This is a genomic window from Pseudomonas sp. NPDC087817, from assembly GCF_044742875.1.
In the GTDB taxonomy this organism is placed as follows: Bacteria; Pseudomonadota; Gammaproteobacteria; order Pseudomonadales; family Pseudomonadaceae; genus Aquipseudomonas.
In genome coordinates, this window is the sequence record NZ_JBIUVJ010000010.1 from 1 (window position 1) to 57,671 (window position 57,671).

A 57,671-nucleotide genomic window follows, 5' to 3' on the forward strand; every position below is an offset into this window, starting at 1 on the left:
GTTCACCTACCGCAAAATCACCTGGACCCACGAAGTATCCGGTACTTCGGGTTCCGATGACTGGCGTGCTCCAGTCGTTTAATTACGGCTGATCGCTTCACACATCGGCCAGCTCTGCTGGTCGATGTTGTTTACGCCCCTCCAGAATTTCGCGTACGTTGAGCCGCTTTTGCGGCCGTCGACGAGCGCCGCTGTACAGCACGAGGAACAACGGATGTTCGCGCCGGCCAATGAAACTCACTTTGCCCTGACCATCGAAGGTCTCTCCGCCGACTTTCAGGTGTTTACCCTGCAAGGCCGGGAAGCCATCAGCCAGCCTTTTGTCTTCGAGGTGGAACTGGTCAGTGAGCAGCCGTCGCTGGACCTCGAAACCCTCCTGCACAAACCGGCCTTCCTGCAACTGTCGCCCGACGGCAGCGGCATCCACGGCCAGATCTACCGCGCCGCGCAAGGCGACTCGGGCAAACGCCTGACCCGTTATTCCGTGACCCTGCGCCCGCAACTGGCGTACCTCGCGCATCGGATCAACCAGCGCATCTTCCAGAACCTCAGCGTGCCGAAAATCATCGGCATGGTCCTCGAAGAGCACGGCATCCAGAGCAACGCCTACGAATTCCAAACCCACTCGATCTACCCTGAGCGCATTTATTGCGTGCAGTACGACGAGTCGGACCTGCACTTCATCCAGCGCCTGTGCGAGGAAGAAGGCATTCACTACCACTTCCAACACAGCGCCACCGCACACAAACTGATCTTCGGCGATGACCAGACGGTGTTCCCGAAACTCAAACCCGTGGCCTATCAGCAAGACTCCGGCATGGTCGCCAGCGACCCGGTGATCAAACGCTTCGACCTGCGCCTGGAAACCCGCACCAGCCGCACCACGCGTCGCGATTACGACTTCGAAAAACCGCGGATCACCCTCGAAAGCGAAAACCGTGGCGACGCCCTGCCCGACCTCGAGGACTACGACTATCCGGGCCGCTTCGTCGACCGCGAGCGCGGCAAACATCTGGCCAAACGCGCCCTCGAACGCCACCGCAGCGACTTCCAACTCGCCGAAGGCAAAAGCGATCAACCGTTGCTGGTCAGCGGCCATTTCCTCGCACTCACTGCGCACCCGAAAGCCAAGTGGAACGACCTCTGGCTGCTCACCGAAGTCCTCCACGAAGGCAAACAGCCGCAAGTCCTCGAAGAGTCGGTGACCAGCGACACCACCGCGCTGAAAGACGATTTCCACCAGGGCTACCGCAACCGTTTCCAGGCCACCCCGTGGGACATACCCAACCGCCCGCCCCTGCGCCACCCGAAACCGCGCATCCTCGGCAGCCAGAGCGCCGTGGTCACCGGCCCCAAAGGTGAAGAGATCCATTGCGACCAGTACGGCCGCGTCAAGGTCCAGTTCCACTGGGACCGCGAAGGCCAGGCCGACGACAAGACCAGCTGCTGGCTGCGCGTCTCCAGCGCCTGGGCCGGCGCCCAGTACGGCGGCATCGCCATCCCGCGCATCGGTATGGAAGTCCTCGTGACTTTCCTTGAAGGCGACCCCGACCAACCGCTGATCAGCGGCTGCCTGTACCACAAGGAAAACACCGTCCCCTACGAACTGCCGGCGAACAAGACGCGCACGACGTTCAAAACCCTGAGCTCCATGGGCGGTGGCGGTTACAACGAACTGCGCATCGAAGACAAGAAAGGTCAGGAGCAGATCTACCTGCATGCCCAGCGTGATTGGGACGAAAACATCGAGCACGACCAGAAGATTCGGGTCGGCAATGAGCGTCACGACACGGTCGAGAAGAACAGCTACACGGAATTCAAGGCCGAGGAACACCACACGGTTTTTGAGGACCGCAAGGTTGAAGCGCAGGCCAATGATCACCTGACGGTTGGGGTGAATCAGCACGTCAAGATTGGCACTGGGCAGTTCATTGATGCCGGGCAGGAAATCCACCTGAGCAGCGGCATGAAAGTGGTACTGGAAGCCGGCGCCGAACTGACCCTGATCGGCGGTGGCAGCTTCATCAAGATCGATGCCGGCGGCGTGACCATGAGCGGGCCGGTGATCAACATCAACTCAGGCGGTGGCCCGGGCAGTGGCACTGGGGCAGCGCCGTTGTTGCCGGGGCCGTTGAAGCAGGCGGATGCGGATAAGGCCGGACAGTTGCTGGTGCCGGCCTTGCGTCAAACCCTGCAACGAGCAGCCACAACGGCTCAGCCAGTCTGCGAGATATGCGAAAAACTGAAGGCGATGAAATGATCCCCGGTACCACACGTTATCTGCTTCTGGATGGAGCAAAGATCGAAAACCTTCCGGCCCGCGTATACAGCCTGGATGAAAATCCGATTGTCGAATGGCTTTACCACTCAACCCCCTTGCAAGAGGTGTTTGATGTCGGCCCTGCGCTGGTCGTCTTGCGCGCCAACACCGCACTCGAAAAAGCCTTCACTGAGGACTGGCAAAACGATGCTGGCCTGATCATCGAAAGTGATGCGCCCATTCAGCAATTGACTGAACATCTGCGCAGCCTGATCCATGTACGGGTGCCCGGTGATGCGTCAATGCTGTTTCGATACTACGACCCGCGAGTCATGCGCCATTGGTTGCCGCCCCTGAGTTCAGCTGAAAAAGATCACTTGATGGGACCGATCCGCCGCGTGCGTCTGCCGGCCCGAGAGGGTGAGCAAGAGCAGTGGATCGTTCGTGAGCAAGATCGCCAAAGTGCCCAGCAATATGCCGAGCGACCGTGGCTATACCTCGATGAGCAACAGTTGCAACAGCTCAATCAAGGCAAGCTGGAGCTGTTTGATCAACAGCTGCTGGAGCACGTCAACACCTACTTCCCTGATTGCCTGGCCCAGCGCTCGTCCACGGAGCAGCAGCAATGGGTAGTGCTCTGCCGCGAAGGCGCCGCCAGCCACGGTTACTCGGCGCCCAAGGAAGTGGCGCGCTGGTCGGCACTGGTTGCCGAGCATGGCACCGAGTTTCCGCGAGCACCTGAACATCAGGCCTACCGCGAGATTCTGCAAGAACCCACGCTTAACGCCACACAACGCCTGGATGCCTTGTTGGTAGAACTGCATCGCCATTGGCTGCTAACTGACAAGGAGTCTTTTGCATGACTGCCCAACCGCTCGATAAAAACCGCAATCTGGCCGCCGCTGATCAGGCTGCACAATGCCAGTTCCGCGACGAGGAACTGTCGAGCCCAGGTACCACCTGCCCGGCCAAACACCCGGAAATTTTCATTGTTCCCGCACGCTACGCGAAGGCCGAACAGGCCGCCGAACATGCTGACTTCAATCCTCCCAGCCCGACCAAAAGCCACCCGATGGCACTGCGTCGCCTGCGCGCAGGTTATGTCTACCTGTGGCACGCCGAAGGTCCCTTGAAACGCTACGGCGTAGGCGCAGATGGCCTGCTGGTCGAGCAGTCGCTCACCCAACCCCACGCCGAAATCGCCACAGGCGAAAAAGCCGGTATCGCCCTGAACAAAAGCACCGACGCCTGGATGCTCTACAGCGAAAGACCGCTGAGCAAAGACGCCTGCGAGAGCCTGAAAAAGAACGGCGAACGACGCAAACGCATGCGTCAGGTAGCACTCACCGAAGTCGCCAAGAGCCTGACAGCCAAACACTGCCCACCGCTCGAAAAAGCCCCGACACTTATCGCCGAGCTGATGCCCAAGGTACGTGATCAAGCCCTTGCGCATGATTATCAGCAGAACGGTGCGGCCCAGCGTGAAGACGTCAAAGAACAACGCAAAGTGGCAAAAGCCGCTCCTACTCAGGAAAACATCAAAGCTTACTCCGCCAGCTCGCAGTCCCTCCACGAACGCGAACAGGCAGCCAGTGCACAGCCACCGGGGAAACCAGCGGAAGAGCCCGGGACCTGGAGCGCTACACCCTGGGAAGTGGCACCCACTCAAGCCTGGCTGGATAAAGCCAAGAGTGAGTCGGCGCCGCTTTATGCGGTGTTTGCTGCGCTGGATGATGACTTGGGGGTGTTACGCGATATCAACCATGAGCAGGAATTGGTCGAGGCGGGCCATGAAAAATGGGTCGGTGATAACAACCTGCGCTTGAGCATCGGCGGATTCATTCGCAGCTTGATCACCGAAGACGGAGCCGAGTTGGCTGGCACACTCAGTTACCGCTACAAGGACCGAGACATCAAGCTCACGCCTGATCAAGGCCGGACCATACTCGATGCTCAGCACAAACTGGATGATCAACTCAGGGCAGAAACCCAGGCACGTCGATACGGCGGCCAGCCAAGTCGAACTGAAGCCACTGCGCGTGATGCGCGTATTGCCGAAATCGTGGCACCTGTGCGGGCCTTCATTCCGGCAGATTTGTACAACGAAGCGGAATACGTGGTGCGCGAGTACCGTGCCGAAAAACAGGCCAACCTCGACGACGACTTCCTCAGTGCCAAGGTGAGTAAGTACATCGATCTTGAGGCGATGAACACCTGGCTCGACACCACCGCCCCCACGCATTTCAAGCAGATTGAACAGCGACATACAGTACTGTTTGAGGATCGAGGCTCGTACCTCAAACGCTCAGACAATGGCACCTGGTTTGTCGACTACAACGACCTGGAAACGCGGAACTGGTTGAGCGAAATGGCCACTGGTTGCCTGACCGCCCAGTGCATTCGTGCGAAGGGCGCCGAGCAATATGCCGACTATGTGCGAGCGGCCGATGGCGGTGCACTGACGCAACTGTTCCGCGCATGGGCGCCTTCGATCGATGCGGGTATTAACAACACAACCCGTTTGGGCGAGCTAATGGCAGCGCTCGAATCCGATAACGTCACCGCGACCCGTCAGGCACTTGCACCACTGACTGCACCGATTCTGGATGACATCGCCTCCATGGCCCGTGACGCTAAAAGTGCATGGAGCGTGCTGGTCAACCGTATGGCGGCATCGCTGCTGCTGCTCAAAGGCGCGAAGACTTTCAGTAGCGCCTGGCTCGGCATATTGATTGCTGCTCGCTTGGGCAGCGATGTGCGTTTACAAGCTGTGAGCGAAGCTGGCCGACAGGTATGGAAGTTGCTGGGTCAAAGTGCCGAAGGGCTGACGCAATGGGCTAATACCACCGGAAAAGCCATTGGTGCAGGGCGCGTAGCAGGTATTACCAATTCCAGCTTCGTAACCAGCAGTGGCGGGGTCGTACCACTCGCGGCGTTGCTGTTGAATACGTTCAATGCGAGTAACTATTTGAGCCAGGCTGGGAAGCTGGAGGGAATGGACGATCAGCGGGTGAATGACACTATTTCGGCGTCAATGTACGCGGCAGCGGCGCTGGTGGCGGTGATTGATAGTCAGGTGCGGAAGGGGTTGGGAGTTAAGGAAATTGGTAGAGGTCAAACACTAGCGCCAACCCTTACCTTATTTGGAGGGGTGATCGGTGGATTATCATTTGCCGCGGCTGTTAACGAGTACAGGTCTTTGCAAATACAATTGGAGAGTGCACAAACGCATATTGATCCATGGCTGACAATTCGTAAGACCGTGGTGGCTGGGCAGATCACCGCCTACGGCGCCCAAGCGCTACTTGGAGTAGCTCAGACCGGCAGAGCCTTGGCCGGTCTCATAGAAGTCGAAGCCGCCATCATGCGTTATTCGTTGTGCATGGGCCCGCTGAACTGGGTCATTTTCATTTTGGGCGCGCTGTACCTGATCACCTGGTTTTTTCAGCAGACGCCGATGCAAAACTTCCTCAACTTCTGTTGCTGGTCAAAAGAGCGGGCAGGCAATCTTGATCCTATCGCGGCCAAGGCACAGCAAGACGAACTCAATCTGCTATACGGCATTCTGTACACACCTCGAGTTAGCATGGAAAGCCGCTCTGTGATGGTCAGTTCCAGTGGCCCTTCCGGACTGGCCTCTCAAAGCGACATCATCTCACTCACCATCGACTTGCCCGGAGCCGAGCCTGACAGTGCTTACCTCGAGCTGAGCATGGCGGGCGATCCGGTCGATACTCAGGCGTCTCGCGACCTGATCAAAAACAGCCCGTACTCCGCCTACAAACCACCGCGTCCGTGGCGTGATCTGGCAATGCTCTGGCTGAAGACCAGTACCTGCAAATGGATACCTTTCCAAGAGGGTCAGGGCTTGCGCCTAAGTGGAGCGTTCCAGCCCGTCTCGAACGTCTTTAGTACACTGCCGAGCACGGTGTCTCTGCGATTGCGATATCGCACGCCATTGATCGCGATGTTGGGCGGCGAAAATTTTGTCGGTGGTGCACGTGGGGTAGCCTTTACCCTGAGTGATAACACCGGGGTAATTGCCCTGCGGGATGATCCGACACCTGAACTGGATCGTGTGCCAAGCTACGCGCTCGGCGATCAGAAACCCGAGTCGATTTACCTGCAACCCAAGGAACAGAAATGAGTACGCCACCGGCAGGCACCACAAAAAAACGGTTGTTTTCGCGCAACGACTATTTAGCGCCGCTACCCATTCCAACCGGTGAAAAACCCTGTGATGTGCTTAACACCATCTGGCGAAAAAACGAGGTTTTTCTCGACATCGGAAACTACAGCATCGGTTCAGCCGTGATGGTGATCTGGCCGATGGTCATGCTTTTTGCGCTTTTGAGTTACATCACGCCTGACCCTCTGATATGGGGAGGGGGATTAATTATCGTGGGTATCCCAATCTTGTTTGTGATCCAGGGCCTATTCCGCGATGTCCCCCTACCCGTGCGCTTCAATCGGCAACGTCGTGAAGTATGTGTGCCGCGAGAGAATGGCGAATATTGGCTAGTGCCTTGGGAAAGCGTCACAGCGGCAGCGACGCAACATTCCTCGGTGAGCCAGGCAGGTAAAGCCACCATGGGCTTACTGTTCATCGGCTTTGAGAACCCAGACCCGCACGCCGAAGAAGACAACAAACATTTTTCATTCGGTTTCAACTGTGGCGGTGGCACCACGGCCATGGCCTTGTGGGAGTGCACCCGCAGTTATATGGAGGTAGGGCCGGACGCCGTACCCAATAGCCGAGTGGGTATTACCCCCTACGAAAAATCGCAAATCGGTTCGCTCATCATCGATCTGCGTAAGGGAGACCTGATAGGTGTTGTATGGGGGATATTCTGCATCACGATTCTGGGAACCTATTTCGCGGAAAAGCTGCAGAACTTGAAACTGTCTTACCCACCCGATCTGCTCTACCCCGACATCATCGAATGGTCAAAACCCCTGCCGCCCGAGCAATGGGCCAAACGCTCCCCAGAACTGGAAGAAGCTATCGCCAAGCGTGAAGCCGAATTAGCCGCCCAGACAGATCAAGCATTAGCTTGATGATGAGTAGCGGGACTTACAACCCAAGGAAGCACATGAGTACGCCACCGGCAGGCACCACAAAAAAACGGTTGTTTTCGCGCAACGATTATTTGGCGCCGTTGCCCATCCCCACGGGTGAAAAACCCTGTGATGTGCTTAACACCATCTGGCGTAAAAACGAGGTGTTTCTCGACATTGGTAATTACAGCATTGGCTCGGCGGTGATGGTGATGTGGCCGACGATGATGCTCTTTCTGGGGCTTGCCTTTGCGTTTAGAAATATCTCCCCCGATCTCAGTGTATTTATTCTTGTGGGAGGAGGAATCATTATTGGTGTACCCGCGCTCTTTATTGTTCAGGGCCTATTCCGCGATGTCCCCCTACCCGTGCGCTTTAATCGGCAACGTCGTGAAGTATGTGTGCCGCGAGAAAATGGCGAATACTGGTTGGTTCCTTGGGAAAGCGTCACGGCGGCAGCAACGCAACATTCCTCGGTTAGCCAGGCTGGTAAAGCCACCATGGGCTTGTTGATCATCGGCTTTGAGAACCCAGATCCGCAGGCCAAAGAAGACAACAAACATTTTTCATTCGGATTTAACTGTGGCGGTGGCACCACGGCCATGGTCTTGTGGGAGTGCATGCGCAGCTACATGGAGATTGGGCCGGACGCCGTACCCAATAGTCGAGTGGGTATTACCCCCTACGAAAAATCGCAAATCGGTTCGCTCATCATCGATCTGCGTAAGGGCGACCTGATAGGTGTTGCATGGGGGATATTCTGCATCACGATTCTGGGAACCTATTTCGCGGAAAAGCTGCAGAACCTGAAACTGTCTTACCCACCCGACCTGCTCTACCCCGACATCATCGAATGGTCAAAACCCCTGCCACCCGAGCATTGGGCCAAGCGTTCGCCAGAGTTGGAAATAGCTCTTGCCAAGCGTGAGGCGGAACTAGAAGCACAAATCGCATAACTGTCTTCGGCAACCGGAATACCTGAGTCCACCTCCATCAACAAAGGCTCACCCCGAAAGTGCAACATCCAAGCTACTCGAAACAAAAGTGAAGGCATGACCTTACCCGACAGCCGCAAAGGATCGCTTTCACCCTCGGGCTCAGTACCGAAACAGATAGCGAAAAACGCCAACACAAAAAGCCAGTAAAAATCGGACAACCAAAGCCAGGATGCTTGTATGAATACCAGTGTAGAACCCCGCCCCCCATCAACGGCCTACCATAGCGACTCTAAAGCTCCCCTCCCCCCTCCAAAATGGGCTGAAGACAACAACCGCTCTGGTGGCTTCGATACTCATCTTGCATTCGGAAATTATGCTTACTTAGAGCCGGAGATGGAGGTCACCACTCAGTTGCAAGCCGACGAGGCCAACATACTTCAGCATCAGAAAGAGCGGGGATATAAAGAAGAGGTTTACTGCGACGCAAGGAGCTGGCGTTTTCAGAACTCGAGTAAAATTCCGCATTTTCTTTTCGTCAGTAAACTCATGTGCCAACCCTTCGCTACGATTGCATGGGGAATGGGTATAACAGTTGCTTTTTTACCTACGACCTGGAGAAAAGATATTGAAGCGTTTTATGTACTGTGCTCATCGCTAGTAACCGTAGCAATCGCCATTTTCGCGTTGGCCTTATTTATGGATGGAAAAAAAACTGTCCATCGCATCCAGCTATCCGGATTTTTCATTCTCTCGGCCATTGTCTATTGGAAAGAAAAAGCACTTTTTGGAGACAGTGACCTTCATCGGACACTGTGGATAGGCGCCTGCCTTTATTTCATGGGTGCAATCGGTATCGACGTCCTGCTCTTTTTGCATAGCAAAATCAGTGTCTATGACGGCAGTGAGTTCAATCGAACGGATGGCATGCTGAGGTTTAAAAGACGTTTCCGTCGAATGTTCGTTGCGCCCTTTGAAGAGTTCGATCCTGTCTTGCAGCTCCTGCCAAGTGGTTACGGTTCTCATGACTATGCCCTGTGGTTGCATCATCGCTACACCGATAACAAGATCTGCCTCGCCGTCAAACTTCACGCGTTAGGGCTCGATCGAAATAATGCCTTGGCCTTTTGGGATTGCCTGCAACGCTATATGGATATCACGCAACCTCTACCTGACTTGCCAGTGCTGGAACAGAGCCGTCATCTCGACCCAACAACCGTAATTCACGATGCCAATACCGGTCGTAATCCTCGGCGATGGAGAGACCAGGCGCGCAGGGGATGGATTGCAGGTGGCCTGAAGACGCTGAGCAAGCAGCTCGAGGAATACCCATGGCAATCGCAGCCCTGCATCGTGAAAGCGCGGATTGATCGTTCCTTGACGATTGAAGCTTATTACCGCGCTCAAGAAGCCAAGGGTATCTATGCATCTCCAAAAGCTGATGATTTTGATGACGTACATCGCCCGTGACGGGGTTACTGACTGCCAGTCGTACTTACCGCTATTACGCCAGTGACTTATCCCACAGGCAGAAAAACAGAGAGTTTCGTTGAAAATATGGATATTTTAAGTTCTGAACCGCTCCACTACGGTCCAGCCGCATTCGATAGCAGCAAAATTCCGTCCCAACCCCGTCACAAGTGGCGGGAAGACTCAAACCGCTCAGGCCTTTTTCGGACGACGCTGCGTTGGGGTAATTATGCAAACCTGGAGCCCTGGCAAGATGTCAGCGCTCAACTAAAAGTCGGTATACATAACTTACCGCCTCAAGAAAACAGCTCTGAACTCTATATAAATCATCAGCGCTGGACTTTCGAAAGGTCAAGTATATTTTTGACGCTTGCGCCGTTCTTGAAATGGTGGTCCATCGCATTCTTTCCATGGATATTATGGCAGCTTGCAATGATTGGAGCACTTTCAAATCTATTCGATGAAATCACAGCCTCCAAGGGCGTATATATTGCCATGTCGCTAGGAATATTCTTAGTAGCGATCACACTCATTTCGTTTGGATTAAGTGCATGGATGACATGGAGAGACAATCCAAAATACAAGCAGTACTTATCATTGCTGCTCATTGAGTTTTCTATAGCTCTCACCTTGTCCCTTTTCTACTCCGACATCAAATCAGACGGAGTTTCGCCATTATGGCTAAGCATCTCCATGGTAGTAATTGCATTTATGGGACTAGTCGGGTGGGACTGGATAGCTGACCGTTACTTCAACTTTCTTAGATCTGCGGGAAATGAATTCAACAGAAAAACCGGAATGCTCACCATCTCTCGTCGATTCCGCTCAGCCTTCACAGCACCATTCTATGAGTTCGATGCGACCATGGAATTTCGGCCAGGCCCGTACGGTAGCAGTGGCACGGCTATCTGGTTACATCATCGATACTACGACTTTGAGATATTCCTCGGCGGGAAAATTCAATCGCTGGGAATGAGTCGTGAAGAATGCATGGCTTTCTGGGATACCTTACAGCGCTACATGGACGTAAGTCAGCCACTACCGGAATTACCATTCCTGGAACAATTCCGTGATCTAGACCCCGCCACTTCGGCCCATGACAAACTCTCCAACCGTAATCCAAACCGCTGGCGTGAGACGAAATCCAGAGTCTGGGATCGCACCATACTGCCCGGCATGATGAAAAAAAACCTGGATTACCCTTGGCAGAATCAAGGCTGCGTTCTAATGGCTAAAATCGACCCGACATTGACCATTGAAAATTATTATCACGCTCAAGAGGCTAAAGGCATTCACTCAACGCCCAAGGCAACTGATTACGATGATATCCATCGTGGTTGAACATGAACGCGTTAACGGAACCCGCATCTGGATTACTCACCAATCACGAGCACAAAGATGAGCATTATTGCGACCTACCTGATGCTTTTCACGCTGACATTTCCCGCTGTTTCTCAAGCAACCGATACCACCAGTCCGCTCCCACCCGACGTATCCAGCTTCACCAAAAACCGAGACAACTGCGACACTCTAAGAGGAGAAATCCCCGAACCTGATCCGGCAGCCCTAGACAGTCTCAGCCAGGTTATCAGCGCCATCAATCAAGTTTGCAAGGGCACGGACAAGCAATTGATGCAGCTAAAGAACAAGTATTCGACCGACGAAAACATCATGAAGAAACTATCGAGTTACGAAGAACGCATCGAAGAAGACATGAGCCTTTAAACCCCGGCCACCTGAACACTCATGCCCCTCAGTGCCTGCGAGGTGAAGATTGAAATTCAACGACACGTTCATCAACCGGACCGAACGCTTCACCCTCGGTATCGAAACCATCACCGGTGCACCGTACCTTTCCATCCCGGTGAGCAACCGTTTGGTAGATTACGAGGAGTACTACGAAATCAGCAGCGACTCTTACGAGCTGTTCCTGAACGATCCATCCGCCGCATCAGATTTTGCCGAGCGCTGCCGCAACCGCGAGGAAGACCAACGATTAATCCTGAAGCCCGGATCAGATCGCGGCGTTGCTTCATAAGTACATTCGCAGGCAGCATCGTATTCACTTAGCCATAGCAGGACCCTCGCCAGTGACGGCCACTTTCCAACACGCTTTAGATCACCATGAAATCGCGGATTTCTTCAAAGGCAACGGGATCTACTTTGCCCGAGGCTGTGACTGGGGCGATCACTTGCATATAGGCAACTGGCAAGGAATGTGCGCGGTGCTGAAGCATCAGGATTCAGCGCAACAACAGCTGACCCGGCTGTTTGAGGAGTACGTTGCAAGCCTCGATCAGAACTACGTCGATGCGGAAGGTTTGCTGTGCAACATCACGGCCTACTACATCCTGCGCAAAAAGAACGCGTTTCTCTACGCAGGGGGTTATGACCTGATCGCCGACCTCGATGAAACCAGTCAACAAACCATCGGGGCGCTGTTCAGATTGCTCCGGGTAATCTATGACAAAGAAAACGCAGACCTCCCGAAGTACTCGTTCGACCAGGAACTTGAAAGACTGAAAAGCCACGGTTGTACCATCGAGTTCGAAACGCTCTAACCCGAAGAATTGGAAATCCCATGAATAAACGTCAGATCACGCTCGCCAACGGCTGGACGGCCACCTTTGAAAACTGGGGCGAGTTCCGCATGGGGGCGGAGGGCTGGGGCTTGGTTCTGCAGGGGCCGGACGACAGGACTATTAAGTACTTCGCTGACCAGATCATTCTGGTCAACGATGAGGATGGCACTCAGGCCAGTTCGTGCATTCGGCTCTCAAGCGACGGTGTGTACGGCTACTTGAGTGCAGCGATTAATCATTGCTGGGTGATCGACTTTGCGCGGGGCATGATCGCGCCCCATCGAGCGAGCATCTATCACTACCATCACGCCTACGACGAGAGCATCTCGCATTACGAACAGCCGGCGTTCAAACGTGAGCGGCAATACATCAGCGTGGTGGGCATGCACATTTATCTGACCTTCCCGCTGACTCGGGACGAGGATTTCCCCAAGGTTTGGGACGAGTATCTGTCGATCCGCCGACGCCAACTGGACGAGTTGTATTTCAGGAACTGATCATCGTCGGCGCGCATGCTCGGTACAGCATTCAGACGCGCCCTACCCGATCAACTCGTCGGCCACTTCATACTTGACCACCACGCGATTGCGATAAAGCAGTTCCCGAGTCACCAACTCGCCCACCTGCCCCTTGTTTCTCACTTCTCGCCAGATCTCGTTCTCGCGGAATACCCGCCCCGCTTCCCGCACAAACCGATGCGCCTCCTGGAATACGTGGTAGCGATAGGCGCGCACTTGATCGCACAACAACTCCCCTTCGAGTTGCGTTGCCCCGACATGCAGCTTCAACTGAAAGTGGCGATCCGTCGGGTTGTGCAGCACCAGGTCGATGTAGTTATAAAAAATCGCTGCGCCGGAGCCGAACGGCAATACCCGGCCCTCATCGGGGAACGGATCGAAGCTGTGGTTGGAGCGTTCCACCACCACCAGCGGCGAGTGAATGGCCATCCAGTGAATCAGGTTGCTCAACTGGCAGATGCCACCGCCCACGCCGGTCCGGGCCTCGCCGAAAGACAGTTCCATGCCTTCGACGTATCCGCGTTTGCGCGTCGGTTGGCCGACGAGGCGGCAGAAGGAGAAATATTCGCCGGGGGCGATGATGACGCCGTCGATGGCCGCGACCGCGAGTTTCAGATTGATGACTTTGTTGTGTTGCAGGGCAAGGTCGGAGTCGCCGAGTTTGCGGATCAGTTTCGAGGTGTGTTTGAGGTAACGGAACGGCAGACGTTCAGCGGCAACCGCAGGCCGCGCATAGCGTTTGCGCGAGCAGTGCCAGGCGATTTGACGGAACAGCCTTTTTTGCCGCACGCGCAGCCAGTACAGGGCCGGATGGTAGAGGGAAAGTGGTTTCATCCGTGACACAACGGCGCTCGCCGCTTCTTCCTTGAGCCGTGAAAGGGGCGCGCATTTTAGCCTGTAACCCGTGTAAGCCAAGCAATAACTTCGGGCCTTTTTCCAGTCTCACTTCGACACACTCCCAACCACTGTCGAACCTGCAAATTAAGGTTGGCCTAAGGTTGCGTCGCTACCATCCCGGCCCATGAAACCCCTGTTGCCAGTGAACTGCGGATGAGCCCTTCTGATATGAAAGCGTTTGATTTTCCAGCCGAACAGCCGTCGAACTTCAGCCTGGTATTGGTCAATTACAAAACCCCGGACATGACGCGGATGTGCCTGGAGTTATTGCACCAGCACGTCAAGGAACAACGCATTCCGGTGTGGGTGGTGGACAATGATTCGGCCGATGAAAGTCTGGATTACTTGCGTTCGCTGGACTGGATCAATTTGATCGAGCGCCCCTCGCCCTGCAAAGAAGCCGGGCATATTGCCCATGGCAAAGCGTTGGATCTGGCACTGGAAAAGGTTGAAACCGATTATCTGTTTCTGCTGCACACCGATACCTTTGTCTACGACAAAGAAGTGTTTTCGATGATGATGCGCGAGTGCACGAAAAGTGCAGATATGGCGGCAGTCGGTTGTGTCGAACAACTCAATCGTGGGGTCGTGCGAGATACCTGGCGTTTAACTTCGCGCTTTTGCAAGCATTATGTTCGCCATATCAAAGTCCGCCTGGGTTTGAAGTCGAAACCGCCGAGACCCTATAAAGAAACTCATCTGAAGAGTTTCTGTACCTTGTGGAATGCCCGTTTGATGAAATCTCGAGGACTGCACTTCTGCATGGATGACCGGGTGCCCGGTTATACGCTTCAGGATCGGATGGTCGCTCTGGGTTACGGCATCAAGTTTTTGTCTCCGCGCAAGATTTTCCGTTATCTCGACCACATTCAGGCAGGAACGGTCGCTGCCGCAGGTACCTACGGGGAAAATCACCGTCGGACGAAAATGTATCAGGCGACGATCAAGCGCTTCCGGGGGCAGCAAGACAAACCGGGAATACAAGGATCGATATAATTTGCAGGCACAAAAAAGGGCGACTTTAAAGTCGCCCTTTTTTTGTCTGAAATTGTATACATCTACTCCACTGGAGGTGTTCGCCCAGTGTAATGGCCTGGCAATCCATGCACCGGTAAAGAGCCCTGACACTGGGCGAACGGGAGGGATTTTAATAGAAGTTGGCGGATATGTCGCCCTTCTTGAATGTAAAAATTATGTACGAAAAAGTTAATAGATAATTATCGACGAATGCATTCGTGAAACTTTCAAGAAATGCAAACCGAATTAATAGTATGACTACTCTCATACATTAACTGTACAAGAGCAGTCATTCTGTAGAGTTAAAACTCAACTTTCGTGTTGACTGGTCACTTTTAATACATCGGTATACGTCACGACGACGCTTTGTCCGACTTTCAAATCTTTGAGTTTGGCTTGAATTTCAGGCTTCTTCACATCAAGGGTTTTCGACTGGCCCGCGGGGTTTTTCAGGGTCACCTGATGGGTCTTCAAATCAATTTTGGTGATTTCCAATTGCACCTGGACCTGACGGTAAGCTTCGCCGCCCGGATTATCGCTGCCCGGAGCGTTGCGCAGTTCACCGCTACGCTCGACGGTGCCAGGCAGACCTTTATCCACATCGGTATCGAGATAGGCCGCGACGGAACGCTGCACTTCGATTTTGACCTGGTCGCCGACCTTCAGATTAGCCAGATTTTTTGCCTTGTCGCTCAGTTGAACATGCACCTGACGCCCTTCGGCACCTTCGAGCACGACCTGGTGATTGGCCGCATCGACCGCCAGCACTTTGGTGGTGACCACATCCGCTTCGACGGTGGCGGACAGCGGGATATCGGCAGCAAACGCTCCGAAGCTGGTGGCGGACAGTACGGTTGCAAGAGTGATGGCCTTGGCCAGTGCGTGGAGTTTCATAAGCAATCCTTTCCCTGTGATGAATGGCAGCACCCGCCGCCGAATCGCGTTCGACGACGAACGTGCCACTGAGCATAGACGCCGTTCAGGGCTTGGCTTTGCTTTCTGCTGCTGCAGTTTCTTGCGCGGTGGATTCGCCACTGGCGGTGCCTTTGCCGCTGTTCTGCCGCTGTTTTGGATCAGTGGGCCGCAGGGCGTCGTTGTCACGCTCGGTTTCCCCGGGTGGCCGGGGTTCATCGGGGTGTTCGTTTGGCGAGACGGGTTTCATGGTGGGGTCCTCAAGCTTGGGGGTCGTCCAGTTCGCGGGCGACGTTTACGGCGGGGGAATCCTTGTGTTCGTCATCGGCTTTGGCGCGCAGGATCTGCCATTGCTCAAGGTCGATGGCGCCCTGACCAAGCAAGTCGTCGGCGATACGTTGCAGGTCGAGGTAATGGGCGTCGGGGGATTGCTGCCACAGGGTTTCATCGTCGAACAGACGCTGCCAGGTTTTCATGTCCGGGGGTTGCAGGTCATCGCTCACGGCAGATCCTCCACAGGTATTACTGTGTAGAGGTTCAGCGAACAAATGGAGTTCAACCCAAATCCGCGCCGGAAGGATTTGCGTCAGTAGCCGGTCATTTCGAGGTAACCGTTGCCGCCATGACTACCGCTGATCCGCACCGGGCCTTCCCAGTAGGGAATGCGCAGGTTCATCCATGCGTTGGGGTTGAGCGCCGAGAGGCTGATGTCGAGGTGTTTGTCCGGGATGCTGATCGACCAGCGCACGGGCATGGAGCGACCGGCGACAGTTGCCGTGTCTTGCGGTGTGAGTTTGATCTGCTCGCTGTGCAGGGTCTGCGTCTGGCCGTCGGCGTCGATCCAGGTGCCGGTCAGGTACGGCGCGCCGTCCTTCTGGCGCATGCGGTACAACATGACGTGCGCGCCGCTGTCCAGGTGCAGGGAGAACCAGTCCCAGCCAGTCTGGTTGGCGGTCAGCGGTTGGCTACTCCATTCGCGATCGAGCCAGGCCGGGCCGCTGACCGTGTACGTCTGACCGTCGATTTGCAGCGTACCGCTGGCCTGAAAAAACGGTTGGCTGTAGTAATACGAGGCCTGACCCTGTTCGGATTTCTGACTGAAACCCTTATCTCCCTGCAGCACCAGCGGACGGCTGGCGGTGAGGTGCAGTTGATAGCTGAAGGATTTGTCCCTGGCGCTGAGTTGCATATCGCTCAACGGTTCCTGCGTGCGACTGGCGAACTGCCAATCATCGATCCACGCCTCGAACGGTGCCAGACGCACGCCAGCCTGACCCACACCGCCGCGGGCATAACGCTCGGCAGCGTGATGCGCAGTCGCCGAGGTCACCGCCGCATGCCCCAGCCAAATCGTTTGATTACCCCACCCGGCCTGCTCCGCCACTGGTTTCAAGGCACTGCGAAACAACGTCCATTGCACGCCGAAATCGTTGCCTTGCTGATCCTTGAGATTGGCGGTCACATACCACCACTCAATGCGAAAACCCTCATGGGCGCCGTGGTCCGCCGGAAAGCTGAACACCCGCCCCGGCACCACCGGGGTAAACGCTGACGCCTGATTGCCCATCCCGGCAAAGCCCTTCTGCTCGGGTGCTGATTGATCGCAGCCACCCAGCAATAACAGCACGCTCAACCCCACCACCGCGTTAATCCTCATGGGCAAACGTCCTCAGCAGGTCCGCCGGTTGTGTGCGGTACAGCGAATACAACGGCCACGCCGACGCCAGCAATGTCGCGAGCAACGCCAGGCCCAGCAGTTGCAGCAATTGCCAAGGGAAGACTCGCAGCGGTAGACGCCAACCGAACGCTTGCACGTTGATCACCGCATCCAGGCACCACGCCAGCGCGATACCCAACGGCAGCGCCAACACCAGCGTCAGCACCGCCAGCAGCCAGGTCTGACCGAGGTTGAGCAGCATCAGTTGGCGTCGGGTCACGCCCAGCGCCCACAGCGGTGCGAGCTGGCCAAGACGGCTTTGGCTCTGCGTCAGCAGGCTGATAAACAGCGCCACGCCTGCCACTGCCAAGGTCAGGCTGTTCAGCGCGGCGGTGGCGGCGAAGGTGCGTTCGAACACCTGAACCGACCAGCCCTTGAGTCGCGCCTGATCGACGATGCGGCTGTCATCGAGGGCAAAGCGTGCCTGCAATGCGGACAAAAATCCCGGGATGTTTTGGGCGTCGATGCGCAGGTTGAAACGGTTCGGCGTCAGTTGCGGCCAGCCGCGCAGCAGGTGATGGATGTTGACCACTAAATGACCTTTGGGATTGCCGTAATCGGCGTAGATGCCGACGATGCGCGGCGACCACGAACCATTCGGTGCCGGAATCGTCAGTCGATCGCCCGCGTGCACTTTGAGTCGCCGCGCGAGTTGCTCGCTGAGCATCACCGCATCGTCGGTTGCCAGATGCGCCCATGGATCACCGCCAGTCGCATTGAGCAGCGGCCAGTGCTGACGATAGTAGGCGTGGTCGATGATCCCGAACACATCCGCCGGCCAGCCTTGCAGGGTCACCGCCACCTGCCAGTTGGGCAGTATCGCAGTGACGTGCGGCTGCTGTTTGAGCCAGCTATACATTTCGCGGGCCTGAGCCGGGTTGGTCGGGTTGATGTAGAGCTCGGCGCTCAGGCGTTGTTCGAGCCAATCGTTGAAGGTCTGGCGAAAACCGGCCGTCATGCTGCCTGCGCCAATATTGGCTGCGAGCGCCAGAAGCAACGCCATCAGCGCCAGGCTCAGCGCCGGCAATTGCTGACGGCAATCGGCGAGAAACCATTGGCCGAGCACCGAACGACTGCGCCCGAGCAGTGGACTCAGCATCCCACTGAGCAGCACCGGCAAGGCCAGCGCGGCACCGAGCAGCAGCCCGGCCATCAGCACGAAGCCGCTGGCCAGGCTGTCGCCCCAGAGCAACGCCGCGAGTGCGATCACGCCCAGCACCAAGGCCAGCCAGCCCTGCCGTCGCAGCCAGCGCGCGTATTGTTGATGCCAGGCTTGCGGATCTGCCACCGCCAGCAACGGCAGACGCGCCGCCCGCAATAGACTGTTGGCGCCAGCGAGCAACGCACCCAGCAAGCTCAAGCCGATTCCGCTGAACCACCACCACGGGCTCAGCCGCAACTGCCCCGCCACTTCCGCGCCGTACAGACCGCGCAGGCTGGCGGCGACATCCGGCAGCAACACACTGGCCAGCCAATACCCGCTGATCACACCAAAGGCACCACCGATCAGCGCCAACACGCCCAGCTCAACGACAAGACAGCCAATCAACAGGCGCGCACTGACCCCACAGGCGCGCAATGTGCGCAGCAGTCCGCGCCGCTGTTCAAGGGCAAGGCCGATGGCCGCATGGACAATGAACAAACCGACCACGAACGAGAGAAAGCCCAAGGCATCGAGATTGAGATGGAAGCTCTCGGTGAGTCGCGCCAGATTGTTTTCCTCGCCACTGCTCTTGAGCTGCAACTGGCCTTTGAACGTGGCCGGCAACTCACCGTGAAAATCCTTGGGCAGCAACAGGCGGGACAGTTGTCCGGGTTGTTCGAGCAGGGTTTGCGCGACCCCGATGTCAACCAGCAACACGCCCGGGGCCATGTCTTTTTGCGCCAGCAGCGGCGGCAGCGTCTGGCCATTCAGCGTTTGCGGGGTGGCGCCTTCGTGCAGGTTCAAGGCCTGCAGGGTTTCCGGGGAAATCCATGTACTGCCCGGTGGCGTGAAGAATTCGACGACCCGCTCGATTGACATCGCCTGCCCCGCCACCGCCGAATCGGCCGGCAGCGACACCGGTTCGATGCCCAGCAGTTGCAGGCGCTGATTGTCGTGATCCCTGAGGATCAAGCGGCCCTGCAATACTGGCGACACAGGCCAGCCCTGACGGCGCAGATCGATAAACCATTGCTGTGGGAACGTCGCGCCGTTGGGCGTGCTGAGACTGGCTTGCGGTTCGCCGCCGATCAATTGGCTGGCGCGGGCATAGCTGTCGCGAGCCTGGCTATTCAGGGCCTCGACGCCGGTCAACAGGCTGGTGGCCAGCCACAACCCGGTCAGTACGCTGAAAAACTGCACCGGATGCCGCCGCCAATGACTGAGCAGCGCGCGCAGGGTTTGCCAGAAAACGTTCACGTCAGGCGCCCGTTGGAGAGCACCACGCGTTGGGCCAGCCGCGCCGCCACTCGCGGACTGTGGGTGACCATGAGCAAGGTTGTCGGCGTGTCGTCGAGCAGTTCGAGCAACAGGCGCAGCACTTCATCGCTGGTGGCTTCATCGAGGCTGCCAGTGGGTTCGTCGGCCAGCAGCAGTTTCGGTTGCGAGGCCAGCGCCCGGCCCAGCGCGACCCGTTGCTGCTGGCCGCCCGACAGTTGCTCGGGATAACGCTTGAGCAAATCGCCCAACCCCAGACGCTGCACCAGATGCGCCTGCCAGCGCGGTTCATGACGCCCGGCCAGACGCGCCTGAAACGCCAGATTGTCCTCGACGCGCAAACTGCCAATCAGGTTGAACTGCTGGAACACCAGACCGATTTCCGTGCGGCGCCAGTTCGCCAGTTGCGCCTCGTTCATGCTTTCGAGCCGATGCTCGCCGCTGCGGATGCTGCCGCTGTCGACCTTGTCGAGGCCGGCGATCAGGTGCAGCAAGGTGCTTTTGCCGCTGCCGGATTCGCCCATCAACGCCAGGCTGCTGCCGGGTTCGAGCGTCAGGTTGACGCCTTGCAGCACGGGCATGGGGCCTTGGGGGGTGAGGTAACTTTTGCAGACGTTTTCAACCTGGAGCATGCCGCCACCTGATGGGTCAGTGTGGGGCAAGAATAGCGGAAGCCGATGACAGACCAGAGCCTGGCGTTGAATCAAACGGCCTCATCGCTGGCAAGCCAGCTCCCACAGGGATTGAGGTTGTTCACAGATACCTGAGTTCACCCTCAAACACTGTGCGAGCTGGCTTGCCAGCGATGAGGCCAGCTCAGCCAGCCCAAACCTCACTGCCCCGCCGCCACACTGGTTGGCGCCTCCCCCGGCGTGACAATGCTGCCCAGATCAATATGCTTCCACTCAGGCTTGGCCCCCAGCCGCGCATTGAAGCGGTAATTGAAGGTGAACTCATCCGCCGTCGGCACGCTCAACGGCTTGCCGTATACCGCCTCGATGCCCGCCAAGTCGTACCCCATCAACTGCAGCAGCGTCGGGAAGATGTTGTAGTGGCTGGAGCGATCCTTGTTCGTCGACAGCTGCGCTTGCCAGTCCAGCGTTTTCACCCCGCTGCCCTGAATCACCACCAGCGGCACCAGGCCCTCTTCCTCTACCGGGTCGCCGCCGCAATGGGTATTGAGCCCGGGATTGCCCCGCTCGTGCAGATCCTGGCCGTGATCGGAGGTGTAAATCAGCAACGCATTGTTCAGATTGGCCTGGGCAAACACCCGCGCGAAAAACTCCCCGACGTTCCATAACAGCGTGTTCTTGTAGGCGTTGCGGTACAGCACCCAATCGTCCGGCTGACCATTGAAACCGGTGCGTTCGCCGGTGTCGGCAACCTCGGTGAACTGGCCGCGCGGCAAGGTCGGACGGTAGGCCATGAACGCATCCGGGTATTTGTCGTGCACCGGGAAATGCGCGCCGACCTTGTTGATCAGGATCAGCTCGGGTTGGTCATCGTTGAGCAGTTCGATCAGTTTCGCCGCGGCGGCCATGTCGCGGTCACGCACGCTGGTGCGGTCGAATTGCACGAACTCGTCGATGTCCTTTTTCTCGGCGTCGTTCATCAGGTTCTGCAGGTTGCCGCCCGTACGCTGGGCATCAATGTACACCGTGCGCAGCCCGGCCTTTTTCGCGTATTGCCAGATCGACGGCAGCGTACTGTTGATGCGCATGTAGTCGGCGCGGGTGCCGCCGTAGCGCAGGGTGATGTTGGTGTCGGCGCTGCAATTGGCGATGGACGCGGCGTAGCCGTAATTGAAGATGTCGACGTCTGCGTGCGCCTGCTTGAGGTTGCTGTGCACGCCGAACGGCGTGTTGATGTCCAGGTAATTGCCGGAGATGCTCTCGTCGATGATCAGCACAATGTCGTGCCCCACCACTGCCGAGTTACGCGCCAGGGTGACCGGCTCGCGCGGGCCGACGGTGTTGTGCAGTGCTTCATAGGCAAACAGGTTCAGATAAGCCAGCGGCGTGTACATGACCGGCAAGCCCCGTGCGCCCTCGCCCGCCCGCAAAAACAGCACCGCGCTGAGCAACAGCACCCCGCACAGCGGCGCCGCCACACGCAATGCGTTGGGTACCATCAATGCATGCCGAGGTTTCAGACCGATGGCGAACAACAGCAGCAAACCACTGAGCGCAGCGTGAATGATCGCATCGCGATACTGGTACGCCGCTTCCTGAATGAAGCCGCCGGAGTACACCAGCGAGACGAAGCTGCTGTAGCTCAGGTAATCCGCTGTGACCCGGGTATAGACATCAAAAAATACCGCCGAAACAAACATGGCCAATGCGAACAAATGTCGAATGAGCGTCTGTCGTATATATGCCGTTAGATATAACGCTAAAGTTAGCGCCAAAAACATCGCGCCAAAAAGAAGTACAGCCAGACCGAGGCCGATAGCATTTAACCGCTCTATGTAATATTCGGAATAAAGCAGCAGATAAATAATTAAAAGCAGTTCTTTCAGGTATCGAAACATGGCCATTCCGGGACGCAATAAACGGCATCGGGTCAATAGTTTGTCGGTCAGAATCTGACACTAGCACCCGGCCATCAAAGCGCAAGAAATGGAAGACTTTTACCCAAAGCGTCAAAAAAACGTTGACTCAAATCTGACACACTCCAGAAGCTACAAGCCTTTAATTTCGCGGCCTTCGACCGTTTATCGCTTTCTCGTGATTATGAAAAAAGCGTCAAGGACGCGACAAATCCAGCAATAGCAAGCACTTGATGGCTAATCGCCCCCAAAATTGGGGCTGTTATACAGGTGCAACATGTCATTTTGCTGACACGCTTTTCCCACCCTGCGCTATACCCCTTTTGACAGTCTCATTTCGAACTTATCTTTTTGCTCTATCGAGGGTGCGCAGATGGACGTGAGCGTATTTGGCACGGGCTATGTTGGACTTATTCAAGCCGCCGCACTTGCAGATGTCGGTCATCGGGTTTTATGCGTTGATATAGACCCGAACAAGATTAAACAACTGCAACAAGCCGTGCCGCCGATCAGCGAACCGGGACTGTCCGGCACACTTGAAGAAAACATCAAGGCCGGGCGTTTGCTATTCAGTACCCAGGCCAGCGATGCCGTCGAACATGCCGAGCTGATTTTCATCGCCGTCGGTACCCCGGCCGATGAGGACGGTTCCGCCGACCTCAGTCACGTACTCAATGTCGCCCGGCAGATCGCCTCACACATGGAGGCCGATCGCACCCTGATCATCAAATCCACAGTGCCGGTCGGCACAGCGGATCAAGTCCTCGCCGCTGCCGACAGCGAACTGCTGCGCCGCGGCAAGATCGGCCTGAAAGTGCGCGTGGTCTCCAACCCCGAATTCCTCAAGGAAGGCAGCGCCCTCGCCGACTGCATGCGCCCGGACCGGATCATCATTGGCGCCCGCGACGACGAGGCCCGCGAGCAGATGAGCGAGCTGTATGCACCGTTCTGCCGCAATCACGAAAAACTGATGTTCATGGACAACCGCAGCGCCGAGCTGACCAAGTACGCGGCCAATGCGATGCTCGCCACACGCATCAGCTTCATGAACGAACTGGCCAACCTCACAGAATTGCTCGGCGCCGACATCGAAGCGGTGCGCAAAGGCATCGGTTCTGACCCGCGTATCGGCTACCACTTCATCTACCCGGGCTGCGGCTTCGGTGGCTCGTGCTTTCCCAAAGACTTGCGTGCCCTGCTGCACACCGCCGAACACAACGGCATGCCGCTGAAACTGCTGCGCAGTGTCACCGACGTCAACGACAGCCAGCGGCACATCCTGTTCAGCAAACTGAAAGCGCAATTCCCGCAAGGGCTGGCCGGTAAATCCATTGCTGTCTGGGGCCTGGCGTTCAAACCGAATACCGATGACATGCGCGAGGCGCCCAGCCGCTACCTGATGGATGCGCTGTGGGCCGAAGGCGCCAGCGTGCAGGCCTACGATCCGGAAGCCATGTCCGAGTGCCGGCGCCTCTACGGCTATCGCGATGACCTGCACCTGTGCGCCACCCGCGACGACACCCTCGAAGACGCCGATGCGCTGGTGATCTGCACCGAGTGGAAAAACTTCCGCGTGGTGGATTTCGAACTGCTCGCCAGCAAACTCCGTTCGCGCGTGGTGATCGACGGCCGCAACCTCTACAACCCGGAACACCTCGCCGCCGCCGGCCTGCACTACAGCGGAATCGGCCTGCGCCACATCGCCCCGGAAGGATTGCGCTCATGAAAATCCTGGTCACCGGTGCGGCCGGATTCATTGGCGCTCATTGCGTATTGCGGCTGATGCGCGACGGCCATGCGGTGGTCGGCCTGGATAATTTCAATGCCTATTACGATCCGCAACTCAAGCACGACCGTGTGCAATGGGTGCGCGCGCAGGTCGGCGATTTCCAGCTCGCCTCGGTTGACCTGGCCGATGCGTCGGCCATCGAAGCGCTGTTTGCCCGTGAACGCCCGCAAGTGGTGATCCACCTCGCGGCGCAGGCCGGCGTGCGTTACTCGCTGGAGAATCCGCGGGCCTACATGGACAGCAACCTCGGTGGTTTCCTGAACATTCTGGAGAGCTGCCGGCATCACCCGGTCGACCATCTGATCTACGCCTCGTCAAGTTCGGTGTATGGCGCCAATCAGCACACGCCGTACTCGGTCAAGGACGGCGTCAATCATCCGCTGTCGCTGTACGCCGCGACCAAGAAAGCCAACGAGCTGATGGCCCACAGCTACAGCCATCTGTTCGGCATCCCTTGCACCGGCCTGCGTTTTTTCACCGTGTACGGCCCGTGGGGTCGGCCGGACATGTCGCCGATCCAGTTCGCCCGGGCGATCAGCGAAGGCGAACCGCTGAAGCTGTTCAACTACGGCGAACACCAGCGCGACTTCACCTACATCGACGACATCATCGAAAGCATCGCACGCCTCGCCGACCAGCCACCGCACGCCCATCCGGAATGGGATCGCGAGCAGCCCGACCCGGCCAGCAGCATGGCGCCGTGGCGGTTGTTCAACATCGGCGGCCAGCACCCGGTCGAGCTGAAAACCTATCTGGCGCTGATGGAAAAGCACCTCGGCCAGAAAGCCATTGTCGAGCTGCTGCCGCTGCAACCGGGTGACGTGCTCAATACCTGCGCCGAGGCCAGCGATCTGGCCCAGGCCACCGGGTTCCAGCCCCGGATCGAGCTGGATGAGGGACTTGGGCGTTTCATCGCCTGGTTCCGCGACTACTACCCCACTGCCTATCGCCCACGCGCCGCTCGCGGCTGAATTAATGCGGAGGACTCCATGACTGGACATGAGAAAGGTGTACCGATCCAACAAATGCGCCGCGACAAGCGCGTTGACCCCGAGCACCGCATGCGTCTCGATGCAGCGATTCATCGTCAGGGTCGCGGTTGGTTCACAGGCCGCGATGGCGGTCGTCCCTGGCAGCTGTCACGCACCAATCGAGTGGTGGCCTGCCTCGGCGCGCTGATGATTCTGGTGTTGATTTCGCCGCTGCTGCTGGGTCTGGCCCTGGCCATCAAGTTCACCAGCAAAGGCCCGGTGATGTTTGTGCAGAAACGTACCGGCTACCGCGGCCGCAAGTTCGGCATGTTCAAGTTCCGCACCATGGTCAGCAACGCCGAAGAATTGAAAGAGTCGCTGCGTCACCTCAACAAGCACGGCGCCGACGCCATCGACTTCAAGATCGACAAGGACCCACGCATCACCCGAATCGGCGGTTTCCTGCGGCGCACCAGCCTCGACGAACTGCCGAACCTGATCAACGTAGTGACCGGTGACATGCGCCTGGTCGGCCCGCGTCCGACCTCGTTCAACGCTTACCGCTACAAGGACAATCACCTCGCCCGTCTGGCGATCTACCCCGGCATGACCGGCCTGTGGCAGATCTCCGGACGCAGCAACATCGACTTCGACCAGCGCGTTGAGTTGGACCTCAGCTATATCGCCGAGCAGAGCCTTTTGCTTGATTTGAAGATCCTGTTGAAAACCCCCTTCAAAGTATTCAGCGGCCACGGAGCAAGCTAATGGACGGTTCAACCAACAAAAGCCTGAGCATCGCCAACCCCAGCGAATCGAACCTGACCTCGACCGTGCTGGACCTCGATCTGCGGATCCTGTTCCTGACCGCCGCCAACCCCGGCGCTGGCACCACCACCAGTGCGCTCGCCTTGGCCAGTCAACTGGCGCAAATGAGCAGCGGCCAGGTGCTGCTGGTCGACGCCAGCCAGTCGGCGAACAACCTCACCCAGCAGTTGAACCTGAGCAAAGAGCGCGGCCTGCGCGATCTGCTGTTCAACCCGGACAACCCGCCGCTGCTGCAGGACTGCGTGGTGCAGGTCTCAAGCCTGCCGTTTCACGTGCTGCCCAACGGCCGGCCGATCCGCACCATGGAGCACCTGACCGCCGAGCGGCTGAGCCCGTTGCTCGATCAGTTGGGCAGCCAGTACCGCTTCGTGGTGATCGACGGCGACGCGGTGTATTCCGCCGCCGACACGCTGGTCATCAGCACCCAGGTCGATGGCGTGGTGTTCGTGGTACGCGCCGAAGACACCCGCTGGGAAGTCGCCCAGGCCGCCGTGCAACGGCTGACTCAGGCCGGGGCCAAAGTGGTCGGCAGCGTGTTCAACCGGCGCAAGTACTACATGCCGAAATGGCTTTATAAAAACCTGTAAGCGAACGCGAGGGATGACGCCATGAACGCCAAGATTCTTGTGCTGCTGATGCTGCCGCTTGCAGGCTGCTCAAGCAACTCCGAAACCCAGAACATGCCGGTGAATATCCTCACCGCCACCCCGGCCAACGCCCAGGCCACCGACATGCCGAAGATCGAGCAGACCCTGCGCCCGCAGGATGTGCTCGACGTGATCTTCCATATCAGCACCAGTGGCTCAGACGCGTATCGCGTGCAGTCGGGTGACCAGATCGGCCTGAACTTCACCGCCGCCAGCCAGCTCAACGGCAACCAACTGGTGCTGCCGGACGGCACCATCGAACTGCCGGGCGCCAACACCTCGGTGAAAATCGCCGGGCTGACCAGCGAAGAAGCGCGTCAGGAAATCCAGCGCGCCTATCAGCGCAAACAGCTGTTCCAGCCCAACCGCAATCAGTTGACCGTGCAGATCATCAGCCCGCTGACCAATGAGCAGAACCTGAAAAGCGCGCTGAACCATCCGGCCACCGGCATGAGCCGCGAAATCACCGTCGGCACCGACGGTTACGCGAGCTTCCCGGAGATCGGCGCGGTGCCGCTGCAAGGCATGACCGTCAATCAACTGGAAACCTTCCTCAACAAGAAATACGCGCAACTGCCCGGCCGCATGACCGTCGACGTGTTGCTCAAATCTACCGCCGGCAACGAGATCTACGTGCTGGGTGAAGTCGGCCAACCGGGTTCCTACCCGATCCGCCGGCCGGTGTCGGTGCTTGAAGCGTTGACCCTGGCCCGTGGCACCAACGTCAAGGCGCGGCTGGATTCGGTGGTGATCATGCGGCGCAACGGCAATCAGGTGCAGGCGGTGCGTTACGACGTCGAGAAAGCGCTGTCGGGTGATGCCTCGCAGATCGCCTATCTGCAACCGGACGACATGCTTTACGTACCGAAAACCAAACTGGCCAGCGCCGGCGAACTGGCCCGGCAATTGGCTGACGTGGTGTTGTTCCAGGGCGTCGGGTTCAGCTTCGGCTACCGCGTCGACAACAAAGACAGCAACAACAACTGACTCTCAGGTGACCGACATGAATCCAAAGGAAAACTACCTGCATGAGTTCTTCAGGATCTTCTTCGCCAACAAGCAACTGGTGAAACGGGTCTTCCTGATCTTTGCAGTCATCGCCCTGCTGCTGCCGCTGGTGCTCAAACAGAGCTTCGATATCACCGCGCAGGTGATCGTGCAGTCGAAAAAACTCTCCCAGGGTGACGCCACCACGTCACTCACGGTGGACAACGCCACCTTCATCCCGCCGTCGCTGGCGGACATGGAAACCGAGAGCAATATCCTCCGTTCCCCGGCGCTGATCCGCCAGACCATAAGCGAACTGCGCGACAAGGGTGAATACACGCCTTCGCCGGGCATTTTCAGCAAACTGGTGGCCGAGCCGTTCAAACGCTATGTCAGTTCGCCGCTGCGCCAGTACGTGATCAACCCGGTGCGCAACATGCTCGGGCTGGAAACCGACCCAGTGCGTGACACTGCACTTGATGCATTGACACAAGAGGCCATCGACAAGCTGAAAATCGAGACCCTGCCGGGTTCCAACGTGATCTCGATCGTCTACAGCTTCCCCGACCCGCACCAAGGCACGACGTTCGTTGCGGCGCTGCTGCAGAACTACCTGTTCAGCCGTCAGGCGCTGCAATCGATCGACCTGCCGCAATCCTTCTACGAGTCGAAGAAGCATCTGTATCAAGTGCGACTCGATGGCCTGGAAGGCAACCGTCAGGCGCTGCTGGAAAGTGTCGGCTCGTCGGATCCGAAGGAAGAAATCACCTTCCGTCTCAACGCGATCAACACCGAAGAGCAAGCCCTGAACCTGTACCAGGATCGCCTGTTGCAGAGCCAGCGCTGGCTGGAATACCTGAAAACTGCGCTGGCCGCCGCCAGCAATAACAAGCTCAACGACTACACCTTCCCCTACACCTTCACCACCACCGTCGACAACGTGGCGTTCGAAGACCGCGAAATCAAACAGATGGGCGAGCAACTGACCACTCAGGTCAGCCGCTACATGAATGACCTGGCGGTATTCCAGCCCGGCAGTGAACCGATGCTGCTGACCCGCGAGCAGATCGCCCGCACCCGTCAGCAATTCCTCAAAGTGGTGAGCAACCGCATTCAGGAACGCACCAACGATCTGGCGGTGGTCAAGCAAGTGATCGACCAGAAAACCGCACGCATCGCCGAGTTCAAGAACCGTATCCACGAGTTGCAGCAGACCCAGAGCAAGCTGCGGCAGATGGACACCGAAATCGATGCGCTGCACGCCGCGTTCTCGACCTACGCCCAGCGCTTTGCCGAAAGCAGCACCACCGGCGCGCTGAACGACGATCTGTCCAACGCCCGGGTGCTGAGCCCGCCGTTCGAACCAACCGAAGCCGCGTTCCCGAAACCGGGCCTGATCATTCCGTTCGGCTTGTTCACCGGTCTGTTGCTGGCGATTGCCCTGGTCTACGTGCGTGAGTTCTTCGATCACCGCTTCAAACACCCGGCGCAAATCAGCCACGAGCTGGGCGTACCGGTGCTGTTGGTGATCAACGACCAGAACACGCTGCCGAGCAATCCGCACAAGAACTGGACCGTTCCAAGCTTCCTGCACTGGGTGCGCAATTGAACACCGCACCGTCCCCGAACGCCGCGCTGCCGATCATTCATTTGCTCAGCAGCGGCGGTTTCTATGGGGCCGAGCGGATGTTGCTGGATCATTGTCTGGCGACGCCGGGGCAGCATCAGGTGCTGTTTCTCGACGCGCCGCCAGAACTGATCGCGCGCTTTCGTCAGGCCGGGGTGGACTGCCGTGGCTGCGCCGGACTGGGCGAATTGCTGCGGCACTTGCGCCAACGGCAAAGCGAGCGGCCGCTGATCAATACGCACAATTTCAAAGGCCTGCTGTTCGGCTGGGTCGGCGCAACCCTGTTGCGCCTGCCGCTGGTGATCACCCAGCACGGTTTCACGCCACGCAGTCGCAAGCAGAAGTTCTACACCTGGCTCAGTCTGCAACTGTGCCGCACCGCGTCGGTGGATCGGGTGGTCTGCGTGGCGGAAAGCATCGCCGTGTTGCACCGTCAGGCCAGCGTACGGGCGGAGAAGTTGCAGGTGATCCCCAACGGCTTGCCCGCCGCCCATGGGCAAATGATTCATGACGCCGATCGGCAGCGCTGGCTCGCCGGTTATGTCGGCCGGTTGAGCAGTGAGAAAGGCCCGGATCTGTTTCTCGATGCGCTGATCCCGCTGTGTCATCAGCATCCGCAACTGGATGCGGTGATGCTCGGCGACGGCCCGGAGCGCGAGGCGTTGCAGGCGCGCATCGACAGCGCCGGTTTGCAGCAACGGATTCGCCTGCCGGGCTACCAGACCGTCATGCAACCGTGGTGGCAGCGCCTTGATGCGTTGGTGATCAGTTCGCGCACCGAGGGCACGCCGATGATTTTGCTCGAGGCGATGCAGGCCGGTGTGCCGGTGGTCGCTTTCGGCGTCGGTGGGATTCCCGATGTGCTGGAACACCGGCACAACGGCTTGCTCGCCGAACCCGCCGACAGCACCGCCCTCGCCCGCCAGCTCGACACGCTGTTGACTGAGCCGAAGCTGGCGCGGCAACTGCGCGACAACGCGAAACGCACGCAACAGGATCGCTACGACCTCAAGGCCCTCGCCGAACGCTGGTCGCAGCTGTACATCCGCACGGCACGGGAGGCACGCGCATGATTTTCCCGCTCTCGATCGTCAGTTTGCTCGGTCTGGTCTGCATCGCTTTGCTGGCCAGCCCTTATCCGTATCTGGCGCCGGGAGCGGTGCTGGGCCTGGTGGGTTTCGCGGTGCTGTATCGCAAACCGACCTGGGGCCTGCTCGGGATTGCCGCGCTGGTGCCGTTCGAGGGTTTCTTCAAGGACAGCTCGCTGTCGGGCAGCAAACTGATCGGCGCTTCGCTGGCGGTGATCCTGATGCTGCAACTGGCGCTGCACCAGATTCCCTCCGAACGCCTGCGCAGCAACATCTGGCGTTACCTGATCTGGTTCATGGTTCTGTACTTCCTCAGCCTGCTCAACACCGATGACATGGGCATGTCGCTGGGGCATCTGCGCGAACTCAGCGTTGGCCTGATCCTTTTTGTCATCACCCTGCTGATCGGCCGTGAGCTGAACCTCGACCTGTTCGCCCGACTGGTGACCCTCGCCGTCAGCGCCACCTGTGCGATGGCGATGTTCTCGACCAAGTTCCAGGACCAGGGCCGCGCCGCCGGTCTGCTCGAAGACCCCAACGCCTTTGCCATGCTGATCGCTTTCGCCATTCCGCTGGGCCTGCTGTTGGTGATCCGCAGCCCGAATCTGCTGCACCGCTTGTTCTGGGGCGGTTGCTGCCTGCTGTTGCTGGGCGGCATGACCAAGACCGAATCGCGTTCGGGGCTGGTGGTGATCGCCCTCAGTCTGTTGATCGGCTGCTGGCATTACCGCACGCAACTGACGCGAATTCGGCCGCGGCATCTGGGTTTTGCCATGCTCGGCGCGGCGATCGTGATTCCGCTGGCGATCTATGCGATGCCCGCCGGCTACATCGCGCGGATTCAGTCGCTGAGCGTGTTGAGTGCCGGCGCCAAGGGTCACAACGACGAATCTCTCGGCCGGCGCGCCTCGTACATCGTGGTCGGTAGTCAGATGATCCGCGAGAACCCGCTGCTCGGCTCCGGCCCCGGCACCTTCCCGCTGCACTACGCCACCACCGGTTACGCCAAGGCGTTCTCCGCCAACCGCAAGATCGGCGATCTCTACCGCCGCGCTCACAACACTTACCTGGAAATCTTCAGTGAACTGGGGATTCCCGCCGGGCTGATGTTCGTCGGCATGCTCGGCCTCGGCTTGTACAACCTGATTCGCGCGCGCACCGCGTGGATGCTGCGGCGTGACTGGCAACAAGCCGACTTGATGACCCACCTGGGTGTGAGTTTTCTCTCGCTGACGCTGTTTTTGATGTTCCTCAGCGCGCCGAACCAGAAGTACGTGTGGATCATGCTCGCGCTGACCAGCGTCCTGCGTCTGAAAGCCGAGCAGGCGCCCCTGACGGAGGCCCGCGCATGAGCCGGATCAGTATCGTCATCCCGATGTTCAACGAAGCCCGGCATATTGGCCGCACGCTGCTGGCCGCGCAAAAAGCCGCGCACGCGGCCAATATCGAGTGCGAACTGATCGTGGTCGACAACGGTTCCAGCGACGACGGCCCGCACATTGCCCGGCAGTTCGGTGCACAGGTCTTGAGCCTGCCGGGGCTGTTGATCGGCGCCCTGCGCAATCGCGGTACGGCCATCGCCACCGGTGAATGGCTGGCGTTCATCGACGCCGACATCGAGATGCCGGAAGACTGGCTGACGCCGCTGTTCGATCTGGAGGCCAGCGCGCAGGCCGACGTGTTTGGTCTCGATCTGCACACCCCGGCCGAGGCGCCGTGGTATGCCACCGCGTGGCAACGGCGCACCTTGCGCGTGTCTTCGCAGGCCTCGCATGTGGTCGACTGGCTGCCCAGCGCCAACCTGTTGATGCGCCGGACGTGGTTCGACAAGGTCGGCGGGTTCAACGAAACCCTGCGCACCGGCGAGGACAAGGAGTTCACCCTGCGCCTGCGTGAAAACGGCGCCATCCTGTTGTCGGTCAACAACAACGTCGCCCTGCACTGGGGTTACGAAATGAACTGGCGTGAATGGATGGGCAAGGAGCTGTGGCGTCAGGGCAGTCATCTGCAATTGCTGCGCACCCACGGTTTCAGCCTGCGCCTGCTGCGTTTTCCGATGCTGTCGATTGCCGTTTGGGTACTCGATTTTCTGGCGATCTCGGCGCTGCTCGACGGTTTCCCGCATCACGCCGCAATCATGGTGATCCTGACCCTGATTCCGGGCCTGATCCTCAGCCTGCGGCAGAGCGCCAAGCACCACAATATCGGCCTGACCCTGCAACTGTGGGGCCTGCACTGGGTGCGTCTGCACCTGGCCGGCGCTGCGTTCATTCTCAGTCTGTGTCATTGGAACGCCAGGAGGCCTGCCCGTGGCTGAATTCATTTTCTGGATGTGCCTGTTGCTGCCGGTGTACGCCTATGTCGGCTATCCACTGCTGCTGACACTGTTGGCGCCGCTTTTTCCGGCCTGGCGCCACACGCCGGCACCGCCGCTGAACATCAGCATCGTGATCGCCGCGCATAACGAGGCGCGGCACATCGAGCACAAGTTGCGCACGTTGCTGGCGCAGGATTATCAGCCGGCGACGTTGCAGATCATTCTCGCCAGCGACGGCTCGACCGATGACACCGTGGCTTGCGCGCACAAAGTCGTCGACCCGCGCATCACCGTCCTCGACCTGCCGCGCCAGGGCAAAGCCGCCACGCTGAATGCCGGCGTGGCCGTGAGCACCGGCGACATACTGGTGTTCACCGACGCCGACAACCAATGGTCACGCGAGACCCTCGGTCATCTGCTCGCACCGCTGAATGACCCCAACGTCGGCGGTTGTGCCGGGCACATGGTGATTCCGGTTACCGGCGGTGGATTAAGCGTCGGCGACAGTCTGTATCGGCATTACGAAGGCTGGTTGCGCCGGGTCGAGAATCGCACCGGTTGCATGGTCTCCGCCGACGGCGCCCTGCTCGCCCTGCGCCGCGAGTTGTTCCAGAACGTGCCGGCCGAAGTGAATGACGATTTCTTTATCAGCACCTGCGCACCAGTGGCACACAAGCGCATCGTCTATGTGCCTGAGGCACAGGTAATCGATCACGGTGTGGATGAAGCGGACAAACAATTCCGCCGTCGTCAACGCGTCACCGTCGGCGGCCTGCAAAGCCTCGCGCAGCGCCGCGAACTGCTCAATCCGCTGAAATATGGTCTGTATTCGATTGCGTTGATCAGCCACAAGCTGATCCGTCGTCTCGCGCCGATCCTCCTGCTGCCGCTGTTGCTGAGCAATTTCTGGCTGTGGGATGACCACGGCTTTTATCGCCTGGCACTGATCGCGCAACTGTTCGGCTATGCCGTGGCGATTGCCGGTTTGCTGGATTCGCAACACCGCTTGCCCAAACCGTTCCGCCTCGCCGCGTTTCTGCTGGTCACCCTCGCCGGGATGAGTCTTGGCCTGTGGCAGTTCCTGCGCGGTCAGCGATATGCCCAGTGGAATCCTGAACAGAACCGTTAAGAGGACCGAAGCCATGGCGATCAAACAACTGATAAAACGCACCAGTGGCTGGCTCTATCTCAACTCGTCCGTGGGCCGCAACCAGTTGCACGGCGCCGGGGTGATTCTGATGCTGCACCGCGTGCTGTCGAACGACCGCGCCGCCGACCTGCCGCACCGCAACGAGCTGTGTGTGGGGCCGAAAGCGTTCGAGCATTTGCTGGTGTGGCTGCGTCGGCATTTCGATTGCGTGCCGCTGATGGAAATCCTCCAGCCCAACTCGCTGCGCACCGAGCGCCCACGGGTGGCGCTGACCTTCGATGACGGCTGGCGCGACAACGCGGTCAACGCCTATCCGCTGCTGCAGAAACATCAGGTGCCGGCGAGCATTTTTCTCTCCACCGACTTCATCGGCAGCCGTCAGCGCTTCTGGTGGGAAAGCCTCGGCGAAACCCTGTGGGGCAGCCACGGCGACAAGGCGCGCATGCACCTGATCGAATGCCTGCATGCCATGCATCACCCCTTGCCGGTGCTGGTCGATGACATTGATGTCGAGCGCCGCAGCCTGGCGCTGCTGCATTATCTGCAAGGCCTGAAGACCCTTGATCCGCAGGAGCTTGAACGCCTGACCGACGAATGCCCGCAAGAGTCGCAACCGCAGGCGCTGGACTGGCATCAAGTGCGCGCACTGGAGGCTTCCGGGCTGGTGCGTTTCGGCCCGCACGGCGCCAGTCATGCGATCCTCACCGGTCTGGACGATGTACGTCTGGACGAAGAAATCAGCCGCAGCCGCGATGCCCTGCACAACGGCTGCAATCGGCCGTTGCCGGTGTATTGCTACCCCAACGGCGACAACGATGAACGCGTGCGCCAACAGATCGCCAGCCATGACTATCCGTTTGCGCTGGGCACCGGCACGGGGATTTATCGCGGTGAAGGCGATCCGCTGAACTTGCCGCGTTTCGGCGTCAGCCAGCGCACCGCGCGCAATCCGGAACTGCTGTCGTGGCGGATCTTTCGCGGGGCGCGGCCATGAGCCGAGGCAACTACCTCAAGCATCTGGCGCTGAGCATGGGCACCAAACTGGCGATGATCGCCCTGCGTTTGCTGCGCAACGTGTTGCTGGCGCGGATACTCGGGCCGAGTGAGCGCGGACTGTTTGCGCTGCTCAGCACGCTGCCGGATCTGATCAGCGCGGCCACCAGTGGCGGGCTGAATTCGGCGGTGGGTTATCAAGCGGCCAAGCAGCGACCGATGGGGCTGCTGCTCAGTCAGGTGTTGGTGTTCGGCTGTTTGCTCGCCGCGTTGCTGACCTTGCTGGTGGTAGCGTTGGTGCGCGAGTTTGGTGCTGAACTGGATGTGACGGTGCAGCTCGGGTTGCTCGCCTGGTTGTTGCTGCTGGCAGTGCCGCTGACGGTTTTGAAAAGCGGTCTGCTGACCTTGCACAACGCGTCGGGCGGCGTGGTGGCGTTCAATGCCTTGCGTCTGGTCGAATCGCTGGCACCACTGCTGCTGTTTCTCGCCTTGTTCTGGATGTGGCAAAGCGCCGCCCTCGAAGCGGCGCTGATCAGTTGGCTGGCCGGGATTAGCCTGGTGGTGCTGGTCGGTTGGGTCTGGCTCAAACGCGCACAACCGTTGCAACTGCAATGGGACCGCGCCAGCCAGAAAGAACTGCTGCGCTACAGCGCCCGCAGCCATCCGGACCTGCTGTTCCAGCAAGTGATTCTGCGCTCGGATTATCTGTTCATCGGCGCCCTGCTGGGCAGCACCGCGCTCGGTCATTACGCCATGGCCAGCGCTGCCGCCGAACTGCTGCTGATCGTCCCGGAAGCGGTGACCACGCCATTGATGAAACGCCTGCTGCAGCAGGACGAAGGCATGGATAAAGTCACTCCGTTGGCGTTGCGCCTGACCGCGACGGTGATGCTCGGCGCTTGCCTGACCATGGCGGTGATCGGCGAATGGCTGATCGTCACCCTGTTCGGCGTCGCTTACCAACCGGCGTATCCGGCGTTGCTCGCTTTGCTGCCGGGGCTGTTGGGCCTTTGCTACGCGAGCATTCTGCGCCTCGACTTGCTCGGCAAGAATCGTCCCGGCACGGTGTCGCTGCTGATGGGCCTGGGCGCCCTGCTCAATCTGGCGCTGAACCTGGTGCTGATTCCGGCCTATGGCATTGTTGGCGCGGCGGCGGCTTCGTCGATTGCCTATCTTTCGGTGACCGTGGCGATGCTGGTGCTTTACTGCCGTTTGAGCGGCGTGCCGTTCTGGCAAACCCTGATCATCCTGCCGCGCGATGTCCTGCCCATGCTGCAGATTCTGCAAAGGAAAGCCGCATGAAAGGCCTGGCCCTGCTGCTCGGTCTCAGCCTGTCGCTGGACGCGTTTGCAGCGTCGATGCGTTGGGGCGAGATCCGTGACGGCAGCCTGTATCTGCAAAGCGATCGCCCGGACACGCTGACCGTGCGCTGGACGCCAGCGTGGCAGGCGGATGCCAACGAAGAGCATCTGTACCTGCTCGACGGCCAGGGCAAATTGCAGGGCGATCGGTTTATCAAGGCCAGCGAAACCCGTGGCAGTCAGAGCTGGCCATTGCTGCCCGGCGCAGCCAGTTATCGACTGGAGATTCCCGGCTACAGCTTTCGCAACTATCGCATCGAACATGACGAGCGCACGGTCGCCCTGTTCGCCCCGGCCAAAGTGCATTTCAGCGCGCAGACGCAGAACGGCGACACGTTGTATTTCAAAGTCGCGCCCGGCGAACACGCGGTGCTGGCCGGCAAGTTTCATGGCGGTGTCAGTGCGTTGCAGGCGCAGCGCGTGGGTGACGGGCAAGCGCTGACACTGACACTGAAACCCTATCGCGCCTATTGGCAGTTCGATCAGCTCGCACTGCCGGTCAGCGCCCAGGAACAAGTCTGGCGCCTGCGTTTGCAGGGCAGCGGTAAAGCGGCGTTCTGGCTTGATGGCACAGCCAATCTGTTCGCCCAGAACCCGCAGCAACTCAAACCGCTGCGCGAAGACGCCGGGCAGATCCGTTTGACCCTGCACGACAAAGTCCTCGGGCGCACGCCGGATCTGGGCATCGCCCTGCCCTACGTGATGCCGCCAGCAGCCAGTCATGCGGAGCTCGATGCGCTGAAACCGACGGCGGCGAGTTACTACAGTTTTGTTGATGTGACGGCGAAGAACCCGCAGTTCGAAGACGCGTTCCGTCAGGTTTATCAGGATCGTTTCGGCATCAAACAGGACATCACCCTGCTCGCCGGCAGTCAGCGTCAGGCCGATTTACGCGCCGATGTGCAAAGCAACAGCGGCCTCGATGCGTGGCTCGCCAGCACACGAGCACTGGGCGGCAAAGGCACCCACTACATCGGTTTCGCCGACGAGCCGAACCTCAACTATTCGAGCTACGCGCAGTATCAGGCGATTTTCACCAGCATGGCCCGCCAGGTGCGCAGCGACCCGACGAATGCCAAGGCTGGCGTGCGCATCGCCATGCCGGCCAGTTCGCGCCTGGTCAACGGGCCGTTCGCCAATAACGCGGCGGACAAGCGCGGCATCGACTGGGCGCGGCGTTTGCTCAACGAGTCCGCCGATCAGGTAGATGCGCTGGCCTGGCACGAATGGATGATCCGCGATCTGCTCGCCACTCGCGTCTACCGCGACAGCGTGCGTCGCGCCGCCGAATTGGTTGGCCTCGATGGCCAAGGCCAGCCGCGTAAAGCGCTGTTGCTGGATCAGACCAACCTGTCCAGCGGGTCCAGCCTCAGCCCCTACGATCAGGAAACCCATTACACCTCGCTGTGGTGGGCGTCGGTGGTGATCAACGCTTCGCAGGACGGCTTGCTGACCATGCTCAACTGGTTCCAGGCCGCCGATGAGCCGCAGTACCCCAAGGGCATGTTGCGGGTACTCGGCGATGATCGTTTCGAGTTGAAACCGGTGGGCCTGGCTCAGCAGTTCATCGCGCAGCACTGGCTGCATAAGGTGCTGTGGCTGGAGAACGATGCGTTTGAAGTCGATGTGCTGGCGATGGCCGGTGACGAGCAACGCGGGTTGCTCGGGGTGAACAAAGGCACGCGTTTGCAGCGTATTGATCTGAGCGGCGCCAAGTGCCCGCTGAACAATGGCGCCCTGCGCTATTTCGGCGCCGACAACCGCAGTCGCGACGCACCGTTTGCCTGCCGCGATGGGCGCGTCAGCTTCGATTTGCCGGGGGAAACCCTGTTTGCACTGAGCTGGATCGCGTCATGAAGCCAATTCCGATTATCAGAACATGTAAGGCGAACAAAGATTTGTGGGTAGGGAGTTTTTGTGGCGAGGGGATTTATCCCCGATGGGCTGCGAAGCGGCCCCGCATTTACAGGCTAAAAGCGACGACTGCTGCGCAGCCCATCGGGGATGAATCCCCTCGCCACAGAGCCCCTCGCCACAGTCGTTCGCCTTGCCGGAACTCCGGAGTACGCACAATGGGCATCGTCAGCAAACTCAGCGAACACATCAAGCAGAAAGGACTGTCTGCCACCGTCAAAAAGGCCTGGAAGCACTACATCTTTTCCCACCAGGAGCTGCTGTGGATGGAGCGCGATCTGGTCAGCCCGGTGCCGCCGCACAGCCTCAAGCCCTACCCGCCGTTGCGGGTGGTGAAGATCACTGCAGACAACGCGAGCGCCTTCGCCCGTTACTTCGGCGACCGGGTCGGCACCATGGCGGAACTGGCCAACGAGGGCCACACCGGGCACATGCACCTGGACGATCAGGGCGATGCCGTGGCGTTTATCTGGGGCAGTGCGCGGGACTATTTCGACCGCCATTACTACGGCTGCCTGTTCCCGGTGAAACCCGGCGAGTTCTTCGAGTTTGGCGGTGAACTGACCCGTGCCTATTGGGGCTCTGAGCTGTCGGTGGATCTGCAACTGGAGCTGTGGAAAGCCATGGCCGCGCAAGGCTGTGACAAAGTCGTGGATGTCTGCGAGTTCCACAACATCCCGGCGCTCAAGCTGCACCTGCGCATGGGCTATACCGAACAGGGGCGGATCATGAACGTCTACACCCTGTTCAACCGCTGGCGCTTCTATCGCGAAACCCGCTACAGCGGCTCGCGTCTGGATGCCTTGCGCAAACCTTCCCGTCCACCTGTAACAGCTACGGCGGCCTGAGCCTATGGCGACGCGATTCGAATGGTGCACTTCACTGTGCGCCGCCGATTTCCCGGCAGCAGCGTATGAAGCGCTGCGCCTGCGGGTGACGGATCACACGCCGTTCAACAACCTCGGTTGGTTGTGTGCGGCCGAGCAGGCACTCGGTGAGGGTGAGCGTCTGCACATCCTGCTGGGTTGGGAGACGGATGAATTGCGTCTGTGCCTGCCGCTGGTGGCGAGTCGCGAGCGCTTTTTCGGCGTGCCGTTCCGGGTGCTGCACCACTTGGGTTATCCGCTGGCGGATCGCCTCGCGCTGCTGTCGCTACTGGACAGCGAAGGTATGCGCCAGGCGCTGTCGTTGATCCGCCAACGTGTGCCCCACGCGCAGCTGCAGCTCAATGAAGTGTCCGAGCCTGCCGGTGAGGAAAGTGTGCTGACCGAATGGATGACGCGCAGCTCCACCGCTGAGCGGCGCCTGAGTTGTCGGGTGCCGGTACATCTGATCAGCGAGGCGGATCATCAGGAAGTCTCCGGCGATCCACGCTACAAACTGCGCCGGGCGCGTAAACGGATTGCCGCGTGTGGCGCCGAGGTGCGGCGGATCATTCCGGATGCAGTCACCATGGGGCCCCTGTTGCAGGCGATCAGTGAAGTCGAAGCAGTGAGCTGGAAAGGTGACGAAGGCGTCGGGATTTTTGCCAGCGAACGCAGTCGACTCCTGATCGAGCGCGCCTTCACCGCCCTCGCCGGCCAAGGCCTGGTGCGGCTGGTGACGCTGGAGCTGAACGGGCGGTGCATCAGCTATCGGCTCGGTCTGCTCGAACAGAGTCGACTCTACGATTACAACCTCGCCTTCCTGCCGCAATACGCCGACCTGGGCAGCGGCCGGGTGTTGCTGGAGGAATGGATTCGCTGGGGGCTGGACGAGCACTGGCACTGGATCGATGCCTCGCGGGTCAGCCTGGAAAACTCCAGCCATCAACTGCATGAACGCATGACCGGACAACTGGAGCACTGGCGCTGGAGCTTTTACTCCTGGCGGCCGAGTGGCCTCGTCCTCGGTCTGGGCTTGCGACTGTGGCATCGACTCAAGCCGCGCGTGCAAGGCTGGCGGGCGCGGCGCGCAGAGCTTGCGAAACCCACACTGAAACCTGTCGCGATCACCACGGAGGGCGAACATGCCTCGCCAAGTCATAGTCAACGCTGACGATTTCGGTCTCAGCCCGAATGAAAACGCGGTGATCTTCGCTGCATTTCAGGCCGGGGTCATCAGTTCTGCCACGGCGATGGCCAACATGCCGGCGTTTGAAGCGGCGTGTGCCATGGCCCGGCACCCTGTGCTGGAAGGCCGGGTCGGATTGCACTTCAACCTGACTTACGGGCGCCCGTTAAGCCGGGCCATCCTGTTGCGCCGAACGTTCTGCGACAGCCATGGTGTGTTCGACCTCAGCCTGCCGCGCCACAGTCTGTGGCTCAGCCGTGAGGATCGTGACGCGGTGCGTGAAGAGTTGCAGGCGCAGTGGCAGCGTTGTGTCGACCATGGCGTGCGCCCGAGCCATATCGATTCGCATCAGCACGTGCATAACATCTGGCCGATCGGCGAAATCGTCGCCCGCTTCGCAGCGCATCAGGGCGTACCGATTCGGCTGGCGCGCAATCTGGGGCAAAACCTCAACCTGGCGAAACGGCTGTTCAAAGGTTTGCTCAATTGGCGTTTGCAGGTTCTGGCCGGTGTGACCGCTGACTATGTGTGCACGCCGATCGACTTGCGCAACGACTTCGCGCCGACCGACGGTGTGCTGGAAATCGTCGCTCATCCGACTCAGCTTGGCGACGATTTTGGTGACGCTTACCTCAACCCCGACGAATCCCTGAACCGCGTGCTAGAGCAGCGACTGGCGGGTATTCCACGGGTTTCCTACGCCGAATTGAACAAGGATTTTCTACGCGGTGCTGCGGCACTCGATTGACTTACATACCTTGCAATACTTTCAAAGATGGCACTTTGAAATGTACTCGCAAAGGTGATCTATACCCACAAAAGCACCATCCACAACACCCGGGCTGCGGCCACGGAGGGCATCATGAGTGTCATCGAAAAACTACAAGAACGCATCCGCCAGAAAGGCCTCGGTCGCACCTTCGGCACGTTGTGGAAACGCTACGTGTTCTTCCATTGGGAACTGCTGTGGATGGAGCGCGACCTGGTCAGCCCGGTGCCGCCGCACAAGCTGCGGCCTTACGCTGGCCTGCGCAGAGTCGACATCACGCCTCAGAATGCCGGGGCGTTCGGCAAGCATTTCGGTGATCGCGTGGAGACCATGGCGGAACTGGCCGCCGAGGGTCACACCGGGCACATGTACCTCGACGCTGACGGCCACGCGGTGGCGTTTATCTGGGGCAGCATTCGCGACTATCACGACCGTCACTATTACGGCTGCACCTTCCCGGTGAAGCCTGGCGAATTCTTTGAGTTTGGTGGCGAAATGACCCGCGCCTATTTCGGCAGCAGTCTGTCGGTGGACGTGCAGGTCGCGCTGTGGGAAGCCATGGCGGCTCAGGGCTGCAACAAGGTGGTGGATGTCTGCGAGACCCACAACATTCCGGCGCTGAAGCTGCACATCCGCATGGGCTACCACGAACAGGGGCGGGTCACTCACGTTTATTGCCTGTTCGGTCGCTGGAAATTCTTCCGTGAAAGCCGCTACGAGGGCTCACGTCTTGACCCACTGCGTAAACCGGGGCGGCCGGTGGTGAGTGCGGCGGCGCAGGCTTGATAAATCCTTGAAAGGGATGGCGACTATTCGGCCGCCATCGCTGGCAAGCCAGCTCCCACAGGGGTTGAGTTGTACTCAGTATTGCTTGTACGACACTAAAACTGTGGGAGCTGGCTTGCCAACCCCCTTAGGGTTTTGAGTTGTACTCAGTATTATTTGTACGACACTAAAACTGTGGGAGCTGGCTTGCCAGCGATGAGGCCAGTCGGCGCGATAAGGCATTCAGGCCTTAGTGGCGACCAGGGTAAAACACATCGGCATCTGCGCCTCTTGATTCAGATACTGGTCATACACCTCTTCCCGATTCGAATGCGCGTATTCCTTGAAATGCGCAATGCTCAGCCCTGCCCCGATAGCACCGCTGAAAATCGCCCCCAGCGTGTGCACAAACCAGTACGACTTCGCTGCCTGCTGTTCAACCTTGCCGACATAGACAATCGGTTCCTCCTGCACAAACGGTTCAGCGCGGAAGTACGAACTGGCGAGGCGATAAGGATCTTCCGCATCCGGATCAACCATTTCCAGAAACGGATGGGTTTCATAAATCACCAGTTTTCCGCCCGGCTTGAGGGTCGCGGCGACATGGCGGAAAAACTCGCCGATGTCCGGCATCCAGTTGAGAACACCAATGGTGATCAGCGCCACGTCGAAGCGATTCTGCAGCGATGCAGGCAGATGATGGATATCGGCTTCGATGAATTCGGCGTTGTGCGCTGAGCGGCGGTTCAGTTCACGGGCCTGCTCAAGGAACGCCACCGATTGATCAACACCGACAACCCCGCGCGCACCGAGGGCGAACAGCGACAGGCTTTCGCGCCCGTTGTTGCAGCCCAACTGGATCACGTCTTTGCCATCAACCCCGACTTGCTCCAGCAAGCCGCGCAACGTGTCGTCGAGGCAAGAGAATTCTGCCTGCGCAACGTCGTTCAACAAGGCCTGCCAGTCAGGCGAATCCTGATGATGGCGGGCGGAATCGTTCCACGCCTGTCGATTGCTCTCGATGGCGGTTTTATTGTTCGGCACTTCCATGGCGCACTCCGGACGATGCTCGTGATTGAGCGGATCCGAGTCTAGATCAGCCCGGCAATTACGGTTGTTGCAAACTTGTAAGCCAATTCGTGTAGGAGCTGCCGCAGGCTGCGATCTTTTGATCTTGTTTTTAAAGGTCAAGATCAAAAGATCGCAGCCTGCGGCAGCTCCTACATATCTGATTGTTTGAATGGCGGGCAGCTATAGTTAATAGCCTTGGGGAAAACCGCACTCGCAGGTGCCGCCATGCAAATGCTCGATCGGCTGTTGTTGACCGGCTGTCTGCTCGCTGCCAATCAGGCGCAAGCGCTGGACAGCAATTTTGTTTACTACGGGCCCAACCAGCCCTTTGCTCACCCTGCTCCGTATTCCTTGAACGCAACGCCGCCGAAGCCTTACGAGGACACGGCGCCGCAGGATTTTGTGGTGATTCCGGATGATCACGTGTTCTACGACTCGCAATTGCCCACCGTGGCGGATGCGACGGTGCGGGTGTTTATTCGCACGTACGATGCCGAGCGCGGGATTTACGTGAATGACGAGGTGCTGGATCCGGGTTGTTTGCTGGAGTGTCTGAGCCGGCAGCAGCATTGATCCTGATTACCAAGTATTAACCAGACGCCACAAAACCCTGTGGGAGCGGGCTTGCCCGCGATGGCGTCCTGTCAGCCGATCTATCTGGTGACTGACACTACCTCATCGCGGGCAAGCCCGCTCCCACAGGGTTTTGGGTGCAGGCGGTCACCACTTTTACCACTGCCGTTTATCCGGGCGGGCGAGGCCGAGTTTTTCGATGCGATAACGCAGCATGTCGCGGCTCAGGCCCAGCAGGCGCGCTGATTTGGTGACGTTCCAGTCGGTCTTATCGAGCATCTTGCGCACCATGTCGCGTTCGACTTCCGGCAGGTTCATCGATTCGGTGTTGCTCGCCGGTCGAGGTTCGTAGTGCATCGGCACTTCATGAATATGCAGCGGCGGTTCGTCGACCAGGCTCATGCACACGTTCAATTGATGCGCAGCAATCGTGTCGCTCGGTGCCAGCAGCACGGTCTGCTCAAGCATGTTGCGCAGTTCGCGCACATTGCCCGGCCAGGTATAACTGAGCAGCAACTCCTCGGCCTGCTGGCTGAAATGCAGATTCGGTTTGCCGTAGCGTTTGCCGTGGCTGGCGAGGAAGTGCCGCGCCAGCAGCAAGATATCGTCGCCCCGGGCGTACAGGCGCGGCACTTTGATCGATATGATCCGTAACCTGAAAAACAGGTCACGGCGAAATTTGCCCTGTTGCACCATTTGCTCAAGGTTGCAGTTGGTCGCGCTGATCACCCGCAGATTGACCTTGCGCTCCTTCACCGAGCCGACCCGGCGAATTGTCCGGTCTTCCAGAAGCTTCAAAAGCTTGGCCTGCAAAAGCAGATCCATCTCGCCGACCTCATCGAGAAACAGTGTGCCGCCATCTGCCGCTTCCACCAGACCGACGCGACGGTCCTTGGCATCAGTGAACGCGCCCTTCTCATGTCCGAACAGCTCCGACTCCACCAGATTCGACGGAATCGACGCGCAGTTGAATTCAATAAACGGCCCCTTGCTACGCGGCCCATCGAAATGCAGGGCGCGAGCTACCAGTTCCTTGCCGGTGCCGGTCTCGCCTTCGACTAAAACCGGCGGCAGATCGGTGTTGGCCATGCGCCGCTCGGCGTCGAGCAACTGCCCGATGGTGTTCTTCAGATACTGCATCGGTGCCGAGTCGCCAATCAGCGCCTGCACCCCGGATTTCTGCGCCTCGCGGTCCTGGTAGAACGACAGCGTGCGCTCCATCCGTTCGGTGGCCAGAGCCTTGTCCAGCAGCAGTTTGAGTTCCGGCAACGCGACCGGTTTGGTGACGTAGTGAAAGGCGCCCTCCTTCATCGCCACCACGGCATCTTCGACGTTGCCGTAGCCGGTCATCATGATCACTTTCAGATCTGGCGCGCTGATGCGCAGCTTCTGGATCAGGTCATGCCCACTCATGCCCGGCAGCGAGTTGTCGGTCAGCACGATGTCGGGCATGAAGCTGTTCAATTGCTCCAGCGCATCTTCAGCCGAATGGCAGACAGTCACCTCGAAGTCCTTGCGCTCCAGGTAGGTCTGAATATTCTCGGCCAGCAGTTCGTCATCCTCGACCAGCAGAATGCTGTGTTCCATATTCCCCTCCCGTTGCCACTTTGAAGTTGAGACTGACGCGGGTTCCTTCCTGCTCGCGGCTGGTCAGCACGACCGAACCTTCGAAACGCTCCATGATGCGTTTGACCAACGCCAGGCCAACCCCGAGGCCGCCCTGTTTGGTGGTGAAAAACGGTTTGAACACCAACAGTTGCTGCTGCGCACTCATGCCCTTGCCGGTGTCGCTCACGGTCAGGCGCACACTGTCGGGCTGCGGCGATTCGAATTCGACGCTGAGCACACCGCCCTTGGGCATGGCTTCCAGGGCGTTGGCAAACAGGCTATTGAGGATTTGCGTGAGCAACACCTTTTGACTGACGACCGGCGCGCAGTTTTGCGGAGTGAATCGCACTTCGACGTTGCTGCGTTTGATCAGCGCCTCGAAGGCGCCAAAGGTGTCCTCGACCGCCATCAGCAGGTCAACCGCCTCGCCGTCGTCATTCATCGGCCGCAGCGACACCAGCAATTCGCGCACCCAGCGCGACATGCGATCGACCTGGCTGATGATGTCGCCAATGTTGCGTTGCGCGCCCGGGCTGGCGATTTCCTGGGCCAGTTCGGCGCTGGAACGAATGGTCGCCAGCGGATTGCGCAGGCTGTGCGCCACCGCCGAGGACATCTCGCCGAGGGCGACAAAGGTCTCATTGCTGATCAACTGTTGCTGTTGGCTCTGCAGCAGTTTCGCCGCGCGGCGGACGATCCAGAACAACGCCAGAAAGATCGCCGCACCGCCGAAACACGTGGCGGCCCAGATCGAGGCAAATCCACGGTCGATGCGGTCGACCAGATCCGCCGGTTCCTTGTAGATCTCGACCATGGCCACGACTTTGCTTTTGTCGGCGTTGAACATCGGGATGTAGTTCTCGATGAACAGATACTTCGGTTCGCGCAACAACTGCTGCTCGGGTTTCTCATCGTCGATCTTGTGATAACTGGAGGACACCGCGACTTTCATCTCGAACGATTCGTCGAGTTCGTCGTCATCCTCGAATTTGACTCCGATCAGCTCGGGATTGGTCGACCAGATTACCGTGCGATCCAACGCATACACCGTGGCCAGAAGAATGTCTGGCAGGTGTTCGATATGGTCGAGAAACTCCGCGCGCGCCGCTGCATGGGCAACGGGATCGACATCGGGAAAGTTGTCGTCCTGGCGTGGATCGAGCATTTCGCCCATGGTGCGTGCCGGGGTGATGCCTGCGTGGCGTATTTCCGCCGAGCCAATGGCCTGAACGAATTGCGCGGTCAGCAAGGCGTCGCGCTCGACACTTTCGGTCACCACAAAACGCGTCGAGATGTACCCCAGCCCCACCGCCACGACGGCGATGATCAAAAAGCTCGCGAGCGAGAACCAGCGCAGCAGATTGAACTGTTCGCGCCAGCTCTTGCCCATTGCCGCCGGCGTGTCCGGCGCGGAGGTTTTTTGTATTTCCAGTCGCTGCATGGGAGTGCCCTGGAGGTTTTGTATCGAGCCAGTTACAGCCATCAGTGTAGGTGGCTCTGACCGCGACACACGGTTCAATGATGCTATTTCGCCGCTACCGCATCTGACTCACCGTCGCGGCTGCATGGTCCGGTTTTACTGGCGTCAATGCACCGTCGGCCATGGCATTGGCGGACGGTTGCTGGCGCTCGGTTTCGTCGCTGAGGAAGTCGATGATCGACTGCGCAGATGCCTCGTCGAGGCGCAGGTTGGGCATCGGAATTCGCTCGAACTGTTCGTAGAGTTGCAGGGCAGTCGGGTCTTTTTCCGCGAGCAGGCGATCCGGTTCGCGAATCCAGCGATTCAGCCACTGCGGATCACGGTTGCGGGTCACTCCGATCAGGTCCGGACCGATGCTGCGCATGCCAAGGCCCTGGCCATCCATGGGGCCGAGGCTGTGGCACGAGGCGCAGCGGGTGCGGAACAGTTCTTCGCCATTGCTCGGCGGGCGAATGTCCGGGGCGTCGGCGTAACTTTCTTCGATGCTCGGCTGTTTCCAGTTCTGCAGAGTGTTGGCCAATTGATCGGCGAGGATCCACGGATTCTCGAAGGGCGAGGCTTTCATCCAGCGCCCGGTGGTCTGGTTGCCGACGATCAGGCTGAGGTTGTGATCCTTGCTGCGGCCGTTGTCGACGCCTTCGATGAACAGCCCGAGCTTCTTGCGCAGGTCGGTGACGTCTTCGAATTCGCCAGTGAGAAACTTCCAGCCGGGGCCGACCTTGAAGCGCTGCGCATAGGCCTTGAGCACTTCGGGGGTGTCGCTGAGCGGGTCGATGCTGATCGAGTAGAAAAAGATGTCCTGGCCGACCCGATCACCGAGGAGTTTCTGCACCTGACGCAAGCGCGCGGTTTCCAGTGGGCAAGAGTCGCTGCAGGACGTGAAGATGAAATTGATCACCACCACTTTGTCTTTGATCAGGTCATCGAAAAAATGCACCTGCCGACCGTCCTGATCAGTCAGCAAGGTGTTGGGGAAATAGTCGCCTCCCCACGGGGTGGCGGATTCGCTGGTCGCTGCCGTTGCGTCAACGCTGGCCTGGTGCGCGAGCAGCACGCGGCTGCCGAGCACGCAGGCCACCAGCACCAGCACCAGGTGCATGCCCAGCGCCCGGGAGCGCGGGGTATGCAGCGGTTGGCTGTCACCGTGGCGGCGGTTCATGGCTTGACCACCACTTGCGGGCCGTAACCGTCGCCATTGCGGAAGGTTGGCAGCGCGGCGGAGTTGACGTAGCGCACGCCGTCCCAGCTCGGCAGAGGCGTCGGCATCAACTGCAGTTGCCCGGGTTTTTCAAGGTCCCAACGCAGCAGCATCGAGTTGTCTTCGTGCTGGGTGTTGTGACAGTGCTCCATGTACGTCCCGGCGAACTCGCGAAAGTTGATCGCCATTTCGACGTTGTCCAGGCCATCGGCTTCGGAACCGATCCGGTAGACGTCCTTGCGCGCCCATTTCTCCCATTCCGGTGGTGCCTTGCCGCCGCGACTGAGGATGATCCCTTCTTCGAAGTGCACATGCACCGGATGGCTCCAGCCCTTGCCGCCGGCCTTGATGTTCCAGACTTCCAGAGTACCGAATCCGGTGACGCCGGCATCGGTCGGGCCGCTGGACAACTGGGTCGAGGCGTTCAGGCGACGTGGGTCCATGTGGTAGCCAAAACCACCATCGGTCTTGACCGTCCACGGCGCTTCATCGGTGCCATCGGCGCGGCCAAAGGTGAAGGTACGGTGGCGAGCCTTGGCCAGCAGCGCCTTATCGGCAGCGTTGTCGCGATGGATCTTCAGCGGGATCATCACCAGCCCTTCAGCCTTGCCGGGTTTGGCCGGTTCGTAGGCTGCCGGGTTCATCGCCAGATCCTGGCCGGTGTAGGCCTTGACGTTGAGTTGCAAAACCTTGCCCACCGCCGGATCGCCCTTGTCCCACTGCGGGCCCTTGCTGGTTTGCTTGATCACCGGCAGGTATTTCTCCGAGAGCACATCCGCCAGCGGGATCATTTCTTTCGGGCCTTTGCCGTCGTCCTGCGCCTGCAGGTTGAGGAAGAACAGCTTGTCGCCAGGCTTGATGCCGTTTTTCGAGAAGTTGACGATGATGTCGAAGCGCTCGGCGATGCCTTGGGTCGGCAGGATCGCGTTGTGGTTCTGTTTATCGCCGTCGGCGTCGAGGTCCATGCTGCCGTCGAACGGCACGCTGTGTTCCATAATGTTGCCGTCGTTGGCGATCATGTGGAACGGCACGCGGCTGTACGTCAGACCCGAGTTTTTCGGCCCTTGGAACTCTCCGCCACTGCCTTTGATTTCCCGCACCAGCGCCAGTTTGAAATAGCGCGACACCGAGCCATTGAGAATGCGGAAGCGATAGCTGCGTGCGCGCACGTCGAGGGTCGGTTTCCACTGCCAGTTGACCAGCACCTGATCGCCGATGAAGCCGTCGGTGTTGAACGGGTTGAACCACAACTGACCTTCCTGATCCCAGGCCTTGTCGGCGAACACCAGGTTGATGTCGTAGTCGCGGTTACCCCACGGCAAGGCACTGCCGCTGGGGAAGCGCAGGTTGACACCGTCGTTGACCGACTCGTTGCCGCGATCCAGCGCGCTGTAGTAGTTCATCATCGCCGCGTTGCCCTTGTAGACATTCTGCGCGGTGAAATCGAGCATGTGGTCGTGGAACCAGTGGGTACTCATGGTTTCGCGCCAGTCGCCCCGGATCTTGATGGTGCCGTTATTACAGGTCTTCTTCGCCGGGGCCAGATCGTTGACCCACAGGGTCTCGCCCGGCGCACAGGGGAACGCCGCGCGCGGGTCTTCCGCCTTGGTGTTGATGCTGTCGTAACCGGCGAGCTGGATCGGCCAGCGATAATCGTAGTACTGGCCGGGGAAGAAAAACGCGTTGGCATAGCCGTCACTTTCCGCCGGCGCGTGGCCGTTGTGCTCGTGGGTGCTGATGGTGTGCAGGCCGAAACCACGGTTGGCCGACGGGTCGATCGGCAAGCCGTTGTAGTGGCGCATCATCACCGGTTGGCCGTAGCGCACCATCAACAGTTTCGGCGGCAGCGTGCCGTCGAAGGTCCATACCGAATTGTGGTTCTGCACCGGCATGTTCGGGTGGAAGCGCGGGTCGACGCCTTTGGCGGTGCCATCGGTCGCCGGTACGCCGGCGACGTTGTGGTACAGACCGCCGGGGCCGAACTCGCCCAGGGCATAGCCGTGCATTTGCCGACTGTCACGCAGGCCGCCGTTGAGGCGCGCGCCGGTCTGCACGGTTTTGTAGGCGACTTGCGGGTAGAACTCGTTCCAGCGCTGGTGCGACCAGCCTTTTCCTGGCGGCCGTCCTTCAGCGGAGGAGCCGATGTGGCGGTTGAGGAACACTTCGATCTGCGCCTGCCACGGATTGCGGTCGACAACGTTGGAGAACTGGCTGGGGAACGGCGTCAGCCCCGGTTGGCGCAAGAACGCATCGAGCGCCGTGCCGGGTGGTGCGCTGCGGGCGATGTTGTTCGGGTCCTGCGCGGGTGCCGGGCCGATCGCGGCCGGCGGAAAGGGCAACGGTGCGGCCGGGGTGGTCGGGTCGAGTTTTTCCGGGCCGAATTCCTCGAACAGCAGCAACTGCTGGCTGAACGGCTGTGCGCCATAAAGCGGGCTGGGTTTGCCGTTGGTGGGGTAGTTGAAACTGGTCTGCACGGTGGGCGGCAGAACGTTTTCCGTGCGGGTCGAGTCTCGCGTGCCTTTGACCCCGTCGGGCAAATCGAAGGAGTCTTCGTTGGCCTCGGGCATGGTCAGGATGGCGTTGAGGGCGGTCGGCTCGTCCGCCGGCTCGTCGTAGTACGCCGACGGATCGGACGTTTCGGGCTGGCGTTCATCATCAATCGGGCTCGCCTGAACCACGGTCATGGTGCCGAGGGTCAACATCAGAAAGACGCTCAGTGGCGTCAACCGGAAGGTATTGCTTAGGTCACGCGTTGCTCTGTCCATCACCAGCCGCCTCATCAAGGAAGGGGTGATGGTGTTTTGCAACTAGTGCGCCAAGAATTTATTTCCAGTTGTTACAGGGGCTTGGGGACGCTGTGGGTTCCCCCACTCCCCGGTGACCGGGGCTTGACACCCATTGGTGGGGGGAAGTTCATAAAATTATCGAGCGTATGAATTCTTGTGGCGAGGGAGCTTGCTCCCGCTCGACTGCGCAGCAGTCGTCAACATGGCTTCTTGCTCGTTCCCACGCTCTGCGTGGGAATGCAGCCCGGGACGCTCTGCGTCCCATTGGAACGCGGAGCGTCCCTTGAGGCATTCCCACGCAGAGCGTGGGAACGATCATGCACAGGGGGAAGGTGTAAATCAGGGGACGCGTTGGAAGGCCAGGCGCACGGTGGTGCCCTCGCCTTCGCGGCTGTCGAGGGTCACGCCGCCGCCGAAGCGCTCCATGATGCGTTTGACCAGCACCAGGCCGACGCCCAAGCCCCCCGATTTGGTGGTGAAAAACGGCCGGAACGCCATGGTCCGTTGTTCCTCGTTCATGCCTTTGCCGGTGTCGCTGAGCACCACGCATACACCACGGTCGCCGCTCGGCTCAAGGCTGACGGTCAACGTGCCGCCCTTGTCCATCGCCTCCAGCGCATTGGCCAGCAGGCTGTTGAGGATCTGCGTCAACTGCACCGGCTGACTGAGCACCATCGGTGTGTGCTGCGGATGAAACACCACTGTAACGCCGGCCCTGGCGATCTGCTGTTCGAAGGCGACGAGGCTTTCGTGCAACGCCGCCACAAGGTTCACCGGTTCCGGGTCATCGTTGAGCGGACGCAGCGATTGCAGCAACTCGCGTACCCATTTCGACATGCGGTCGACCTGGCCGATGATGTCCTTGATGTTCTTTTCAGCCGGGCCGGCGTCGAACTCCAGTGCCAGTTCGGCACTGGAACGGATGGTCGCCAGCGGATTGCGCAAGCTGTGCGCGACCGCTGAGGACATCTCGCCGAGGGCAACAAAGGTTTCATTGGCGATCAGTTGTTTTTGCTGGGCGGCGAGCAGAATCGCTGCGCGCCGCACGATCCAGTACAGGCCCAGATAAATCAGTCCGCCGCCGAGCGCGGTGGCCAGCCAGATCAAGGTCAAACCGCGCTCTATGCGCGCGATCAGGTCTTTGGGTTCCTTGTAGATCTCGACCATCGCCGTGACGTTCTTGCCCTCGGCGTCGAACAGCGGAATGTAGTTCTCGATGAAGATGTAATCCGGCGGGATGATGAACTTCTGTTCCTCCCGGGCCTTGTCAACGTCGTGGTAGCTGGCCGACACCGGAATCTTTTCATTGAACGCGCGATCGAGGTCTTCGTCGGCATGAATGCTGGTACCGACGAGCGCCGGATTGGTTGACCAGATCACCAGCCGGTCCGGCGCGTAGATATTGGCGAGGATCACGTCCGGCAAGTGTTCGATGTGATCGAGAAATTCCCCCCGCGCCCCTGCCCGGGCCTGCGGATCGACATCGGGGAAGTCCTTGTCCTGACGCGGATCGAGCAGTTCGCCCATGGTGCGGATATTGGGAATCGACACGTGGCGCACTTCGGCGGACGCGATGGCCTGGATGAATTGCGCGGTGAGCAAGGCATCGCGCTGCACACTTTCATCGATCACGAAACGCGTTGAAACCATCCCGAGTGCGATGGCCACGGTGCCGATCACCGCCATGCTGATCAGCGAAAACCAGCGCAGCAGGTTGAACGGTTGCTTGCGCGAACCCAACCGTAGCGTGCCCTCCTCAACCGGAAGCGATTTCGACTGCATATTCATGGCGGCGACTTCCCGATACGTCCCTATAGGGTTATAGCCCACGGGTGGGGGTTTGCCCGGATGCGGGGATATCGACCCGATTGCGCTGATCCCACAAACACCAAAAACCCTGTGGGAGCTGGCTTGCCAGCGATGGCGGTTTGTCTGTGCCGAGGATGTCGACTGATCCATCGTCATCGCTGGCAAGCCAGCTCCCACAGGATTTACGGTCGTTCACATATTTAGTGTTCACCTAAGAACCCTGTAGGAGTGAGCCTGCTCGCGATGGCGGTGGGTCAGTCAACATTTTTGCTACAGGAAGACCGCTATCGCGAGCAGGCTCACTCCTACAAGGGTCGGTGTACGACAGATGTTCAGTGTTCATCCCCACCGTCCCCGATTCTGGGGAATGACGCCCTTTCCCCGCAGGCCACAAACTTCGCCAAAACGCCCGCCAAACCCTCTAAACCGGCCCTCTCCCGCCCGTCCACCGCACCTTGGCATGGAAGGTGTACAGGCCCTGTGCAACTGACCCATCCCCAAGGGGCAGGTACTTTGATAGAGGGATTAACTCATGCACCCTTTACTGTCCAAAACCGCGACCGTCCTGGTCGTGAGCGCCTTGGCCCAGGGCATTGCTCAGGCCGCTTTGTTTGCTGTTGACCCCGGTCCTTATGCGGCGGCCAACGGCGGTTTCGCCAGCTGGTATCAGGACACCCACGGTCGCACTCTGGATCTGTGCCTGTCCAAAGCGCTCAGCTCGCGAGTGCCAAGCACACCGGGCGCACCTTCGTACATGTGCTCCCTGCTGCCGACCCCCGGCGTGTTCGACGACACCCAGCCAATCGTCTTCCCGAGCAACTTTCCCGATGAAGCGTTTTGGTTCACCGGCGAAACCAACCTTGTCGACGCCGCACGCGGGATCGACCTGACCTACGTCAGCGCCGTCGAAGCCGCGTTCGCCGCCGAAGAACCGGTGGAAGGTGATCAAGTCAGCTTCGCGCGGATCCGCATTCGCGTCGATGTGCCCACTGCCGGCACCTACGTCATCACCCACCCGTATGGTGTTGACGTGTTCAACATCGACACCCCCGGCCGTCGCGCGATCAACATGACCCGCGACATCGGCATCGGCACGCCGAAAACCTATGACGGCGCGCTCAAGGGTGACATCGGCCCGTTTCTGCGCAGCGTCAACGGCCCGTACACCGAGACCAACCCGGTCACCGGCGCCGCCGAACAATTCGTCGGCGACCCGAACCTGTCCGAAGCGGTGACCGGTAGCCCGTTCAACACCAACTACGTGCGTATTGAAGGCCCGAACGGACTGGACCTGCGCACCACCGCATTCGCCGTCTCCGGCAAATTGTCGACGGTGGTCCGGCCAACGCCAATGATCACACAGCGCAGCACTTACTCGCGCAAAGCGGGGACCAGCGCGCCGGTCGCTCAGCAGGACGTTTTCGTCCAGGCGCCGCCAGCGCCCGGCACCGTCGCCGTGACCAGCACCACACCGGTGCTGAACATGACCGAAGCCAACTCCACCGGCGCCTGGTACGCGCAATCGTCGGCCAACCCGACCTTGCCGAGCGTCCTGCAAGTGACCGCCGACAACCACCTGGCCATCGCCAGCAGCACGCCGACCACCCTGCCCATGACACTGACCGACCTGGTAGTGATCCAGCGCGCCGAGTACAGCCTCAGCTCCGGGCAACTGACGTTGGTGGCCTCGACCAGTGACGAAACCTCGCCACCGGTACTCACCGCAACCTCCATCAGCGGCGCCGCGATTGGTGCGCTGAGCGGCGACGGCGCGGTGAAAACCCTGGCCACCGGGATCTCGCCGATACCGCCAGCCAAGGTCCGCGTGACGTCGTCCAACGGCGGCAGCGATACCGAAGAAGTGGTCATCGTGCAATGAACGCTCACATGCCCAGATCCGCATCAGGAGGCATCATGAACAAGTGGCCACGCTTCGCGCTCAACGCGCTCGGGCTCGCTCTCTCGCTGACCGGCAGTGCCTATGCGCAACTCGCCGCCGTCGACCCCGGCCCCTACACCTTCGCCACCGGGAAATTCCCGATGTGGTATCAGGACAGCAATCAACTGTCGATGGAACTCTGTCAGTCGCGTGCCGCCAGTTCGCGGGTAGCGGCCAGCACCCCACCGGCCTACATGTGCACCCTGCTGCCGGAACCGGGCATCTACGACGACAGCCTGCCGATGGTGTTCCCGGACAACTGGCCGCCGGAAGCCTTCTGGTTTCTCGCCGAAACCACTATCCCCAACAACGGCGCCGGCTTTGGCATGGACGCTTATGTCGCCGGGATCGAAGCGGCGTTTGCCTCGGAAAACCCGACGGATGGCGATCAACAAAGCTTCGCGCGGATCCGCATCCGGGTGAACGTCCCCGTGGCCGGCACCTACACCATCACTCACCCGTATGGTGTGGAGACGGTTAACGTCACCACCCCCGGGCGCCGGGCGATCAATATCACCAAGGACATCGGCATCGGTGCGCCGGGCGACTTCAGCGGCACCCTCAACGGCGCCATAGGGCCGTTCCTGCGCAGCATCAACGGCCCGTACACCGAAGTGAACCCCGATACCGGCGGCGTCGAAACCTTCGTCGGCGACCCGAACCTCACCGAAGCGGTGACCGGCAGCCCGTTCGACACCAACTTCGTACGCATCGTCGGGCCGTCCGGCGCCGGTACGATTCAGACCAACCTGTTCACCGTCGCCGGCAAGGTGCTCGACAGCCGTCAGCAAACTCACGTCGACATCGACCGCGCCACCTATCGCCGCACCTCGGCCGGGGTGCGTGCCGAAGTGTTCGCCAAGGCTGACAGCAGCTCGACCCTGTGTTTCCGTGAAACCGTGGCGCTACTCCCCGGCCCACCACCAACGCCGTGCCAGACCAGCCTGACCGGTGACAACACCGGGCTGTTCTTCGGCCAACGCCTGGGCAGCGGTGCCGTGCCGCCCGTGGTGGTGGTGACTGCGACCAACCCGGCCGGGACCACGCGTCCGACCGCTGTGTCGGCCAAGCTCACCGACGTGGTGAAAGTGCAGACCGCGCGTTACAGCTGGGCCAATCACAGCCTGCTGATCGAAGCGACATCGACCGATGAAGTGGCGGTTCCGGACATGGTTGCCCAAGGCTATGGACGCCTGTCGAAGACCGGCACCCTGCAGCGCATCACCGTCGCCGACCTGACTCAGCCACCGGCCACCGTGACGGTGAAATCCGCCGCCGGCGGCAGTGACACCGAGCCCGTTGTCGTCGTCGGCACCGCACCGGACACCGGCGCCAACCAGGCGCCAATCGCCAACGCCGACACCGGCAGTACCAGCTTCGGCGTGCCGGTGACCGTCAACCTGCTGGCCAACGACAGCGATCCCGACGGCAACACGCCGCTGAGCATCACCGCATTGACCCAACCGGCAGCCGGCCAAGGCACCGTCGTGCTCAGTGGCACCACAGCCGTGGTCTACACCCCACCCGCCGTGGTCAACGCGCCACTGACCACGACCTTCACCTACAAAGCGCAGGACGCCAAAGGGCTGGCCTCGGCCAATCCGGCCACTGTGACCATCACCGTCGCCCCGAACCAGGCGCCCACCGCCGTCGCCGACAGCATCGCAACGGCAGGCCTGACCGTGCCAATCAGTGTGCTGGCCAACGACACCGATCCGGAAGGCAACGTGCCGCTGGCCGTGGCCAGTGTCACCCAGCCGGCGCTCGGTCGCGGCAGCGTCACCACCGACGGTACCGTGGTCACTTACACCCCACCAGCCGTCATCCTGACCGCCTTCACCACGACCTTTACCTACGTCGCCCGGGACAGCTTCGGCGCCCTGTCGACACCGGCCACGGTCACCGTGCAGGTGTCGCCAAGAGCGCCAGCGGAGAACTTCGCCGTCACCACCGCCACCGTGACCGCACGGGCCGGTAATCGCTTCACCTGGGACTTCTCGGGAACGTCCTCGGTGATCCTCGGCAACACCGTCACCGTGCAGGTCACCACACCGACCGGCCTGGTGACCCTCGGCACCACGACCGTGCCACTGACCGGTCGCTGGAGACTGACCGTCACCAACACCACCGTGGTGCCGTCGGCCAACCCGACCGCAACGATCCGCACGACGCCTGGCACCGTGCGCACCGTCCCGGTCACCGTGCAGTAACCCTCCGCCCCCACCACCCGGTCATCGCGACCGGGCCGGTGGGCCAGTTTTCATGACCCGGGATTTTCGCCATGAACACGCCGACCGCCGCCCTGCTTTGCCTGCTCCTGCTGTGCAGCAGTGCAGGCGTGCGCGCCGACGACCTGATGGACAACGACGACCTGGCCCCGACCAGCAGCGACCTCGGCGAACTGCCCCCACCCGTGGGTCAGCAAGCCCTGATCGACCAGCTCGGCCAGGCCAACGTCGCCCTGCTGCAACAGAACGGGCAGTCGCTGCTTGGGCAGATCGTGCAGTCGGGCAGCAATCAGGAAGCGTACATCCTGCAACAGGGCAGCGACCTGATGGCGCTGATCAACCAGAACGGTTCCGGCAACGCCGCCTCGATCACTCAGAACGGCAACCACAACCGCGCGCAGATTTCGCAAAACGGCAACAACAACGACGCCAGCATCGAGCAGGCCGGCGCGGGGCTGCAAAGCGCCGTGACCCAGTCGGGCAACGGCATGAGCGTTTCGGTCAAGCAATACCGCTAAGCACTGCAAATCATCGGAGAGTTCAATCATGTTCAAACTGACGCCCCTCACCGCCGCCCTCCTGGTCATGATCAGTGCCCAGGCCATGGCCGACGACAGCCTGTCCAACCAAAGCCAGGCCGGTACCGCCAACATCGCGGATGTGAAACAGACGCAGGCCCCGTTCAGCACCGCCACCCAGACCCAACTGGGCCAGGGCAACGACGCCGCCGCCGTGCAAGACCACGCCAGCAGCGTGATCACCCAGGACGCGGTCGGCGACTACAACGCCGGCTACGCTGAACAACTTTACGAAGACAACGCCACCATCACCCAGCAACAGGTCGGCGCCTTCAACACCGCCCACGCCAGCCAGTCACTGGGCTTCGGCTCACCGAACAGCGCGCTGCAACAACAGCAAGGCACCGGCAACTTCTCGTTGGTCTATCAGGATTCGCAAAACGGCAGCGAAGGCAAAACCTTCCAGTACGGCGACAGCAACGAAGCCAACATCGAACAACTCTATGAAGGCGTCGGCAACAGCTCAGTGATCACCCAGTACGGCACCGCCAACTACGGCACCGCCGAACAAGTCACCCACAACGGCGGCCAGATCGGCATCAACCAGGCTGGCGAAAGCAACTACGCCTACGGCGACCAACGCAACGGCACCGGCGGCAACATCACCATCAACCAGTTCGGCAACCTCAACGGCACCGAAATCTGGCAAGACTCGCAACTGGCCAGCCAAGCCACCATCAACCAATACGGCGACAGCAACGAAACCGTGGTCGACCAAAGCTTCGGCGAAAACAACAGCGCCGCCGTGACGCAGGTCGGCAACAGCAACGCGATCTACGCCGACCAGTTCGAATCGATCAACTCGACGCTGGC

48 protein-coding genes and 1 pseudogene (1 of these 49 running past the window's edge) are annotated in these 57,671 nt (G+C 59.6%); 35 read left to right on the forward strand and 14 right to left on the reverse strand.

Annotated elements, in window-relative coordinates; genetic code table 11:
* From ACIONG_RS10820 to ACIONG_RS10875, 12 genes and pseudogenes are all read left to right on the forward strand, one after another.
* Positions 1–82, forward strand: a pseudogene (locus ACIONG_RS10820) (type VI secretion system tube protein Hcp); the annotation flags it as partial.
* Positions 83–214: 132 nt separating this feature from the next.
* Positions 215–2,260 carry a type VI secretion system tip protein TssI/VgrG gene (gene tssI / locus ACIONG_RS10825; protein WP_401299082.1) on the forward strand — a complete coding sequence of 682 codons (2,046 nt, stop codon included), beginning with the start codon at positions 215–217 and terminating at the stop codon, positions 2,258–2,260.
* Positions 2,257–3,123, forward strand: a complete 867-nt coding sequence (locus ACIONG_RS10830) for a DUF4123 domain-containing protein (RefSeq protein ID WP_401299085.1) — start codon at positions 2,257–2,259, stop codon at positions 3,121–3,123. Before tssI ends, ACIONG_RS10830 begins: the two co-directional genes overlap by 4 nt.
* Positions 3,120–6,407 carry a toxin VasX gene (locus tag ACIONG_RS10835; RefSeq protein WP_401299088.1) on the forward strand — a complete coding sequence of 1,096 codons (3,288 nt, stop codon included), beginning with the start codon at positions 3,120–3,122 and terminating at the stop codon, positions 6,405–6,407. Before ACIONG_RS10830 ends, ACIONG_RS10835 begins: the two co-directional genes overlap by 4 nt.
* A complete protein-coding gene (locus tag ACIONG_RS10840; protein ID WP_315445667.1) occupies positions 6,404–7,318 on the forward strand; it encodes a hypothetical protein in 915 nt (304 codons plus the stop codon). The genes ACIONG_RS10835 and ACIONG_RS10840 overlap by 4 nt, the downstream gene beginning before the upstream one ends.
* Positions 7,319–7,353: 35 nt before the next feature.
* A complete protein-coding gene (locus tag ACIONG_RS10845; RefSeq protein ID WP_401299091.1) occupies positions 7,354–8,274 on the forward strand; it encodes a hypothetical protein in 921 nt (306 codons plus the stop codon).
* An 819-nt stretch (positions 8,275–9,093) separates the two neighbouring features.
* Positions 9,094–9,723 (forward strand): hypothetical protein, encoded by a 630-nt coding sequence (locus ACIONG_RS10850; RefSeq protein ID WP_401299284.1) that lies wholly within the window; start codon positions 9,094–9,096, stop codon positions 9,721–9,723.
* Positions 9,724–9,765: 42 nt separating this feature from the next.
* Positions 9,766–11,064, forward strand: a complete 1,299-nt coding sequence (locus ACIONG_RS10855) for a hypothetical protein (protein WP_401299094.1) — start codon at positions 9,766–9,768, stop codon at positions 11,062–11,064.
* A 57-nt stretch (positions 11,065–11,121) separates the two neighbouring features.
* Positions 11,122–11,448 (forward strand): hypothetical protein, encoded by a 327-nt coding sequence (locus tag ACIONG_RS10860; RefSeq protein ID WP_401299097.1) that lies wholly within the window; start codon positions 11,122–11,124, stop codon positions 11,446–11,448.
* A gap of 49 nt (positions 11,449–11,497) precedes the next feature.
* A complete protein-coding gene (locus ACIONG_RS10865) occupies positions 11,498–11,761 on the forward strand; it encodes a hypothetical protein (RefSeq protein ID WP_401299100.1) in 264 nt (87 codons plus the stop codon).
* 52 nt (positions 11,762–11,813) lie between these two features.
* Positions 11,814–12,284 carry a hypothetical protein gene (locus tag ACIONG_RS10870; protein ID WP_401299103.1) on the forward strand — a complete coding sequence of 157 codons (471 nt, stop codon included), beginning with the start codon at positions 11,814–11,816 and terminating at the stop codon, positions 12,282–12,284.
* Positions 12,285–12,304: 20 nt separating this feature from the next.
* On the forward strand, positions 12,305–12,802 hold the full coding sequence (locus ACIONG_RS10875; protein WP_213028223.1) for a hypothetical protein: 498 nt from the start codon (positions 12,305–12,307) through the stop codon (positions 12,800–12,802).
* Between the two features lie 42 nt (positions 12,803–12,844).
* Here ACIONG_RS10875 and ACIONG_RS10880 read toward each other — a convergent pair whose 3' ends face one another.
* Positions 12,845–13,657: a VanW family protein gene (locus tag ACIONG_RS10880; protein ID WP_315445673.1), complete on the reverse strand. Its 813-nt coding sequence runs from the start codon at positions 13,655–13,657 to the stop codon at positions 12,845–12,847.
* Positions 13,658–13,888: 231 nt separating this feature from the next.
* Between ACIONG_RS10880 and ACIONG_RS10885 the strand changes: the two genes are divergently transcribed.
* Positions 13,889–14,716: a glycosyltransferase family 2 protein gene (locus ACIONG_RS10885; RefSeq protein ID WP_103305839.1), complete on the forward strand. Its 828-nt coding sequence runs from the start codon at positions 13,889–13,891 to the stop codon at positions 14,714–14,716.
* Positions 14,717–15,046: 330 nt separating this feature from the next.
* On the opposite strand, the gene ACIONG_RS10890 is transcribed toward ACIONG_RS10885, so the two are convergent.
* From ACIONG_RS10890 to ACIONG_RS10920, 7 genes are all read right to left on the reverse strand, one after another.
* Positions 15,047–15,631, reverse strand: coding sequence for a hypothetical protein (locus tag ACIONG_RS10890; protein WP_103305838.1), 585 nt, complete (start codon positions 15,629–15,631; stop codon positions 15,047–15,049).
* 85 nt (positions 15,632–15,716) lie between these two features.
* Entirely contained in the window at positions 15,717–15,899 is a 183-nt protein-coding gene (locus ACIONG_RS10895) for a hypothetical protein (protein WP_213028221.1), read from the reverse strand.
* A gap of 10 nt (positions 15,900–15,909) precedes the next feature.
* Positions 15,910–16,152 (reverse strand): hypothetical protein, encoded by a 243-nt coding sequence (locus tag ACIONG_RS10900; protein WP_103305836.1) that lies wholly within the window; start codon positions 16,150–16,152, stop codon positions 15,910–15,912.
* A gap of 83 nt (positions 16,153–16,235) precedes the next feature.
* Entirely contained in the window at positions 16,236–17,306 is a 1,071-nt protein-coding gene (locus tag ACIONG_RS10905; RefSeq protein ID WP_401299108.1) for a lipocalin-like domain-containing protein, read from the reverse strand.
* The gene (locus ACIONG_RS10910; protein ID WP_401299111.1) at positions 17,296–19,767 is read right to left on the reverse strand and encodes an FtsX-like permease family protein; all 2,472 of its coding nucleotides are present in this window, start codon (positions 19,765–19,767) and stop codon (positions 17,296–17,298) included. Before ACIONG_RS10910 ends, ACIONG_RS10905 begins: the two co-directional genes overlap by 11 nt.
* Positions 19,764–20,417, reverse strand: coding sequence for an ABC transporter ATP-binding protein (locus ACIONG_RS10915; RefSeq protein ID WP_401299114.1), 654 nt, complete (start codon positions 20,415–20,417; stop codon positions 19,764–19,766). The genes ACIONG_RS10910 and ACIONG_RS10915 overlap by 4 nt, the downstream gene beginning before the upstream one ends.
* A gap of 200 nt (positions 20,418–20,617) precedes the next feature.
* Positions 20,618–22,315 (reverse strand): sulfatase-like hydrolase/transferase, encoded by a 1,698-nt coding sequence (locus ACIONG_RS10920; protein ID WP_401299117.1) that lies wholly within the window; start codon positions 22,313–22,315, stop codon positions 20,618–20,620.
* Positions 22,316–22,706: 391 nt separating this feature from the next.
* Between ACIONG_RS10920 and ACIONG_RS10925 the strand changes: the two genes are divergently transcribed.
* The 17 genes from ACIONG_RS10925 to ACIONG_RS11005 all read left to right on the forward strand — a co-directional run bounded on the left by ACIONG_RS10925 (position 22,707) and on the right by ACIONG_RS11005 (position 41,609).
* Complete coding sequence (locus ACIONG_RS10925; protein WP_103305831.1) at positions 22,707–24,059, forward strand: UDP-glucose/GDP-mannose dehydrogenase family protein; 1,353 nt, start codon at positions 22,707–22,709, stop codon at positions 24,057–24,059.
* The gene (locus ACIONG_RS10930) at positions 24,056–25,093 is read left to right on the forward strand and encodes an NAD-dependent epimerase (protein ID WP_401299121.1); all 1,038 of its coding nucleotides are present in this window, start codon (positions 24,056–24,058) and stop codon (positions 25,091–25,093) included. The genes ACIONG_RS10925 and ACIONG_RS10930 overlap by 4 nt, the downstream gene beginning before the upstream one ends.
* Positions 25,094–25,111: 18 nt before the next feature.
* Entirely contained in the window at positions 25,112–25,858 is a 747-nt protein-coding gene (locus ACIONG_RS10935) for a sugar transferase (protein ID WP_103305829.1), read from the forward strand.
* Positions 25,858–26,505, forward strand: a complete 648-nt coding sequence (locus ACIONG_RS10940; RefSeq protein ID WP_213028214.1) for a CpsD/CapB family tyrosine-protein kinase — start codon at positions 25,858–25,860, stop codon at positions 26,503–26,505. Before ACIONG_RS10935 ends, ACIONG_RS10940 begins: the two co-directional genes overlap by 1 nt.
* Positions 26,506–26,526: 21 nt before the next feature.
* Positions 26,527–27,552 (forward strand): polysaccharide biosynthesis/export family protein, encoded by a 1,026-nt coding sequence (locus ACIONG_RS10945; RefSeq protein ID WP_103305827.1) that lies wholly within the window; start codon positions 26,527–26,529, stop codon positions 27,550–27,552.
* A gap of 16 nt (positions 27,553–27,568) precedes the next feature.
* Positions 27,569–29,161: a GumC family protein gene (locus ACIONG_RS10950; RefSeq protein WP_401299126.1), complete on the forward strand. Its 1,593-nt coding sequence runs from the start codon at positions 27,569–27,571 to the stop codon at positions 29,159–29,161.
* Positions 29,158–30,252: a glycosyltransferase family 4 protein gene (locus tag ACIONG_RS10955; protein WP_401299129.1), complete on the forward strand. Its 1,095-nt coding sequence runs from the start codon at positions 29,158–29,160 to the stop codon at positions 30,250–30,252. The genes ACIONG_RS10950 and ACIONG_RS10955 overlap by 4 nt, the downstream gene beginning before the upstream one ends.
* On the forward strand, positions 30,249–31,619 hold the full coding sequence (locus ACIONG_RS10960; protein ID WP_401299132.1) for an O-antigen ligase family protein: 1,371 nt from the start codon (positions 30,249–30,251) through the stop codon (positions 31,617–31,619). Before ACIONG_RS10955 ends, ACIONG_RS10960 begins: the two co-directional genes overlap by 4 nt.
* Positions 31,616–32,584 (forward strand): glycosyltransferase, encoded by a 969-nt coding sequence (locus ACIONG_RS10965; protein WP_103305823.1) that lies wholly within the window; start codon positions 31,616–31,618, stop codon positions 32,582–32,584. The genes ACIONG_RS10960 and ACIONG_RS10965 overlap by 4 nt, the downstream gene beginning before the upstream one ends.
* A complete protein-coding gene (locus tag ACIONG_RS10970; RefSeq protein WP_315445685.1) occupies positions 32,577–33,713 on the forward strand; it encodes a glycosyltransferase in 1,137 nt (378 codons plus the stop codon). The genes ACIONG_RS10965 and ACIONG_RS10970 overlap by 8 nt, the downstream gene beginning before the upstream one ends.
* 13 nt (positions 33,714–33,726) lie before the next feature.
* The gene (locus ACIONG_RS10975) at positions 33,727–34,728 is read left to right on the forward strand and encodes a polysaccharide deacetylase family protein (RefSeq protein ID WP_103305821.1); all 1,002 of its coding nucleotides are present in this window, start codon (positions 33,727–33,729) and stop codon (positions 34,726–34,728) included.
* Positions 34,725–36,029: an oligosaccharide flippase family protein gene (locus tag ACIONG_RS10980; protein ID WP_401299137.1), complete on the forward strand. Its 1,305-nt coding sequence runs from the start codon at positions 34,725–34,727 to the stop codon at positions 36,027–36,029. The genes ACIONG_RS10975 and ACIONG_RS10980 overlap by 4 nt, the downstream gene beginning before the upstream one ends.
* Positions 36,026–37,945, forward strand: coding sequence for a hypothetical protein (locus tag ACIONG_RS10985; protein ID WP_401299140.1), 1,920 nt, complete (start codon positions 36,026–36,028; stop codon positions 37,943–37,945). Before ACIONG_RS10980 ends, ACIONG_RS10985 begins: the two co-directional genes overlap by 4 nt.
* A 215-nt stretch (positions 37,946–38,160) precedes the next feature.
* Complete coding sequence (locus ACIONG_RS10990) at positions 38,161–38,850, forward strand: N-acetyltransferase (protein WP_213028207.1); 690 nt, start codon at positions 38,161–38,163, stop codon at positions 38,848–38,850.
* Positions 38,851–38,854: 4 nt separating this feature from the next.
* On the forward strand, positions 38,855–40,039 hold the full coding sequence (locus tag ACIONG_RS10995) for a GNAT family N-acetyltransferase (RefSeq protein ID WP_401299143.1): 1,185 nt from the start codon (positions 38,855–38,857) through the stop codon (positions 40,037–40,039).
* Entirely contained in the window at positions 40,011–40,802 is a 792-nt protein-coding gene (locus ACIONG_RS11000; protein ID WP_401299146.1) for a ChbG/HpnK family deacetylase, read from the forward strand. The genes ACIONG_RS10995 and ACIONG_RS11000 overlap by 29 nt, the downstream gene beginning before the upstream one ends.
* Before the next feature lie 114 nt (positions 40,803–40,916).
* A complete protein-coding gene (locus ACIONG_RS11005) occupies positions 40,917–41,609 on the forward strand; it encodes an N-acetyltransferase (RefSeq protein ID WP_401299149.1) in 693 nt (230 codons plus the stop codon).
* Between the two features lie 222 nt (positions 41,610–41,831).
* On the opposite strand, the gene ACIONG_RS11010 is transcribed toward ACIONG_RS11005, so the two are convergent.
* Positions 41,832–42,638, reverse strand: coding sequence for a class I SAM-dependent methyltransferase (locus ACIONG_RS11010; protein ID WP_103305815.1), 807 nt, complete (start codon positions 42,636–42,638; stop codon positions 41,832–41,834).
* Between the two features lie 246 nt (positions 42,639–42,884).
* Between ACIONG_RS11010 and ACIONG_RS11015 the strand changes: the two genes are divergently transcribed.
* On the forward strand, positions 42,885–43,232 hold the full coding sequence (locus ACIONG_RS11015) for a hypothetical protein (protein WP_401299153.1): 348 nt from the start codon (positions 42,885–42,887) through the stop codon (positions 43,230–43,232).
* Positions 43,233–43,388: 156 nt separating this feature from the next.
* Here ACIONG_RS11015 and ACIONG_RS11020 read toward each other — a convergent pair whose 3' ends face one another.
* From ACIONG_RS11020 to ACIONG_RS11040, 5 genes are all read right to left on the reverse strand, one after another.
* Positions 43,389–44,819, reverse strand: coding sequence for a sigma-54 dependent transcriptional regulator (locus ACIONG_RS11020; protein ID WP_103305813.1), 1,431 nt, complete (start codon positions 44,817–44,819; stop codon positions 43,389–43,391).
* Positions 44,788–46,281, reverse strand: coding sequence for a sensor histidine kinase (locus ACIONG_RS11025; protein WP_401299157.1), 1,494 nt, complete (start codon positions 46,279–46,281; stop codon positions 44,788–44,790). The genes ACIONG_RS11020 and ACIONG_RS11025 overlap by 32 nt, the downstream gene beginning before the upstream one ends.
* 94 nt (positions 46,282–46,375) lie before the next feature.
* Positions 46,376–47,479: an SCO family protein gene (locus ACIONG_RS11030; RefSeq protein WP_103305811.1), complete on the reverse strand. Its 1,104-nt coding sequence runs from the start codon at positions 47,477–47,479 to the stop codon at positions 46,376–46,378.
* Positions 47,476–50,283 carry a multicopper oxidase domain-containing protein gene (locus ACIONG_RS11035; RefSeq protein ID WP_401299160.1) on the reverse strand — a complete coding sequence of 936 codons (2,808 nt, stop codon included), beginning with the start codon at positions 50,281–50,283 and terminating at the stop codon, positions 47,476–47,478. Before ACIONG_RS11035 ends, ACIONG_RS11030 begins: the two co-directional genes overlap by 4 nt.
* Positions 50,284–50,643: 360 nt before the next feature.
* Positions 50,644–52,092 carry a sensor histidine kinase gene (locus ACIONG_RS11040; RefSeq protein ID WP_103305809.1) on the reverse strand — a complete coding sequence of 483 codons (1,449 nt, stop codon included), beginning with the start codon at positions 52,090–52,092 and terminating at the stop codon, positions 50,644–50,646.
* Between the two features lie 553 nt (positions 52,093–52,645).
* Between ACIONG_RS11040 and ACIONG_RS11045 the strand changes: the two genes are divergently transcribed.
* The 4 genes from ACIONG_RS11045 to ACIONG_RS11060 form a co-directional block, all read left to right on the forward strand.
* On the forward strand, positions 52,646–53,992 hold the full coding sequence (locus ACIONG_RS11045) for a hypothetical protein (protein ID WP_401299163.1): 1,347 nt from the start codon (positions 52,646–52,648) through the stop codon (positions 53,990–53,992).
* Between the two features lie 35 nt (positions 53,993–54,027).
* Positions 54,028–56,262, forward strand: coding sequence for an Ig-like domain-containing protein (locus ACIONG_RS11050; RefSeq protein WP_401299166.1), 2,235 nt, complete (start codon positions 54,028–54,030; stop codon positions 56,260–56,262).
* A 71-nt stretch (positions 56,263–56,333) separates the two neighbouring features.
* Positions 56,334–56,798, forward strand: a complete 465-nt coding sequence (locus ACIONG_RS11055; protein ID WP_401299169.1) for a curlin — start codon at positions 56,334–56,336, stop codon at positions 56,796–56,798.
* A 28-nt stretch (positions 56,799–56,826) separates the two neighbouring features.
* Positions 56,827–57,671, forward strand: the 5' portion of a protein-coding gene (locus ACIONG_RS11060) for a curlin (RefSeq protein ID WP_401299172.1). Its footprint extends 607 nt past the window's final position; only the first 845 of its 1,452 coding nucleotides appear in the window; the start codon lies at positions 56,827–56,829; its stop codon lies beyond the right edge, outside the window.

Coding starts and splice junctions, on each gene's coding strand:
- tssI (WP_401299082.1), top strand. CDS start 215: ATGTTCGCGCCGGCCAATGAAACTCACTTTGCCCTGACCATCGAAGGT.
- ACIONG_RS10830 (WP_401299085.1), top strand. CDS start 2,257: ATGATCCCCGGTACCACACGTTATCTGCTTCTGGATGGAGCAAAGATC.
- ACIONG_RS10835 (WP_401299088.1), top strand. CDS start 3,120: ATGACTGCCCAACCGCTCGATAAAAACCGCAATCTGGCCGCCGCTGAT.
- ACIONG_RS10840 (WP_315445667.1), top strand. CDS start 6,404: ATGAGTACGCCACCGGCAGGCACCACAAAAAAACGGTTGTTTTCGCGC.
- ACIONG_RS10845 (WP_401299091.1), top strand. CDS start 7,354: ATGAGTACGCCACCGGCAGGCACCACAAAAAAACGGTTGTTTTCGCGC.
- ACIONG_RS10850 (WP_401299284.1), top strand. CDS start 9,094: ATGGGTGCAATCGGTATCGACGTCCTGCTCTTTTTGCATAGCAAAATC.
- ACIONG_RS10860 (WP_401299097.1), top strand. CDS start 11,122: ATGAGCATTATTGCGACCTACCTGATGCTTTTCACGCTGACATTTCCC.
- ACIONG_RS10875 (WP_213028223.1), top strand. CDS start 12,305: ATGAATAAACGTCAGATCACGCTCGCCAACGGCTGGACGGCCACCTTT.
- ACIONG_RS10880 (WP_315445673.1), bottom strand. CDS start 13,657: ATGAAACCACTTTCCCTCTACCATCCGGCCCTGTACTGGCTGCGCGTG.
- ACIONG_RS10885 (WP_103305839.1), top strand. CDS start 13,889: ATGAAAGCGTTTGATTTTCCAGCCGAACAGCCGTCGAACTTCAGCCTG.
- ACIONG_RS10890 (WP_103305838.1), bottom strand. CDS start 15,631: ATGAAACTCCACGCACTGGCCAAGGCCATCACTCTTGCAACCGTACTG.
- ACIONG_RS10895 (WP_213028221.1), bottom strand. CDS start 15,899: ATGAAACCCGTCTCGCCAAACGAACACCCCGATGAACCCCGGCCACCC.
- ACIONG_RS10905 (WP_401299108.1), bottom strand. CDS start 17,306: ATGAGGATTAACGCGGTGGTGGGGTTGAGCGTGCTGTTATTGCTGGGT.
- ACIONG_RS10915 (WP_401299114.1), bottom strand. CDS start 20,417: ATGCTCCAGGTTGAAAACGTCTGCAAAAGTTACCTCACCCCCCAAGGC.
- ACIONG_RS10920 (WP_401299117.1), bottom strand. CDS start 22,315: ATGTTTCGATACCTGAAAGAACTGCTTTTAATTATTTATCTGCTGCTT.
- ACIONG_RS10925 (WP_103305831.1), top strand. CDS start 22,707: ATGGACGTGAGCGTATTTGGCACGGGCTATGTTGGACTTATTCAAGCC.
- ACIONG_RS10930 (WP_401299121.1), top strand. CDS start 24,056: ATGAAAATCCTGGTCACCGGTGCGGCCGGATTCATTGGCGCTCATTGC.
- ACIONG_RS10935 (WP_103305829.1), top strand. CDS start 25,112: ATGACTGGACATGAGAAAGGTGTACCGATCCAACAAATGCGCCGCGAC.
- ACIONG_RS10940 (WP_213028214.1), top strand. CDS start 25,858: ATGGACGGTTCAACCAACAAAAGCCTGAGCATCGCCAACCCCAGCGAA.
- ACIONG_RS10945 (WP_103305827.1), top strand. CDS start 26,527: ATGAACGCCAAGATTCTTGTGCTGCTGATGCTGCCGCTTGCAGGCTGC.
- ACIONG_RS10950 (WP_401299126.1), top strand. CDS start 27,569: ATGAATCCAAAGGAAAACTACCTGCATGAGTTCTTCAGGATCTTCTTC.
- ACIONG_RS10960 (WP_401299132.1), top strand. CDS start 30,249: ATGATTTTCCCGCTCTCGATCGTCAGTTTGCTCGGTCTGGTCTGCATC.
- ACIONG_RS10965 (WP_103305823.1), top strand. CDS start 31,616: ATGAGCCGGATCAGTATCGTCATCCCGATGTTCAACGAAGCCCGGCAT.
- ACIONG_RS10975 (WP_103305821.1), top strand. CDS start 33,727: ATGGCGATCAAACAACTGATAAAACGCACCAGTGGCTGGCTCTATCTC.
- ACIONG_RS10980 (WP_401299137.1), top strand. CDS start 34,725: ATGAGCCGAGGCAACTACCTCAAGCATCTGGCGCTGAGCATGGGCACC.
- ACIONG_RS10985 (WP_401299140.1), top strand. CDS start 36,026: ATGAAAGGCCTGGCCCTGCTGCTCGGTCTCAGCCTGTCGCTGGACGCG.
- ACIONG_RS10990 (WP_213028207.1), top strand. CDS start 38,161: ATGGGCATCGTCAGCAAACTCAGCGAACACATCAAGCAGAAAGGACTG.
- ACIONG_RS10995 (WP_401299143.1), top strand. CDS start 38,855: ATGGCGACGCGATTCGAATGGTGCACTTCACTGTGCGCCGCCGATTTC.
- ACIONG_RS11000 (WP_401299146.1), top strand. CDS start 40,011: ATGCCTCGCCAAGTCATAGTCAACGCTGACGATTTCGGTCTCAGCCCG.
- ACIONG_RS11005 (WP_401299149.1), top strand. CDS start 40,917: ATGAGTGTCATCGAAAAACTACAAGAACGCATCCGCCAGAAAGGCCTC.
- ACIONG_RS11010 (WP_103305815.1), bottom strand. CDS start 42,638: ATGGAAGTGCCGAACAATAAAACCGCCATCGAGAGCAATCGACAGGCG.
- ACIONG_RS11015 (WP_401299153.1), top strand. CDS start 42,885: ATGCAAATGCTCGATCGGCTGTTGTTGACCGGCTGTCTGCTCGCTGCC.
- ACIONG_RS11020 (WP_103305813.1), bottom strand. CDS start 44,819: ATGGAACACAGCATTCTGCTGGTCGAGGATGACGAACTGCTGGCCGAG.
- ACIONG_RS11025 (WP_401299157.1), bottom strand. CDS start 46,281: ATGCAGCGACTGGAAATACAAAAAACCTCCGCGCCGGACACGCCGGCG.
- ACIONG_RS11030 (WP_103305811.1), bottom strand. CDS start 47,479: ATGAACCGCCGCCACGGTGACAGCCAACCGCTGCATACCCCGCGCTCC.
- ACIONG_RS11035 (WP_401299160.1), bottom strand. CDS start 50,283: ATGGACAGAGCAACGCGTGACCTAAGCAATACCTTCCGGTTGACGCCA.
- ACIONG_RS11040 (WP_103305809.1), bottom strand. CDS start 52,092: ATGAATATGCAGTCGAAATCGCTTCCGGTTGAGGAGGGCACGCTACGG.
- ACIONG_RS11045 (WP_401299163.1), top strand. CDS start 52,646: ATGCACCCTTTACTGTCCAAAACCGCGACCGTCCTGGTCGTGAGCGCC.
- ACIONG_RS11050 (WP_401299166.1), top strand. CDS start 54,028: ATGAACAAGTGGCCACGCTTCGCGCTCAACGCGCTCGGGCTCGCTCTC.
- ACIONG_RS11055 (WP_401299169.1), top strand. CDS start 56,334: ATGAACACGCCGACCGCCGCCCTGCTTTGCCTGCTCCTGCTGTGCAGC.